Source organism: Streptomyces bugieae (assembly GCF_036352915.1).
Lineage (GTDB): Bacteria > Actinomycetota > Actinomycetes > Streptomycetales > Streptomycetaceae > Streptomyces > Streptomyces endophytica.
Window position 1 is genome coordinate 1 of record NZ_JAZBJP010000012.1, and the last position, 56,623, is coordinate 56,623.

At 70.9% G+C, this 56,623-nt stretch carries 53 protein-coding genes and 2 pseudogenes; 32 read left to right on the plus strand and 23 right to left on the minus strand.

Going from position 1 to position 56,623, the window contains the following annotated elements:
* Positions 1-178 precede the first annotated feature (178 nt).
* The 12 genes from cpaB (at position 179) to V2J85_RS20190 (ending at position 10,055) form a co-directional block, all read left to right on the plus strand.
* Positions 179-898: a Flp pilus assembly protein CpaB gene (gene cpaB / locus V2J85_RS20135; protein WP_261955941.1), complete on the plus strand. Its 720-nt coding sequence runs from the start codon at positions 179-181 to the stop codon at positions 896-898.
* A 13-nt stretch (positions 899-911) separates the two neighbouring features.
* Complete coding sequence (locus tag V2J85_RS20140; protein ID WP_261955940.1) at positions 912-2,351, plus strand: CpaE/TadZ family protein; 1,440 nt, start codon at positions 912-914, stop codon at positions 2,349-2,351.
* 3 nt (positions 2,352-2,354) lie between these two features.
* Positions 2,355-2,738, plus strand: a complete 384-nt coding sequence (locus V2J85_RS20145; RefSeq protein WP_261955939.1) for a TadE/TadG family type IV pilus assembly protein — start codon at positions 2,355-2,357, stop codon at positions 2,736-2,738.
* Positions 2,735-3,238 carry a pilus assembly protein gene (locus tag V2J85_RS20150; protein WP_261955938.1) on the plus strand — a complete coding sequence of 168 codons (504 nt, stop codon included), beginning with the start codon at positions 2,735-2,737 and terminating at the stop codon, positions 3,236-3,238. The genes V2J85_RS20145 and V2J85_RS20150 overlap by 4 nt, the downstream gene beginning before the upstream one ends.
* Positions 3,235-4,575 (plus strand): TadA family conjugal transfer-associated ATPase, encoded by a 1,341-nt coding sequence (locus V2J85_RS20155; protein WP_261955937.1) that lies wholly within the window; start codon positions 3,235-3,237, stop codon positions 4,573-4,575. The genes V2J85_RS20150 and V2J85_RS20155 overlap by 4 nt, the downstream gene beginning before the upstream one ends.
* 47 nt (positions 4,576-4,622) lie before the next feature.
* Complete coding sequence (locus tag V2J85_RS20160) at positions 4,623-5,561, plus strand: type II secretion system F family protein (RefSeq protein ID WP_261957457.1); 939 nt, start codon at positions 4,623-4,625, stop codon at positions 5,559-5,561.
* 20 nt (positions 5,562-5,581) lie between these two features.
* A complete protein-coding gene (locus V2J85_RS20165; protein WP_261955936.1) occupies positions 5,582-6,475 on the plus strand; it encodes a type II secretion system F family protein in 894 nt (297 codons plus the stop codon).
* A gap of 447 nt (positions 6,476-6,922) precedes the next feature.
* Positions 6,923-7,087, plus strand: coding sequence for a hypothetical protein (locus V2J85_RS20170; RefSeq protein WP_006603411.1), 165 nt, complete (start codon positions 6,923-6,925; stop codon positions 7,085-7,087).
* A 20-nt stretch (positions 7,088-7,107) separates the two neighbouring features.
* Complete coding sequence (locus V2J85_RS20175) at positions 7,108-7,812, plus strand: pilus assembly protein TadG-related protein (protein ID WP_330822384.1); 705 nt, start codon at positions 7,108-7,110, stop codon at positions 7,810-7,812.
* Positions 7,813-7,874: 62 nt separating this feature from the next.
* Complete coding sequence (locus tag V2J85_RS20180) at positions 7,875-8,459, plus strand: hypothetical protein (protein WP_261955934.1); 585 nt, start codon at positions 7,875-7,877, stop codon at positions 8,457-8,459.
* A 12-nt stretch (positions 8,460-8,471) separates the two neighbouring features.
* The gene (locus V2J85_RS20185; protein ID WP_410011275.1) at positions 8,472-9,110 is read left to right on the plus strand and encodes an OmpA family protein; all 639 of its coding nucleotides are present in this window, start codon (positions 8,472-8,474) and stop codon (positions 9,108-9,110) included.
* A gap of 363 nt (positions 9,111-9,473) precedes the next feature.
* Entirely contained in the window at positions 9,474-10,055 is a 582-nt protein-coding gene (locus tag V2J85_RS20190; protein ID WP_330822385.1) for a TetR/AcrR family transcriptional regulator, read from the plus strand.
* A 49-nt stretch (positions 10,056-10,104) separates the two neighbouring features.
* Here V2J85_RS20190 and V2J85_RS20195 read toward each other — a convergent pair whose 3' ends face one another.
* Positions 10,105-11,352 (minus strand): MFS transporter, encoded by a 1,248-nt coding sequence (locus V2J85_RS20195; RefSeq protein ID WP_261955930.1) that lies wholly within the window; start codon positions 11,350-11,352, stop codon positions 10,105-10,107.
* Between the two features lie 175 nt (positions 11,353-11,527).
* Here V2J85_RS20195 and V2J85_RS20200 point away from each other — a divergent pair, with 175 nt between their 5' ends.
* Positions 11,528-11,899: a helix-turn-helix domain-containing protein gene (locus V2J85_RS20200; protein ID WP_261955929.1), complete on the plus strand. Its 372-nt coding sequence runs from the start codon at positions 11,528-11,530 to the stop codon at positions 11,897-11,899.
* A 41-nt stretch (positions 11,900-11,940) separates the two neighbouring features.
* On the opposite strand, the gene V2J85_RS20205 is transcribed toward V2J85_RS20200, so the two are convergent.
* Complete coding sequence (locus V2J85_RS20205; protein ID WP_330822386.1) at positions 11,941-12,315, minus strand: DUF192 domain-containing protein; 375 nt, start codon at positions 12,313-12,315, stop codon at positions 11,941-11,943.
* A 57-nt stretch (positions 12,316-12,372) separates the two neighbouring features.
* Here V2J85_RS20205 and V2J85_RS20210 point away from each other — a divergent pair, with 57 nt between their 5' ends.
* Positions 12,373-13,107 (plus strand): A24 family peptidase, encoded by a 735-nt coding sequence (locus V2J85_RS20210; RefSeq protein ID WP_330822387.1) that lies wholly within the window; start codon positions 12,373-12,375, stop codon positions 13,105-13,107.
* 277 nt (positions 13,108-13,384) lie between these two features.
* Here V2J85_RS20210 and mgrA read toward each other — a convergent pair whose 3' ends face one another.
* Positions 13,385-14,419 carry an L-glyceraldehyde 3-phosphate reductase gene (gene mgrA / locus V2J85_RS20215; RefSeq protein ID WP_261955926.1) on the minus strand — a complete coding sequence of 345 codons (1,035 nt, stop codon included), beginning with the start codon at positions 14,417-14,419 and terminating at the stop codon, positions 13,385-13,387.
* Between the two features lie 141 nt (positions 14,420-14,560).
* Here mgrA and V2J85_RS20220 point away from each other — a divergent pair, with 141 nt between their 5' ends.
* The 4 genes from V2J85_RS20220 to V2J85_RS20235 all read left to right on the plus strand — a co-directional run bounded on the left by V2J85_RS20220 (position 14,561) and on the right by V2J85_RS20235 (position 19,944).
* Positions 14,561-15,340: an isoprenyl transferase gene (locus V2J85_RS20220; RefSeq protein WP_261957456.1), complete on the plus strand. Its 780-nt coding sequence runs from the start codon at positions 14,561-14,563 to the stop codon at positions 15,338-15,340.
* A gap of 505 nt (positions 15,341-15,845) precedes the next feature.
* On the plus strand, positions 15,846-17,183 hold the full coding sequence (locus tag V2J85_RS20225; protein ID WP_261955925.1) for a PhoH family protein: 1,338 nt from the start codon (positions 15,846-15,848) through the stop codon (positions 17,181-17,183).
* Positions 17,184-17,635: 452 nt separating this feature from the next.
* Positions 17,636-18,334 (plus strand): aggregation-promoting factor C-terminal-like domain-containing protein, encoded by a 699-nt coding sequence (locus tag V2J85_RS20230; RefSeq protein WP_261955924.1) that lies wholly within the window; start codon positions 17,636-17,638, stop codon positions 18,332-18,334.
* 125 nt (positions 18,335-18,459) lie between these two features.
* The gene (locus tag V2J85_RS20235) at positions 18,460-19,944 is read left to right on the plus strand and encodes an AI-2E family transporter (protein WP_261955923.1); all 1,485 of its coding nucleotides are present in this window, start codon (positions 18,460-18,462) and stop codon (positions 19,942-19,944) included.
* 80 nt (positions 19,945-20,024) lie between these two features.
* Here V2J85_RS20235 and V2J85_RS20240 read toward each other — a convergent pair whose 3' ends face one another.
* Positions 20,025-20,558 carry an alkyl hydroperoxide reductase gene (locus tag V2J85_RS20240; RefSeq protein WP_030412180.1) on the minus strand — a complete coding sequence of 178 codons (534 nt, stop codon included), beginning with the start codon at positions 20,556-20,558 and terminating at the stop codon, positions 20,025-20,027.
* 5 nt (positions 20,559-20,563) lie between these two features.
* Entirely contained in the window at positions 20,564-21,118 is a 555-nt protein-coding gene (locus V2J85_RS20245) for a peroxiredoxin (protein WP_030800852.1), read from the minus strand.
* A gap of 131 nt (positions 21,119-21,249) precedes the next feature.
* Here V2J85_RS20245 and V2J85_RS20250 point away from each other — a divergent pair, with 131 nt between their 5' ends.
* Complete coding sequence (locus V2J85_RS20250) at positions 21,250-22,209, plus strand: hydrogen peroxide-inducible genes activator (protein ID WP_330822388.1); 960 nt, start codon at positions 21,250-21,252, stop codon at positions 22,207-22,209.
* Positions 22,210-22,212: 3 nt separating this feature from the next.
* Here the strand turns inward: V2J85_RS20250 and V2J85_RS20255 are convergent, their stop codons facing one another.
* From V2J85_RS20255 to V2J85_RS20270, 4 genes are all read right to left on the minus strand, one after another.
* On the minus strand, positions 22,213-22,809 hold the full coding sequence (locus tag V2J85_RS20255) for a Uma2 family endonuclease (RefSeq protein WP_261955921.1): 597 nt from the start codon (positions 22,807-22,809) through the stop codon (positions 22,213-22,215).
* A 136-nt stretch (positions 22,810-22,945) separates the two neighbouring features.
* The gene (locus tag V2J85_RS20260; protein WP_330822389.1) at positions 22,946-23,470 is read right to left on the minus strand and encodes a PadR family transcriptional regulator; all 525 of its coding nucleotides are present in this window, start codon (positions 23,468-23,470) and stop codon (positions 22,946-22,948) included.
* Between the two features lie 103 nt (positions 23,471-23,573).
* Positions 23,574-23,843: a type II toxin-antitoxin system antitoxin gene (locus V2J85_RS20265; RefSeq protein ID WP_261955919.1), complete on the minus strand. Its 270-nt coding sequence runs from the start codon at positions 23,841-23,843 to the stop codon at positions 23,574-23,576.
* Positions 23,840-24,817 carry an SPFH domain-containing protein gene (locus V2J85_RS20270; protein WP_261955918.1) on the minus strand — a complete coding sequence of 326 codons (978 nt, stop codon included), beginning with the start codon at positions 24,815-24,817 and terminating at the stop codon, positions 23,840-23,842. Before V2J85_RS20270 ends, V2J85_RS20265 begins: the two co-directional genes overlap by 4 nt.
* A gap of 309 nt (positions 24,818-25,126) precedes the next feature.
* Here V2J85_RS20270 and V2J85_RS20275 point away from each other — a divergent pair, with 309 nt between their 5' ends.
* Positions 25,127-27,421: a transglycosylase domain-containing protein gene (locus V2J85_RS20275; RefSeq protein ID WP_261955917.1), complete on the plus strand. Its 2,295-nt coding sequence runs from the start codon at positions 25,127-25,129 to the stop codon at positions 27,419-27,421.
* A 90-nt stretch (positions 27,422-27,511) separates the two neighbouring features.
* On the opposite strand, the gene V2J85_RS20280 is transcribed toward V2J85_RS20275, so the two are convergent.
* The 5 genes from V2J85_RS20280 to V2J85_RS20300 form a co-directional block, all read right to left on the minus strand.
* Entirely contained in the window at positions 27,512-29,989 is a 2,478-nt protein-coding gene (locus V2J85_RS20280; RefSeq protein WP_261955916.1) for a SpoIIE family protein phosphatase, read from the minus strand.
* A 90-nt stretch (positions 29,990-30,079) separates the two neighbouring features.
* Positions 30,080-30,763 (minus strand): class I SAM-dependent DNA methyltransferase, encoded by a 684-nt coding sequence (locus tag V2J85_RS20285; RefSeq protein WP_261955915.1) that lies wholly within the window; start codon positions 30,761-30,763, stop codon positions 30,080-30,082.
* 221 nt (positions 30,764-30,984) lie between these two features.
* Positions 30,985-31,725: a cytidylyl-2-hydroxypropylphosphonate hydrolase gene (fomD, locus tag V2J85_RS20290; RefSeq protein ID WP_330822390.1), complete on the minus strand. Its 741-nt coding sequence runs from the start codon at positions 31,723-31,725 to the stop codon at positions 30,985-30,987.
* Positions 31,726-31,859: 134 nt separating this feature from the next.
* Positions 31,860-33,272 carry a class II fumarate hydratase gene (locus tag V2J85_RS20295; RefSeq protein WP_261955913.1) on the minus strand — a complete coding sequence of 471 codons (1,413 nt, stop codon included), beginning with the start codon at positions 33,270-33,272 and terminating at the stop codon, positions 31,860-31,862.
* 112 nt (positions 33,273-33,384) lie between these two features.
* Positions 33,385-35,058 (minus strand): fumarate hydratase, encoded by a 1,674-nt coding sequence (locus V2J85_RS20300; RefSeq protein WP_261955912.1) that lies wholly within the window; start codon positions 35,056-35,058, stop codon positions 33,385-33,387.
* A 262-nt stretch (positions 35,059-35,320) separates the two neighbouring features.
* Between V2J85_RS20300 and V2J85_RS20305 the strand changes: the two genes are divergently transcribed.
* Together V2J85_RS20305 and V2J85_RS20310 are read left to right on the plus strand one after the other, a co-directional pair.
* Complete coding sequence (locus tag V2J85_RS20305) at positions 35,321-36,106, plus strand: DUF1707 SHOCT-like domain-containing protein (protein WP_261957455.1); 786 nt, start codon at positions 35,321-35,323, stop codon at positions 36,104-36,106.
* Between the two features lie 209 nt (positions 36,107-36,315).
* Positions 36,316-36,675, plus strand: a complete 360-nt coding sequence (locus V2J85_RS20310) for a WhiB family transcriptional regulator (RefSeq protein WP_261955911.1) — start codon at positions 36,316-36,318, stop codon at positions 36,673-36,675.
* 87 nt (positions 36,676-36,762) lie between these two features.
* On the opposite strand, the gene glpX is transcribed toward V2J85_RS20310, so the two are convergent.
* The gene (glpX, locus tag V2J85_RS20315) at positions 36,763-37,794 is read right to left on the minus strand and encodes a class II fructose-bisphosphatase (protein WP_261955910.1); all 1,032 of its coding nucleotides are present in this window, start codon (positions 37,792-37,794) and stop codon (positions 36,763-36,765) included.
* Between the two features lie 236 nt (positions 37,795-38,030).
* Between glpX and V2J85_RS20320 the strand changes: the two genes are divergently transcribed.
* On the plus strand, positions 38,031-38,561 hold the full coding sequence (locus tag V2J85_RS20320) for a DUF4245 domain-containing protein (RefSeq protein WP_330822429.1): 531 nt from the start codon (positions 38,031-38,033) through the stop codon (positions 38,559-38,561).
* A gap of 80 nt (positions 38,562-38,641) precedes the next feature.
* On the opposite strand, the gene V2J85_RS20325 is transcribed toward V2J85_RS20320, so the two are convergent.
* From V2J85_RS20325 to V2J85_RS20340, 4 genes are all read right to left on the minus strand, one after another.
* Positions 38,642-39,235, minus strand: coding sequence for a malonic semialdehyde reductase (locus V2J85_RS20325; protein ID WP_261955909.1), 594 nt, complete (start codon positions 39,233-39,235; stop codon positions 38,642-38,644).
* A gap of 247 nt (positions 39,236-39,482) precedes the next feature.
* Positions 39,483-39,686 carry an exodeoxyribonuclease VII small subunit gene (locus V2J85_RS20330; RefSeq protein WP_261957453.1) on the minus strand — a complete coding sequence of 68 codons (204 nt, stop codon included), beginning with the start codon at positions 39,684-39,686 and terminating at the stop codon, positions 39,483-39,485.
* A gap of 169 nt (positions 39,687-39,855) precedes the next feature.
* Positions 39,856-41,091 (minus strand): exodeoxyribonuclease VII large subunit, encoded by a 1,236-nt coding sequence (gene xseA / locus V2J85_RS20335; RefSeq protein WP_261955908.1) that lies wholly within the window; start codon positions 41,089-41,091, stop codon positions 39,856-39,858.
* A 47-nt stretch (positions 41,092-41,138) separates the two neighbouring features.
* Positions 41,139-42,548, minus strand: coding sequence for an APC family permease (locus V2J85_RS20340; protein WP_261955907.1), 1,410 nt, complete (start codon positions 42,546-42,548; stop codon positions 41,139-41,141).
* 85 nt (positions 42,549-42,633) lie between these two features.
* Between V2J85_RS20340 and V2J85_RS20345 the strand changes: the two genes are divergently transcribed.
* Positions 42,634-43,680 (plus strand): 4-hydroxy-3-methylbut-2-enyl diphosphate reductase, encoded by a 1,047-nt coding sequence (locus V2J85_RS20345; protein WP_261955906.1) that lies wholly within the window; start codon positions 42,634-42,636, stop codon positions 43,678-43,680.
* A 99-nt stretch (positions 43,681-43,779) separates the two neighbouring features.
* Complete coding sequence (gene ppgK / locus V2J85_RS20350) at positions 43,780-44,673, plus strand: polyphosphate--glucose phosphotransferase (protein ID WP_315975455.1); 894 nt, start codon at positions 43,780-43,782, stop codon at positions 44,671-44,673.
* 13 nt (positions 44,674-44,686) lie between these two features.
* Here the strand turns inward: ppgK and V2J85_RS20355 are convergent.
* A pseudogene (locus tag V2J85_RS20355) lies at positions 44,687-45,256 on the minus strand (DUF6542 domain-containing protein); the annotation flags it as partial.
* 399 nt (positions 45,257-45,655) lie between these two features.
* On the opposite strand from V2J85_RS20355, the gene ychF reads away from it, so the two are divergent.
* Entirely contained in the window at positions 45,656-46,744 is a 1,089-nt protein-coding gene (gene ychF / locus V2J85_RS20360; protein WP_261955904.1) for a redox-regulated ATPase YchF, read from the plus strand.
* A 781-nt stretch (positions 46,745-47,525) separates the two neighbouring features.
* Here ychF and V2J85_RS20365 read toward each other — a convergent pair.
* Positions 47,526-47,699 carry a hypothetical protein gene (locus V2J85_RS20365; protein WP_261955903.1) on the minus strand — a complete coding sequence of 58 codons (174 nt, stop codon included), beginning with the start codon at positions 47,697-47,699 and terminating at the stop codon, positions 47,526-47,528.
* A 444-nt stretch (positions 47,700-48,143) separates the two neighbouring features.
* Here V2J85_RS20365 and V2J85_RS20370 point away from each other — a divergent pair.
* From V2J85_RS20370 to V2J85_RS20385, 4 genes and pseudogenes are all read left to right on the plus strand, one after another.
* A pseudogene (locus tag V2J85_RS20370) lies at positions 48,144-48,594 on the plus strand (IS5 family transposase); the annotation flags it as partial.
* A 381-nt stretch (positions 48,595-48,975) separates the two neighbouring features.
* Positions 48,976-50,145, plus strand: a complete 1,170-nt coding sequence (locus tag V2J85_RS20375; RefSeq protein WP_330822391.1) for a hypothetical protein — start codon at positions 48,976-48,978, stop codon at positions 50,143-50,145.
* Between the two features lie 220 nt (positions 50,146-50,365).
* Positions 50,366-51,526: a NucA/NucB deoxyribonuclease domain-containing protein gene (locus V2J85_RS20380; protein ID WP_330822392.1), complete on the plus strand. Its 1,161-nt coding sequence runs from the start codon at positions 50,366-50,368 to the stop codon at positions 51,524-51,526.
* 15 nt (positions 51,527-51,541) lie between these two features.
* Positions 51,542-52,063, plus strand: coding sequence for a hypothetical protein (locus V2J85_RS20385; RefSeq protein ID WP_261955900.1), 522 nt, complete (start codon positions 51,542-51,544; stop codon positions 52,061-52,063).
* Between the two features lie 21 nt (positions 52,064-52,084).
* Here V2J85_RS20385 and V2J85_RS20390 read toward each other — a convergent pair.
* A protein-coding gene (locus V2J85_RS20390) for an IS5 family transposase (RefSeq protein ID WP_419836810.1) occupies positions 52,085-52,893 on the minus strand; the annotation gives its coding sequence in 2 pieces (ribosomal slippage) (positions 52,085-52,551 and positions 52,551-52,893; 810 coding nt in all).
* Here V2J85_RS20390 and V2J85_RS20395 point away from each other — a divergent pair.
* Together V2J85_RS20395 and V2J85_RS20400 are read left to right on the plus strand one after the other, a co-directional pair.
* On the plus strand, positions 52,804-53,793 hold the full coding sequence (locus tag V2J85_RS20395) for an SUKH-3 domain-containing protein (RefSeq protein WP_261955898.1): 990 nt from the start codon (positions 52,804-52,806) through the stop codon (positions 53,791-53,793). The genes V2J85_RS20390 and V2J85_RS20395 overlap by 90 nt on opposite strands.
* A gap of 188 nt (positions 53,794-53,981) precedes the next feature.
* On the plus strand, positions 53,982-55,655 hold the full coding sequence (locus V2J85_RS20400; RefSeq protein WP_330822430.1) for an SWIM zinc finger family protein: 1,674 nt from the start codon (positions 53,982-53,984) through the stop codon (positions 55,653-55,655).
* A gap of 287 nt (positions 55,656-55,942) precedes the next feature.
* On the opposite strand, the gene V2J85_RS20405 is transcribed toward V2J85_RS20400, so the two are convergent.
* On the minus strand, positions 55,943-56,524 hold the full coding sequence (locus V2J85_RS20405) for a Uma2 family endonuclease (RefSeq protein ID WP_261955897.1): 582 nt from the start codon (positions 56,522-56,524) through the stop codon (positions 55,943-55,945).
* Positions 56,525-56,623: the final 99 nt, after the last annotated feature.

Genomic DNA, 56,623 nt, shown 5'->3' on the forward strand with positions numbered 1-56,623 from the left:
GCTGGCCGCCGCGGTGCTGACCTCGGCCGGTCTCGTCGCCGCCGGCACCGCCCAGGCCTCGCCGGAACACCCGGCCGCGGCCACCGACCGGCCCACCGGGCCGACCGCCCGCCCCGAACCGCCCCCGCCGACCTGACCGCCCCGCCCCCGCCCCCGTCCCGATCGAGGTCCCTCCCCCATGAACTCACGCCAGCGCCGCGGAGTGATCCTGCTGCTCCTGTCGGTTCTCTGTGCGGTCGGCGCGTTCGTCGGCGTGCTGTCGGTGATCAGGAACGTCGAGTCCAAGGTCGGTCCCGAGAAGACCGCGTACCGGCTGAAGACGGACGTCGCGGCCTATAAAGCGCTGGATCCGGGGCAGTTCGAGAAGGTGAAGATGCCGCAGCGCTGGCTGCCGCCCACCGCCGTGACCGATCTGGACCGGGTCAGCGGCAAGATCGCGGTGACCCCGCTGAAGAAGGGGTCGCTGCTCCAGGACGACATGATCGTCGAGCGGCCGGCGCTGAAGGCCGGGCAGCAGGAGATCGCCATCATGATCGACGCCGCGACCGGTGTGGCCGGCAAGATCAACCCCGGTGCCCGGGTGAACATCTACGCCACCTTCGAGGGCAAGCGCCCCGAGGACAAGCCGGTCTCCAAGGTCATCGTGGCCGGCGCCCAGGTCATCGACGTCGGCAAGCTGACGCCCCTGGAGGCCAAGGACCCCGGCGACACGAACGCGGCCAACCGGCAGGCCGGCGAGGCCGTGCCGATCACCTTCGCGCTCAACACCCAGGACGCCCAGCGGGTCGCGTACGCCGAGTCGTTCGCCTCCCACGTACGGCTGGCGCTGCTCGCGCCCGGCAGCGAGGCCACCATCCCGCCGAGCCAGCGCACCTACACCCTCGACGGCGACAAGTGACCCGGAGGCCCAGGTGACCATCCGCATCCTCCCGGCGATCGGCGACCCGGACGCCGCCCGCGCGGTGACCTCGCTGCTCAACCAGCTGCCGGACGCCGAGCCGGCGCCCGCGGTCGCCGACGGCACCGCGCTGCTCGACGCCCTGGCCGGGGCCGCGGCGCAGCCCGCCGTGGACACCGGTCCGGGCCCCGCCGTCGCGGCGCTGCCCGAGGTCGTCCTGGTCCACGAGCGGATCGGGCCGACACCGGCGCTGGAGCTGATCCGGGAGATCGCGCTCCGCTTCCCCGCCGTCGGCGTCGTCCTGATCACCACCGACGCCGGGCCCGCGCTGTTCTCCGCGGCGATGGACGCCGGCGCCCGGGGCATCGTCGGACTGCCGCTCGGCTACGACGAGTTGGCCGCCCGGGTGCAGGCCGCCGCCCAGTGGGCCGCCGGCGTACGGGTGCACCTGGGGGGAAACCCGGAGGCGCGGCCCGGACCGGCCGGCCGGCTGGTGACCGTGACCGGTGCCAAGGGCGGGGTCGGCACCACCGTCGCCGCCGTCCAACTGGCGCTGGCCGCCCGGGCCGCGGGCCGCAGCGTCGCGCTGGTCGACCTCGACCTGCAGTCCGGGGACGTCGCCTCCTACCTGGACGTCCAGTTCCGCCGCTCGGTCGTCGACCTGGCCGGCATCCAGGACCTGTCCGTACGGGTCCTGCAGGACGCGGTGCACGACCACCACACCGGGCTGGCGCTGCTGCTGGCGCCGGAGGAGGGCGAGCGCGGCGAGGAGGTCGACGACCGGGCGGCCCGGCAGATCCTCGGCGCACTGCGCTCCCGCTACGAGGTCGTGGTGGTCGACTGCGGCTCCCAGATGCAGTCGGCGAACGCCGCGGCCGTCGAACTCGCCGACGTCGCCCTGCTCGTGACCACCCCGGACGTGGTGGCCGTACGGGCCGCCAAGCGGCAGGTACGGCTGTGGGACCGGCTGCAGATCCGCAAGGCCGAGGACACCACCACGGTCGTCAACCGGCTCACCCGCAGCACCGAGATCCAGCCGCCGGTGGTCGCCAAGGCCACCGGCACCCGGACGGCCCGGGCGCACGTCCCGGCGGCGTACAAGGAACTCCAGCCGTGTGTGGACGCCGGCCGGATGCAGGACCTGGACGCCCGGTCGACGGTCAAGCAGGCGCTCTGGGCGCTCGCCGGTGAGCTGGGGCTGGTCGAGTCACCGGCCGCGCGGCAGGGCCGGGGCAGCCACCGGGCGCGTCCGTCGCTGACGGGGCGCAAGCGCAAGGCGCTCACGACGGGGGCGGCTGCCGGTTCCGGGACGGGTCCGGGTGCGGCCTCCGGGGCCGCGTCGGGGTCGGGATCGGGGTCGGGCGCCGGGCGGTTCGGCGTCCGGCGGGGGCAGGCGACGGCGGCCGGCGGGCCCGGGCCGTTCGACCCGGCCGGCCCGTACGAGGAGGGCTGAGCGGTGCGGCGCCCGCTGGGCGGCGACGACCGCGGACAGGTCTCCGTGGAGTTCCTGGGACTGCTGCCGCTGATCCTGCTGGTCCTCGTGCTGCTCTGGCAGTTCGTGCTGGTCGGGTACTCCTACTCGCTCGCCGCGCACGCCGCCGACCGGGGCGCGCGGGCGGCCACCGCCACCCGGGACGGCGGCGCCGGCGCCTGCCGCACCGCCGCCGAGGACCAGCTGCCGCCCGCCTGGCAGGCGGGTTCCTCGGCCTCCTGCACCACCGAGGCCGGCCTGTGGAAGGCCACCGTCCGGATCAGCGTCCCGGTGCTCTTCCCCGGCGTGGCCAGCTTCCCGGGGCACATCACCGGCTCGGCCGGCGCCGCGAAGGAGGACAGCCGATGAGGACGGTACGCCGCCCCGGAGCCGTGTCCCGTCGTGCCGCCGCGGCCCCGGGAGCGTTCCGCGGTCCCGCCCGGAGGCTCCGCCACCGCCGCGACCGCGGTCAGGTCTCCATCGAGTTCCTCGGCTTCCTGCCGATCCTGCTGGTCGTCGCGCTGGCCGTGGTCCAACTCGGCCTGGCGGCCTACACCGTCCAGCAGGCCGGCACCGGTGCGCGCGCCGCGGCCCGTACCGCCTCGATGGACCGGGCCGACCGCGAGACCGATCCGCGGTCCGCCGGCCGGGCCGCGATGAGCGGCTGGGTCGCCGACCGCGCGACGATCTCGGTCAGCGAGGGCGGCGACGCGGTCAGCGCCACGGCCCGGGTCACGATCCCCTCGATCATCCCCGGCGTCGACGACTTCGGCTCCGCCAGCCGCAGCGCCACCATGCCCCGCCCCGCCGACGCCGGCGCGCAGGGCGCGGCGGCGGCGAGCACGTACGAAGGAGCACTCCCGCGATGAGCCTGAAAGCCCGGATCGTCGCGCCCGAGCCGGCCGGCGAGCCGCGCCACGACAGCCACTTGGTCGCCACCTACCGCGCCAAGCTGCTGGAGGAGATCGACCTCGCCGAGATGTCGTCGCTGGCCGCGGCCGAGCGCCGGTCCCGGCTGGAGCGCGTGCTCGGCCACATCATCAGCCGCGAGGGCCCGGTGCTCTCCACCGCCGAACGGGCCCAGCTGATCCGCCGGGTGGTCGACGAGGCGCTGGGCCTGGGCGTGCTGGAACCGCTGCTGGAAGACGCCTCGATCACCGAGATCATGGTCAACGGGCCGGACCAGGTCTACGTCGAACGCGCCGGCCGGGTCGAACTCGTCCCGGTCCGCTTCGCCTCGCACGAACAGCTGATGCAGACCATCGAGCGGATCGTCTCCACCGTCAACCGCCGCGTCGACGAGTCCAATCCGATGGTCGACGCCCGCCTCCCCTCCGGGGAACGCGTCAACGTCATCATCCCGCCGCTCGCCCTGAACGGCGCCACGCTCACCATCCGCCGCTTCCCGCGCGCCTACACCCTCGCCGAACTCATCGGCAGGGGCACGCTCGACGAGCAGATGCTGATGCTGCTGGCCGGGCTGGTGCGCGCCAAGTTCAACGTGGTGGTCTCCGGTGCCACCGGTGCCGGCAAGACCACCCTGCTCAACGCCCTGTCCGGCCTCATCCCGGAGGGCGAGCGGATCATCACCGTCGAGGACGCCGCCGAACTCCAGCTCCAGCAGACCCACGTCATCCGGCTGGAGGCCCGGCCGCCCAACGTGGAGGGCAAGGGCCGGATCACCATCCGCGACCTCGTACGCAACTCCCTGCGCATGCGCCCCGACCGCATCATCGTCGGCGAGGTGCGCGGCGGGGAGACCCTCGACATGCTCCAGGCGATGTCCACCGGCCACGACGGCTCGCTCGCCACCGTGCACGCCAACAGCGCCGAGGACGCCCTGATGCGGCTGCAGACGCTGGCCTCCATGTCGGACGTCAAGATTCCCTTCGAGGCGCTGCGGGACCAGATCAACAGCGCCGTCGACTGCATCGTCCAGCTCACCCGGCACGCCGACGGCTCCCGCCGGATCAGCGAGATCGCCATCCTCGACTCGCGCGGCCACGAGGACTACCGGATCGCGACGGTCTGCCGGTTCGACGCCGAACCGATGGGCGCCGACCGGATCGTGCACGGCCGCTTCCGCTACTTCCCGCTGCCCCGACGGGTGGCCGAACGCCTCTTCATGGCGAGCGAGCCCACCCCGCCCGCCTTCGGGGTGGCGGCCACCGACGACCAACTCGCCACCCGGAAGGCCTCCTCATGACCGGCTGGGCCCTGACCACTGCCGCCGGGGGGCTGGACACGGCCTCCATGAACCCCCTCGTCCAGCTCACCATCGGGGCCACGCTGCTGTGCGCGGTGCTCGCCGTCGCCGGCGTCCGCACCTTCGCGGCCGGGCGGGCCCAGCGCCAGGCCGTCGTCGACCGCCTCGCCGACGAGCACGGGCTGCCGGCGACCGGGAAACGCCGCCGCTTCCCGTCCGTGGACCGCGCCCTGCGCGGCACCCGCTTCGGCCGCCGCCTGGAACTCCGGCTGGCCGCCACCGGCCTGGACGTCACCCCCGGCGAGTTCTTCGTCGGCATGCTCGTCGCGGTCGTCGCCCTGTGGCTGGTCGCCCACGCCGTCCTGGCGCCCTTCTTCGGGCCGATCGCCGCCCTGGTAGCCGTCTGGGCGGCCTTCGCGTTCCTCAACTGGCAGCGCCAGAAACGCATCGAGAAGTTCATCAACCAGCTCCCCGAACTCTCCCGGATCCTGGCCAACGCCACCCAGGCCGGGCTGGCGCTGCGCACGGCCCTGGGGATGGCCGCCGAGGAACTGGAGGCCCCGGCCGGCGAGGAACTGGCCAAGGTGGCGGCGAAGCTCGCCGTCGGCCACTCCATCGACGAGGCCCTGGGCGAACTCGCCGAACGCCTGCCCTCCCGCGAGCTGGTGGTCCTCGTCACCACCCTGGTCCTCTCCAACCGCGCCGGCGGCACCGTCGTCGGCTCGCTGCGCAACCTCACCACGACGCTGGAGGAGCGCAAGGAGACCCGTCGCGAGGTCCGCACCCAGCTCTCCCAGGTCACCGTCACCGCCTACGTCGTCCCGCTCCTCGGCGTCGGCACCCTGCTGTTGATGAACCGCATCGCCCCCGGCGCCATCGACCGCATGACGTCCTCCTTCCTCGGCCAGCTCGCGGTCGTCGTCGCCTTCGTCCTCTACGGTCTGGGCTTCTTCTTCATCCGCCGGCTGTCCAAGATCGACGTCTGAGGGACCGGAGGGGAAACCGGATGGGAATCGGAATTCTGCTGGCCGCGGCCTTCGCCCTCTCGGTCGTCGGCATCTGCTGCGGTGTGGCCCTCTACCGCCGCGAGGCCCGGCTGCCGCCCGACCTGGCGCTGTCCCTGGAGGTCGGCGCGACCCGGACGACGGCCGTCGGCTCGGCCGTGGACCGCCTCGGCATGCGCTACGCCCCGCTCGTCCTGCGCCTGATGGGCGACAAGCGCACCGCCCGCATCCGCCGCCGGATCGACCTGGCGGGCAACCCGGGCGGCCTCACCGTCGACCGCTACGCCGCCCGCCGTGCCGTCTACGGCGCCCTCGGCTTCATCGGCGCGCTGGTGATGTTCCTGCGCGGTCAGCCGGTTCTCGGCGTCCTGATGGTGCTCTTCGGCCTCTTCTGGAACGAGGTCGGCATCTGGGCCGCGATCCGCCAGCGCAAGGACACGATCGAGCGGACCCTGCCGGACTTCCTGGACGTGCTCGCGGTCGTCGTGAGCGCCGGGCTGAGTTTCCGCCAGGCCCTCGACCGGGTCGCGGACAAATACGAAGGCCCGTGGGCCGATGAACTCCGGATCACCCTGCGGCAGATGGACATGGGGGTCAGCCGCCGCGCCGCCTTCGAGGAACTGCGCAAACGCAACGACTCGGAACAGGTCGCCCAGTTCGTCACCGCCCTCCAGCAGGGGGAGGAGCTCGGCTCGCCCATCGTCGACACCCTCATCCAGATCGCCAACGACATGCGCCGGACCGACGCCCAGAACGCCCGCCGGCGCGCCGCCCGAGCCGTTCCCAAGGCCACCATGGTCGTCACCACGTTCATGGTGCCGGCGACGATGATCCTGCTCATCGCGGGTTTCTTCCTCGGCTCGGGCACCAACTTCGGCTCGCTGATGGGAGAGTGAGGGCGCACCCGCGCGGCGCCGCGGGAAGCGGGCGGTCCGGGCGCACGGCGGTGGCCGGGATGCCGTGCCGGGCCCGGCCGGATGCGTACGGTGCACCGCCCGCATTCCCGTCAACGCCTTCGCAACAGCAACGAGTTGTGTCACAGTGGGTGGACCGGCGGTCACCACCGTGCTCGGACGCGGGGAGGCCGGCCGGTCCGCATGGGCATCGGCGCGGGACGCGGTCCGGAGGGGGAACGGGGGTGGACGAGGTGCGCAGCAGTGGCCGAAACGCGCCGTTGTATCTTCCGCCCGTGTCCCCGATAGAGGATTGGGTACGGAATCCCTGTCCGGGGAACACCGTTCCGGCGTACTTTTCTGGTGTCATGAGCGCGGCCGACCGCGCCGACACCACGGGGGCAGACCAGCCGGACCAGAGCGGTGCGGCCGCCCATGGAGGGGAAGACGATGGCGAAGCGGTTTTTGGGGAACGACCGGGGACAGACCTCGATCGAGTACCTCGGCATCATCGCGGTGGTCGTGGCGATCGTCCTGGTCCTGTCGACCACGGACTTCGGCAGCCAGATCGCCAACGCCATCGCCAACAAGATCTCCGACGTCGTCGGCATCTAGGGCCCCGGGCCGCCACCGCCATGACGGTCGCCGAACCGCGCCGCGGCGCGCGTGACGCCGGGCAGGCCTTCCCGCTCTACCTCGTGGCGGTCGCGGGCCTGCTCTTCCTCGCGCTCGCCTTCTTCGCCGTCGGGCAGGCGGCGGCCACCCGCAACGGCGCCCAGACCGCCGCCGACGCGGCCGCGCTCGCCGCCGGGCAGAAGTACCGCGACCTGCTGGCCAAGGGCGTGCTCGACGGCGTCCGCGACGGCAGCTACGAGAGCGACAAGGCCGCCTGGGAGGACCTGCTGAGCGGGCGCGGTGTCCCCTCCGGGACGGCCTGCGAGAGCGCGGACTGGTTCGCCGGACGCAACGACGCCGAGGTCTCCGGCTGCGTGCCGGACTCCTGGCCGACCTCGTTCGCGGTGACCGTCCGGACCCGGAACACCGTGGGGGCTTCGGTCATCCCCGGCACCGCGGGCAAACACGCGTCGGCCGAGGCGACCTCGGTGGTCGGCCCGCGCTGCGCCCCCGCACCCGCCGGGAGCGACGACGGCGGTGGGAAGGACGGCAAGGGCGGCAAGGGCGGCAAGGGCGGGGGAGGGGGCAAGGGCGGCGGCAAGGAGGACCCCGGGCCCGCCCCCGTCACGATCACCTGCGACGGCAAGGAATGGACCCTCGACGCCGGCGACCTGACGCACCTCCCCCACGCCTCCGACCTCTTCTCCGTACGGCTGGCCCACTGACCGCCCGCCGACCACCACACCGACCCGCACCGGGCACCCGACGATCGAAGGAATCGCATCCAATGAGCATTCGGCGCACCACGAAGGCCGCCAGGGGAGCGGTCGCCATGGCGAGCGCTGTCGGCCTGGCTCTCGTCGTGGCCGGCTGCGGTGGCGGCGGGGACGGCGGCGCGCGGGCGGACGACAAGAAGCCGCCGGCCCGCAGCAGCACGCCCAAGGACGGCGGCCCCGGCACCCCGGCGGCCGACTCCAGCAAGGTGATCGGCGAGATGAAGGGCCCGGACGGCGTCGTGGTCACCCTGAACTCCGTGGTCCGCGACTCCGGGGGCTTCGTCACCGTCAACGGCACGGTCACCAACCACGGCAGCCGCGCCTTCAACGCCATCGACTGGCGCTCCAACGAGACCGAGCTGCGGTCCCGTTCGTCCATCTCGGGCGCCACCCTCGTCGACAAGGCGGGAAAGAAGCGCTATCTGGTGCTGCGGGACACCAACGGCGAGTGCCTGTGCACGACGGGCCTGAGCGGGCTGATGCCGGGCGCGAGCCGCCCGATATTCGCGCAGTTCCCGGCGCCACCGGCCAAGGTGACCGAGGTCGACTTCCAGCTGCCGACCATGCCGCCGGCGACCGTGCAGATCACGGACTGAGCGGGCCGCCCGATGACCGTGAACCCCGTGCCCGTTTCCCCGCGTTCGCGCCGGGTGCCCCGTAGCGCCGTCACGGCCGCCGTCGCGCTGCTGCTGGCCGCCGCGTTGTCGGCACCTCCGGCCCATGCCGATCCGCCGGGGGTGACCGAGGACTCCGGCCCGCCGGTCCGCATCGACCCTCACGACCCCGATCTGCGGATGGTGCAGGGGGCCAAGCTGGCGCCGGCCAAGGTGCTCAACATCAAGTCGATCGTGGAGACCGACGACGGCTCGGAGCGGCGGCAGGACACCAACGACAACGTGACGTTCGCGCTGCAGGCCGAGGTGCTGTTCGGGAAGGACAGCGCCGAGCTGACCTCGGACGCGCTGTCCCGGATCGGCGCCATCGCCGACGAGGTCAGGAAGCAGCACGCCACCAGCCTGCGGGTCTTCGGGTTCACCGACAACCTCGGCTCGGCGAGCCACGGCCTGGTGCTGTCCAAGAAGCGGGCCACCGCCGTCCAGGAGGAGCTGGCCAAGGACCTGGGCTCGGAGGTCGCCTTCCAGATCCGCGGCTACGGCGAGCAGTACCCGATCGCGGACAACAGCACCGAGGAAGGCCGCAAGAAGAACCGCAGGGTCGAGGTCAGCTTCCCGCGGGCGGGTTCGTAACCGGGGGCGGGACGGGCGCCGGGGGCGGATAGCCGCCCGGCGGGGCGTAGTTGCCCGTAGGGCAGCCGGCGGCCGTCGGCCACCCGGACCACGGTCAGACCGCAGATCAGCTTGCCCGTTGTCCGCCGAGCCGCCGACCGTCACGACCACGCCGACGGCGGCCGATATGACGGACAGCGCGACGGCGGCGATCACCGCGTCGATCACGACGGCGAGCAGCCGCCGGCCCGGATTGGCGAGGACGGGAGGGGGTGCGTTCATGCCGCGCAGGTGATCACTCGGGGACGGGGGGCGGCAAGCCGCCCGCAGGGGCCGTCCGGACAATATTGGATCGAGCGATTCAAATCGTGCTACGTTGGTGTCATGGCGCGCCCCAGGCAGTTCGACGAGGACCGGGCGCTGGACGCCGCGATGGAAGCGTTCTGGATCACCGGCTACGAGGCGACGTCCACCCAGGACCTCTGTGACGCCACCGGGCTGGGACGCAGCAGCATCTACAACACCTTCAAGAGCAAGCACGACCTGTTCGAACGCGCCCTGGCCCGTTACATGGAGCGCAAGAACGCCGAGATGGACGAGCTGCTGGAGAGCGAGCTGCCGGCCCGGGAGAAGGTCCGCGCGCTGTTCCAGCGGACGATCGACGACGAGTGCGCGGCCGGTGCGGACGGCCGCGGCTGCCTGGTCGTCAACACCTGCATCGAGGTGTCGGCGCACGACCCCTCGGTCGCGGCCGCGCTGGAACGGGACTACGGCGTACGGCTGGCGGCGGTCCGGGCGATGATCGAATCGGGACAGCGGGCCGGCGACATCACCCCGCGGACGGACGCCGGCACGCTCGCCCACCTCCTCATCGCCACGATCGGCGGGCTGCGGGTCTCGGCCCGGGCCGGGCTCGGTCGCGCGGCACTGGAAGGCGTGGCGGACGCGGCGATGAGCGGGTTCTGAGCGCACGGTTCGGGGGCGGTGCGGGCCGGGTGCCCGTACCGCCCTCCCGTTATCGCGCCTGTCCGCCCCGTAGCGCCACCAGCACCGCACCCCCCGCGGCCAGCGCGGCGACCGCGAGGCCGAAGGTGGTGGCGGCCGCCGGCAGGCCGATGGCGTCGCTGAGGTAGCCGTCGGCGACCGGCAGGACGCCCGCCAGGAGGTAACCGCCCGCGTTCAGCGCGGCGTTGGCCTCCGCGCGGCGGGCCGCCGGGACCTCGCGGCTCAGCAGGGTCAGCCCGCCCAGCTGGCCCGCGCCCTGGCCCGCCCCGGCCAGCAACACCGCGACGACCAGCGGCGCCAGGGTGCCGGTGCGGACCGCGGTGACCAGGGCGAGCGTGCCGGTGACGGTGGCCGCGCCGGAAGCCAGCAGGACCGTACGGACCGCGAGGCGGCGCAGCGCGAACTGCACGCCGGTGGCGGACAGGAACATCGCCAGCGCCAGCCCGCCCGCCAGCGCGCGGTCGGTCGTACCGAGCAGCCCGGCGAGCAGCGACGGGCCGAGCGACAGGACGAACGCGGTGGCGCTGATGCCCGGGGCGAACGCGGCCAGTCCCAGGGCGAGATGACGGCGGTTGGCGCGCGGGACGGCGGGCAGCCGCACCCAGGCGCCCGGCGCGGTGCCGGCCGTCCCGCCGCGCGCCGGCAGCGGCATCCGGACCACCGCCGCCAGCGCCGTGACCAGCAGGACACCCTCGACGACGAAGACCGTGACGGTCGGCGCGGGCGCGGTCTCCGACAGCACCCCGGCCAGTACGGGGCCGATCCCCGCGCCCAGCACCATGGCGGTGGAGGCCAGCAGCGGGCCGATCCGGCGGCCGGCGGCCAGGTCGGTGACCGCGGCCATCCCGGCCGAGACGGCGGCGCCGGTGGCCACGCCGGTCAGCAACCGGGCGAGGGCGAGCGCGGCCACCGAGGGTGCGGTGGCGTAGACGAGGCAGGCGACGAGGGCCAGCAGCAGCGCCGGGACCAGCACCGGCTTGCGGCCCAGCCGGTCCGAGGCGACGCCCGCCACCAGCAGCGCGCCCAGCAGGCCGACCACGTACGCGGCGTAGACCAGCGTCAACGTGCCCGAGCTGAAGCCGAGTTGGCGCTGCCAGACCGCGTACAGCGGCATCGCCGCGTTCGACAGCACGAAGATCGCGACCACCGGCCAGGCGGCGAACCAGACCTCCCGTACGGGCGGTAGGGCGGTGGCCGCGGCCGGCGCCGGGCTCGCGGCGGGCCTGGCCTCGGGCCGCGCGGTGGGTGTTCCGGGCATGGGTGTCCCCTCCTCATCCGGCCTGTACGAGTGGAGTCGTACAAGCAGTACGAGGAGATTCGTACAGCCATCTCGCAGTACGATGCAAGTCGTACTGCGAAGTGGGCTGTGCAGGGGCGGTGAAGCGGCCGCCCGCCAACTGCCGCCCGACCGCCCCGAATCGGAGGAGCGCCGGATGTCGTCCACCCCACGTGCCTGGACCGAGCGAACGCAGCGACCGGTGCCGGCCGGTGCGCCCGAACCGCTGCCCGAACCGGCGCGGGACGCGCTGCGGCTGGAGGCCGTCATGGGCGCGCTCAGCGATCCGCTGCGGATGCACATCGTGCGCACGCTGCTGCTGGAGTCCGAGGAGTTCGACCACACCTGCGGCTGGTTCGGCCTGGACCGGCCCAAGTCCTCGCTCACCCACCACTTCCGCACACTGCGGGAGGCCGGTCTGATCCGGCAGCGGCAGTACGGGCTGGAGCGGCGCAGCCACGTCCGGGTGGACGACCTCCAGGCGCGCTTCCCCGGACTGCTGGCGCTGGTGGCCGACTGGCGGCAGTGACCTGGGGCCGGTCCGACGGGTCATGGCCGGCGGAACGCGGGTCAGCGCCCGGCGGCCTCCGGCGCGGGCGTCGGCTCGACGCGCAGCCGCATCCCCGGGCGCAGGCCCCAGTCCGACATCGCACCGGCCGCCGCCTCCAGGACGTGCCGGGCGCGCCACCGCGGGCGGCCCAGACGGCCCGGCGGCATGGTGCGGACCGCCAGCACCCTGAAGTCCCGGCCCAGATAGGCCACGTCGATGGCGAACCGCATCCGGAAGGTGTGCACCCCGCTCGCCGGGGTCAGCAACAGCGCCCCCTCGATACCGTCACGGCCCAGCAGGCCGCGGGCGCGGGCCCGGTACGAGGCCGCGATCTCCACCGGCACCGCACGGTCCGCGCCGTACAGCATCCCCGGTCCGTTCCTCCAACGCGCCATGCCCCGCGTTCTATCAGCTCCCGGCGTGCCGGGGGAGAGGCCCCGTAGGGTCGACGCGTGCCAGTGACGCTGATGGTGCTCGCCGCCGCCTACGGGGCCGCGGCCGGGCTGCTCATACCCCGGCCCGCCCACCGGATGGCCGTAGCCCCCGAGGAGGAGTGGCGCGCCACGTGCCCCGGGGGACACCCGATCACCGGCGCGGCCCGCGGCTGGCTGGGGCCGGGGCGCTGCCCGGCCTGCGGGGCGTACGGGCCCGCCGGGGTGCCGACCGCGGCGGTCACCGCGCTGGTCTGCGCGGCCCTGGCGGCGGCCACCGGTCCGCGGCCGGAACTCGCCGCCTGGCTGCTGGCGGCGCCGGCCGCGGTGCTGCTGGTGATCGTCGACTGGCGGGTGCGGCGGCTGCCGGACGTGCTGACCCTGCCGCTGGCCGCCGTCCTCGCGGCGGCACTGGGCCTCGCCGGCCGGTTCACCGGCGACCCCGGCGCCTGGTGGCGCGCCCTCCTGGCCGGTCTCGTCCTCGCCGCCTGCTACCTGATCCTGCACCTCGTCAACCCGGCGGGACTCGGACTGGGTGACGTCAAGCTGGCGCTCGGACTGGGGGTCGCCCTTGGGTGGTACGGCTGGCGCACCCTGGTCACCGGCGGTGCCGCCGGGGTGCTGCTGGGCGGGCTCTACGGCGCCGGGCTGCTGATCGTCCGGCGCGGCGCCCGGAAAACCGCCGTGCCACTGGGGCCTTTCCTGATCGCCGGGGCGTTCTGCGGCCTGTTGCCGGCCGCGCTGGCGGCCCGCTGACCCCGCCCGCCGGGGCGTCTCGGGGCCCGTACGCCTGCGCGGGCGCAGGGGCGTACGGCCCGCTTTCCGCCCCCGTCGCCGCGCCCGAGCCACGCCGCCGCGCGCGCCGGTGCACACAGCACCCCTTCCGCGGGGTTATGGTGGAAACCCCCCCTCGGGCCGGTCCGTATCCCCCCCACGGACCGGCCCGCTTTTCTTTGCGGCCCGCGGGAGGGCGTACGGGCCGCCGCGGAGATGGCCGGAAACCGGCGCTCCGGGCCCGGCCCGCCGGCCCGGGTCAGCCCCGGCGGGCCCAGATGTTGACCCCGTCCGTGGTGGTGGCGAACTGATCGATCTCGGCGAGCTCGGCGTCCGTGAGGGCCGGGGCGTCGAGGGCCGCGACATTGGCCTCCAGCTGGGCGACGCTGCTGGCGCCGATCAGCGCGGAGGTCATCCGCTCGTCGCGCAGCACCCAGCCCAGGGCCAACTGGGCCAGCGACTGCCCGCGCCGGCCGGCGATCTCGTTGAGGCCGCGCAGCCGGCGGAGGACCTCCTCGGAGAGCAGGTTCGGGTCCAGGGACTTGCCCTGGGAGGCGCGTGAGCCCTCGGGGATGCCGTTGAGGTACTTGTCCGTGAGCATGCCCTGGGCCAGCGGCGCGAAGGAGATGCAGCCCATGCCCTCGTCCTCGAGGGTGTCCAGCAGCAGGTCGTCCTCGGTCCAGCGGTTGATCATCGAGTACGAGGGCTGGTGGATCAGCGGCCGTACGCCCATCTCGCGCAGTATGCGGGCGGCGTCCCGGGTCTGCTCGGCGTTGTAGGAGGAGACGCCGACGTAGAGCGCCTTGCCCTGCTGGACGGCGGAGGCCAGCGCGCCCATCGTCTCTTCCAGCGGGGTGTCCGGATCGAAGCGGTGCGAGTAGAAGATATCGACGTAATCGACACCCATCCGCTTCAGTGACGCATCCAACGACGAGAGGAGATATTTCCGCGAACCCCATTCGCCGTAGGGGCCCGGATGCATCAGATATCCGGCCTTCGTGGAGAGAATCATCTCGTCGCGGTAGCCGCGGAAGTCCTGCGCGAAGATCTTTCCGAAGTTCAGCTCCGCGGAGCCGGGCGGCGGGCCGTAGTTGTTGGCCAGATCGAAGTGGGTGACACCCAGGTCGAAGGCGCGACGCAGGATGGCCCGCTGGGAGCTCAGGGTGCGGTCGTCCCCGAAGTTGTGCCACAGTCCAAGGGAGATAGCGGGGAGTTTGAGTCCGCTGCGGCCCGTTCGCCGGTACTTCATCGAGTCGTAGCGGGAATCCGCGGCGCGGTAGTCGGTGCCAGTCATGCTCATCTCCCTATCACGTACCTGTGACCTACCTGATGGGGCTGTCTCGACAGCCGAGAAGTTAAAGTTGCCCACTTGAGGCGACGGGGCGACCGCCATTGGCACGGAGGGGCTGGACCATACATGCTGCGATCTTCCGGGATGCGCATCCCGTATCCGCCTGCACTGCGGAATCTGGTTTACCGGCTTTACGCGCGGCGGGTGGAGGGTCGCCTGGATCACACCCAGGTGCCCAAGCACATCGGCGTCATCCTCGACGGCAACCGGCGCTGGGCGCGGGCCGACGGGCGGACGACCGAGCAGGGCCACCAGGCAGGCGCGGCCAAGATCAGTGAGCTGCTCGGCTGGTGCGCGGAGACCGATGTGGAGGTCGTCACGCTCTGGCTGCTGTCGACGGACAACCTCGACCGGCCCGAGGCCGAGCTGAAGCCGCTGCTGGGCATCATCGAGAACACCGTGCGGGACCTGGCCGCCGACGGCCGCTGGCGGGTGCACCACGTCGGCAACCGTGACCTGCTGCCCGAGGCCACCCAGACGGTCCTCAAGGAGGCCGAGGCGACCACCCTCGACAACAAGGGCATCCTGGTCAACGTCGCGGTCGGCTACGGCGGCCGGCAGGAGATCGCGGACGCGGTGCGCTCGCTGCTGCTGGAGCACGCCGAACGCGGCACCTCCTTCGAGGAACTGGCCGAGATCGTCGACATCGACCTGATCTCGGAGCACCTCTACACCCGCGGCCAGCCCGACCCGGACCTGGTGATCCGGACCAGCGGCGAGCAGCGGCTGTCGGGCTTCATGCTCTGGCAGAGCGCCCATTCGGAGTACTACTTCTGCGAGGTCTTCTGGCCGGCGTTCCGGAAGGTTGACTTCCTGCGCGCGCTGCGCGACTACGCGGCCCGGCACCGCCGCTACGGCTTCTAGCAGGCAGCACCGTCATCGCGACGAAGCCCCCGCCGGCCCCGAACGGGCCCCGGCGGGGGCTTTTCTGACGTCGACTCCGCCGGGAACCACCCGGTCGGCCCCCCTCGCACCCCTCGTTCCGGCCGGCCCGGGGGAGCGATCACGCGTAACCAAAGGTTCATCGACCGTGCGTCATATGCCGTGGCATGGCGACGGGGGTTCGAGGGAATATCCCATCCAGGTCGGCGTCCGGAACAAGCCATCGGGCGCCGCATCTCAGCGGACGGCATGGGGCCGTCCGCCCGGGAGGCCCTTTGCACATCACGGAGAGCCGTGCGCACCGCACGGGCGACGCGAGGGGCCGGCGCTCGGCCCGTGCATCGTGGCCTGAGCCCGGTCCGGTCATGAGATGGCCGGGGGTCCCAAGGACGCTGCCCAGCAGCCGCTGGGCGCACCACGTCCCCGGGAGCACATCGCCCCGCGACGCCGTCGCACCCCAACCTCATCCGAGGGGGTTCGTCCACCCGTGGTGAACAGCAAGCAGCGCCGTGACAACGACCGGCGCACTTATGTCCTCGACACCAGTGTGTTGCTGGCCGATCCAGGCGCCATGGCCCGCTTCGACGAGCACGAGGTCGTGCTGCCGGTCGTGGTGGTCACGGAACTGGAGGCCAAGCGGCACCATCCCGAGCTCGGCTACTTCGCCCGGCAGGCGCTGCGCCGGCTGGACGAGTACCGGGTGCAGCACGGGCGGCTGGACTCGCCCATCCCCATCGGAGAGCTCGGCGGGACGCTGCGGGTCGAACTGAACCACTCCGACACCGGCATCCTGCCCCCGGGCTTCATCAACGGGCACAGCCGGCTGGGTGACAACGACTCGCGGATCCTCGCCGTCGCCCGCAACCTCCAGGCCGAGGGGTTCGACGTCACGGTCGTCTCCAAGGACCTGCCGATGCGCATCAAGGCGTCCTCGGTGGGCCTGCTGGCCGAGGAGTACCGCGCCGAACTCGCCATCACCGACTCCGGGTGGACCGGGATGGCCGAGGTGACCGTCCCCGCCGACCAGGTCGACGACCTGTTCTCCGCCGAGACCGCGTACGTACCGGAGGCGGCCGGGCTGCCGGTGCACACCGGCCTGGTGCTGCAGTCCGAGCGGGGCAAGGCGCTCGGCCGGGTCACCGCGGACGGCACGGTCCGGCTGGTCCGGGGCGACCGGGAGGCGTTCGGCATCCACGGGCGCAGCGCCGAACAGCGGATCGCGCTGGACCTGCTGCTCGACCCGGACGTCGGCATCGTGTCGATGGGCGGGCGGGCCGGCACCGGCAAGTCGGCGCTGGCGCTGTGCGCGGGCCTGGAGGCGGTGCTGGAGCGCCGGCAGCACCGCAAGGTGATGGTGTTCCGCCCGCTGTACGCGGTCGGCGGGCAGGAGCTGGGCTATCTGCCGGGCAGCGAGGCGGAGAAGATGAGCCCCTGGGCGCAGGCCGTCTTCGACACGCTGTCCGCGGTGACCACCAAGGACGTCATCGAAGAGGTGGTGGGCCGCGGCATGTTGGAGGTGCTGCCGCTGACCCACATCCGCGGGCGGTCGCTGCACGACGCGTTCGTCATCGTGGACGAGGCCCAGTCCCTGGAGCGCAATGTCCTTTTGACGGTTCTGTCCCGTATCGGGGCCAACTCCCGGGTCGTGCTCACCCATGACGTCGCCCAGCGGGACAACCTCCGGGTCGGGCGCTACGACGGAGTGGTCGCGGTCGTCGAGAAGCTGAAAGGACATCCGCTTTTCGCCCATGTCACCCTGAACCGCTCGGAACGGTCGCCGATTGCGGCACTGGTGACCGAAATGCTGGAGGACGGCAGGGTCTGACCCGTCCGACCTGGACAACCGCCTGGATCGGGCCAGTTGTCCGGATCTGACCCGCTGTGAAGCGGCGCCGCCCGGCGAAGCGAAGGAGCTTAGCCGGGCGGCGTTCTGCTGTGCGCCGATATCCGAAAATACCCAGGGGTAAACGAGGTGTGAGCTTTCACACCCGGCCGGGAATTGATTCCCGGTGTGTCGTTCGGGCAGAGTCTGGGTCCTGTCAGGCCCCGCATACGGCATCCGCACCCCCAGCGGTGCAGAACAACCGAACTTCATAGTGAGTAGCCGTATGCCGCCCGAGCACCACGCGGACCCCGAGGGGGACGTACCGGGCCAGTGCCTCCCGTGACCAGCCGGTCCCGCCCGCTCAACAGGGCCCGGAACAAGGGGAGACCAGCGCCAGGGGCACGATTGCGTCCGCGAGGTCACCTAAGCGGGCGACGCTGGAAGGAAAACGTGTGAGCCGGATCTCGGTCCGGGGATTCGCCGTGGCATCCGCCACCGCGGTCACCACCGTCGGCGCCGTCGTCGGCGTCGCTGCAGGGCAGCCCGCCACGGTCAACGCCGAGGCCACCGCTGCCGATGCGACGACCATTGCCGACATCCCCGCGGGCGCCCAGGCCCAGGTGCAGACGGCTTCCCTGACGCAGCAGGCGGACGACGCGTCCACCCAGGCGGACGCGTCGGCCCTCAAGTCTGCACAGGAGGCCGCGCGCAAGGCCGCCGCGGAGACTGCGCAGAGCAAGAAGGACGCCGCGGACCAGCAGGCCAAGAAGGAAGCCGACGCGCGCAAGAAGAAGGAGCTGGCCGCGTCCCGCTCCTCCTCGCGCACCGACCTCGGCGACCTGGTCGGCAAGAGCTCGTACACCATCGCGGAGACGCAGGCCATCGCGCGCCAGATGATGGCCGGCGACCAGTTCCAGTGCTTCAGCAACATCGTGGACCACGAGTCCGGCTGGAACTACCGCGCCACCAACGCCGGCTCGGGCGCCTACGGCCTCGTCCAGGCGCTGCCCGGCTCGAAGATGGCCTCTGCGGGCTCCGACTGGCAGACGAACCCGGCGACCCAGATCAAGTGGGGCCTGAACTACATGAACGACCGCTACGGCAGCCCCTGCGGCGCCTGGTCGTTCTGGCAGGCGAACAGCTGGTACTAGGCCCATCGGCCGCACTCAGCGCCTCTCGAAACCCCCGAACGCACCGCGTCGGGGGTTTCGTGCGTCGCGCACGGGTAACGTCGTGCCCGTCAAACGTGGCGCACGGGAGGGGAAGAGGAAGGCAGATGTCCAGATTGCCTCAGTGGGTCGGTGGCCTCGGCGCCGGTCTGACGCGGCTCTCGCAGCGGCTGGAGGAACAGCGCCGCCGCGCCGAGGCCGCCGCGGCGGAAGCGGGTGACCCGGACGAGCTGAGGCGCGGCGAGCACACGGTGACGCCGGTGCCCGCCGGGTCGGTTGCCACGCTCGCTGTGCCCCGTACGCAGCTGCCGGCGGCCGGGGACGGCGTACCGCATCCGGGCACGGCCGCGGAGAGCGCGCCGCCGGCCGCCCCGCGGGTGCCGGACTCCGTGCCCGCGCCGCCCTCGTACGCGCCGGCCGTGGCGGCCCGGCCCGATCCGGTCGACGCCGTGCCGTGGGGCGTACGGGTCGCCGCGGAGGCGGGCTGGCGGCTGCTGGTGCTGGCCGCCACGCTCTGGGTGCTGGCGCAGGTGATCACCAGCATCCAATTGGTCGTGCTGTCCTTCATCGCGGCGATGCTGATCACCGCGCTGCTCCAGCCGACGGTCGGCTGGCTGCGGCGGCGCGGGCTGCCGCGCGGGCCGGCCACCGCGCTGACCTTCATCGGCGGCTTCGTGATCATGGGCCTGGTCGGCTGGTTCGTGGTGTGGCAGGTCCAGGACAACATCGACTCGGTCTCCAGCCGCATCCAGGAGGGCATCAGCGAGCTCAAGGGCTGGCTGCTGAAGAGCCCGTTCCATGTGACCGAGAGTCAGATCAACAGCATCGCCAAGAACCTGCAGGACGCGATCGGCGCCAACACCGAGGCGATCACCTCGGCCGGCCTGGAGGGCGTCACCGTCGTCCTGGAGGTCTTCACCGGCATCCTGCTGGCCATGTTCACCACCCTGTTCCTGCTCTACGACGGGCGGCGGATCTGGGAGTGGGTGCTCAAGCTCGTCCCGGGCGCGGCCCGGGAGGGCGTGGCGGGCGCCGGGCCGCGGGCCTGGCGCACCCTGACCGCCTATGTGCGCGGCACGGTCATCGTGGCGCTCATCGACGCCATCTTCATCGGCATCGGGCTGTACTTCCTCAATGTGCCGCTGGCCGTCCCGCTCGCCGTCTTCATCTTCCTCTTCGCCTTCATCCCGCTGGTCGGGGCGGTGGTCTCGGGCGCGCTGGCGTGCGTGGTCGCGCTGGTCACCCAGGGCGTGTTCACGGGGTTGATGGTGCTGGCGGTGGTGCTGGCCGTGCAGCAGATCGAGGGCCATGTGCTGCAGCCGTTCATCCTGGGCCGGGCGGTCCGGGTCCACCCGCTCGCGGTGATCCTCTCGGTCGCGGCCGGCGGACTGATCGCCGGGATCGGCGGTGCGGTCGTCGCCGTGCCCCTGGTGGCGGTCACCAACACGGTCGTCGGGTATCTGCGCTCGTACTCCCGGGAGCAGGCGTTGCGGATGTCGGTGGCCCCGCGCGGTGCCACCGCGATCGGGGTGGCACCGACCCCGCCGCCGGTCCGGCGGACCCGGAGCGACGACGAGGAGGACCGGGGATAGCACCCGGCAACGCGAGAACCCCGCGGACGACGGAACGTCCGCGGGGTTCTGCGTGTTTCGGGCGCCGTACGGCTACCGGGTCACTCGGCGAGTGCGGCCTCGGCGTCCAGGGTGGCGCCGACGGCCTGCAGGACGGAGGCGATCTTGACCGCCTCCTGGATCGTCTCGCGCTCCACACCGGCCTTGCGCAGCACCTGCTCGTGCGAGTCCAGGCACATACCGCAGCCGTTGATGGCCGAGACGGCCAGCGACCACAGCTCGAAGTCGACCTTGTCGACGCCCGGGTTGCCGATGACGTTCATCCGCAGGCCGGCGCGCAGGTTGCCGTACTCCGGGTCCGACAGCAGGTGCCGGGTCCGGTAGAAGACGTTGTTCATCGCCATGATGGCGGCGGCCGACTTGGCGGCGGTGTACGCCTCGGCGGAGAGGTTCGCCTTCGCCTCGGGCTCCAGCTCGCGCAGCACCTTCGGCGAACGGGAGGCGATCGCGCAGGCCAGGACCGTGCCCCACAGCTGCTGCTGCGGAAGGTCGCTGTTGCCGATCACCGAACCGAGGTTCAGCTTGAGGTCCTTGGCGTAGTCCGGGACCGCGGACTTCAGGTCATCGAGGGCCATGGGTCTCACTCACCAGCCAGCAGCGCGACCGGGTCCAGGGTGTCCTCGCCCTTGCTCCAGTTGCACGGGCACAGCTCGTCCGTCTGGAGGGCGTCGAGGACCCGCAGGACCTCCTTGGGGTTACGGCCGACGGAGCCGGCGGTCACCATCGTGAACTGGATCTCGTTGTTCTGGTCGACGATGAAGACGGCGCGCTGCGCGAAGCCGTCCTCGCCCTCGATGCCGAGGTCGCGCATGAGCTCGTGCTTCGAGTCGGCGAGCATCGGGAAGGGCAGGTCGGTCAGGTCCGGGTGGTCCTTGCGCCAGGCGTGGTGCACGAACTCGGAGTCGCCGGAGAAGCCGAGAACCTGCGCGTCACGGTCGGCGAACTCCTCGTTCAGCTTGCCGAACGCGGCGATCTCGGTCGGGCACACGAAGGTGAAGTCCTTGGGCCACGCGAAGACGATCTTCCACTTGCCCTCGTAGGTCTTGTGGTTGATCTGCTCGAACTCCTTGCCCTTCTCCAGCGAGACACAGGCAGTCAGGTCGAACTCGGGGAACTTGTCACCGACAGTGAGCACGCGCTCTCCTTGTTGCGTAGAAAGTCCCTTTTGGGTCTTTCCTTGAGGCTTGGACGGAACTCACAGTGCCACAAGAGCTATTGATCAGGGAAATAGCTAGACTGGTGGATGTTGATCGGAGGTGGTTATCAGTGGCGTCACCAGCCAGTCAGAACGGACGGCCCCGCCAGCCCAGCCTGGCCCAGCTGCGGGCATTCGCGGCGGTGGCCGAGCAGCTGCATTTCCGCGAGGCGGCGGCCGAGATCGGCATGAGCCAGCCCGCGCTGTCCGGCGCGGTCTCCGCGCTGGAGGAGGCCCTCGGGGTGCAGCTGCTGGAGCGTACGACGCGCAAGGTGCTGCTGTCGCCCGCGGGGGAGCGGGTGGCGGCCCGGGCCCGTACGGTCCTGGAGGCCGTCGGCGACCTGATGGAGGAGGCCGAGGCGGCCCGCGCGCCCTTCACCGGCGTCCTCCGGCTCGGCGTCATCCCGACCGTGGCGCCGTACCTCCTCCCGGCCGTGCTCCGCCTGGTCCACGAGACCTACCCCGACCTCGACCTCCAGGTCCACGAGGAACAGACCGCGTCGCTGCTCGACGGCCTGGCGCACGGACGCCTCGATCTGCTCCTGCTCGCCGTCCCGCTCGGCGTCCCCCAGGTCACCGAACTCCCGCTCTTCGACGAGGACTTCGTGCTCGTCGCGCCCAAGGAGCACTGGCTCGGCGGCCGCGCCGACATCCCCCGCCAGGCGCTCCAGGAACTCGACCTGCTGCTGCTCGACGAGGGCCACTGCCTGCGCGACCAGGCCCTGGACATCTGCCGGGAGGCCGGCCGCGACGAGAACACCCCGGTCACGACGAGCGCGGCGGGCCTCTCCACCCTCGTTCAACTCGTGGCCGGCGGCCTCGGCGTGACCCTCCTGCCGCGCACCGCCCTCCGCGTCGAGACCGGCCGCAACGACCAGCTCACCACCGGCTACTTCGCCGACCCGGCCCCGTCCCGCCGGATCGCCCTGGCCATGCGCACGGGCGCGGCCCGCCAGGACGAATTCGAGCAGTTCGCGGAGGCCCTGCGGGGTGCGCTGCGGGGGCTGCCGGTGCGGATCGTGAAGCGGTGAGGGTCAGGGGCGGGCGGTTTCGAGGATTGCCTCGACGTCGAGGGTGATGTCGGTGCCGATGGACCCGGGGAGTGCGACGTGCTCGCCACGGGCATGGACGCGGTGCTTGTCGTATTCGTTGGCGACGGGGTCCTGCAAGACGTGAAGACGGTCGTGCTTCCGGTCGACGATCACATACACGGGGACCTTGGCGATGGCGTAGGCGCCGACCTTCTTCTTGAGGTCGTTTTGGTAGTTGGACGAAGTGACCTCGAGGACCAGACGAAAGACCGCTGGGTCGTAGCAGTTCTCCGCGATGTGATGGCGGCGGTAGTCGGCATCCACCACTGCGAGATCCGGTACCGCGTAATCGTCGGGGCCGTCGGGAAGCCAGATGCCGATTCCCTGGATGACCTTCGACTCTTTGGCGTGCAGGGGCGCGAAGGCCATGAGGAGGTCGGACAGGGATTCCCCGTGGGGCCCGTCAGGCGGTGGCGTCACGGTGATGGTTCCCCCGATGATCTCGATGCGGTAGCCGGGAAGCCTTTCGGCGAGCCGCTCCGCTTCTCTGAGCAGCGGGGACTTGCCGTCGCAGGGGGGCTCGACCGCTGCGGCAGACATGGCGCCTCCTAGTGGCTGGTATCGAGGCCATCATCGTAGGCAGAACCGGCCGTGTGCGTCCCGCACGACGATGTGGCGAGGACGGCCGGCCAGTCGACGGTGACCGGGGTGTCGAGCAGGGTTGATCCCTCGGGCGTCACGCCCGGACCGCTTCCGCCAGTTTGCCGAGCCGGGCGGCGGTCAGCTCCAGCCAGCGCAGATCGGCCTCCAGATGGAACAGCGCGTGGTCACAGATCAGCTGGTCGGCGAGGTCGCCGGTGCGCTTGCGCTCGGTCAGTCCGCGCATCAGCCGCAGGTGCTCGGCGCGCTGGGTGTCGAGGAGTTCGGCGGCGTCGCGGTCGGTCAGCAGGGCCAGGACGATCTTGGTGTAGAGCGTCGACTGCAGGTACGGCTCGGGCTTCTCCGGGCGGGCCAGCCACTGCGCGACATCGGTGACGCCGGCGTTGGTGATCGCGTACCGCTTGCGCTCCGGGCCGGCGCCGGGCTCCACGGCGTCCACCTCGACCAGGCCGTTCTTCAGCAGCCGGGACATCGTGGAGTAGACCTGCCCGTAGTGCAGCGGGCGGTCCTGGCCGAAGTGCGCGTCGAAGGCCCGCTTGAGGTCGTAGCCGTGGCGGGGGCCGGACTCCAGAAGGCCCAGCAGCGTATGACCGATTGACATGCCGACCACCTTATCCGGGAGTGTACCGGCAGTGTATACGTGGGGTGTATACGTGGGGTGTATAGACGGAGGGGGCGGGGGCCGCCCGTCGCGGCGCGTGGCGTTACCGCTGGTCGTCCGGCTTCTTCGGCGGGCGGCCCCGGCGCGGGATCGCCCCCGCGCCCCGGGGCAGCCGCCCCGCCTCGGAGAGCGCCTTGCGGAGCAGGAACTCGATCTGCGCGTTGGCGCTGCGCAGTTCGTCGTCCGCCCAGCGGGCCAGCGCGTCATGGATCAACGGGTCCAGCCGCAGCAGCACCTGCTTGCGCTGCTGCGGCCGTCGCGCGGGGGGCCGTCCGCCTTCGGCGCCGGCCTCCCCCGGGTTCTTCGCACTCACTGGTACAGCGAGCCCGTGTTCAGTACCGGCTGGGCGGCCCGGTCGCCGCACAGCACCACCATCAGATTGCTGACCATGGCAGCCTTCCGTTCCTCGTCCAGTTCGACGATGCCCTGCTCGCTGATCCGCACCAGCGCCTGCTCCACCATGCCGACCGCGCCCTCGACGATCTGCTGGCGGGCCGCGACCACCGCGCCGGCCTGCTGGCGCTGGAGCATCGCCGAGGCGATCTCGGGAGCGTAGGCGAGGTGGCTGAAGCGGGACTCGATGATCCGCACGCCGGCCGCCTGGACCCGCGCGGTCAGCTCCAGGGCGAGCTTCTCGGTGATCTCCTCGGCGTTGCCGCGCAGCGACAGGGCGTCCTCGTCGTGCGCGTCATAGGGGTACTCGATCGCGATGTGCCGGACCGCCGCCTCGGTCTGGGTGGCGACGAACTCCAGGAAGTCGTCGACCTCGAACAGTGCCTGGGCGGTGTCCTCCACCTGCCAGACCACGACCGAGGCCAGCTCGATCGGGTTGCCGTAGGCGTCGTTGACCTTCAGGACCGCGGTCTCGTGGTTGCGCACCCGGGTGGAGATGCTGCGGGCCGTGGTCAGCGGGTTGACCCAGCGCAGGCCGTCGGTGCGGATGGTGCCGACGTACCGCCCGAAGAGCTGGATGACCCGGGCCTCGCCGGGCGCGACCATCTTCACGCCGGTCATGCAGAAGAGCGAGCCGAGCAGGATCGCGGCGCCGGCGAGGATCAGCGGTATGCCGGCCGCCTTGTTGCCGCCGTCGGCGAGGAAGCCGCCGACGGCGATCGCGCCGACGCCCAGAGCCACGCCGAGCACGGTCAGCAGCAGGGCGAGCCCACCCGCGATGCTGTGCGCCCTGACCTCGCGGATCTGCGGGCGGGGCAGCTCGGGGGCGGTTACGGCGAGGTCGTCGCCGGGGGTGGGGCCGGTGAGGTGGTCGGCCGTGGGCTGGTCGGACATGAAGATCCCCGTTTCTCCCGATGCGGCGCGTGATGTCCGCCGCATTCGATGATGTCGCTGGTCTAGCAAAGTGATAGCAGATTAATGGACGGAAGGTCGGGTCGTCCAGTCCCGGTACCGAGCCCGATTTACGGCAAGTGCGCAGGTGAGCGGCGGGCGACGCAGAAAACCCACCCCATGGTTCCCCCGGGCCGGGTGCTCTTTGTCACGTCAGGAAAAGCCTTGATCGATGAGTATTTGTTGACAGATGCGGTGTTAGCTTCAACAGCTGAGTTAGCTGGGGGCGGAACGACTGGAGTTGTCGAAGCGATGGGCCGAGCGGAAGCCAGACGGGCGCAGCAGGGGAGCGCCCGCCGGGCCAAAACGAAGCAGAAGAAGTCCGGCATACGCCGCCTCTTCACCTGGAAGAAGATCCTCGGAACCTTCCTCGGGGTGTGCCTGCTGGGCATCCTCGGCTTCATCGGGCTGTACCTGTACGTGGACATCCCCAATGACGGGAACAAGCAGGCCCAGCTCCAGAGCAACGTCTACAAGTACGCCGACGGCAAGGTCATGGCCCGGGTCGGCCAGGTCAACCGCGAGAACGTCTCGCTCGACCGGATCCCCTGGGCGGTGCAGCGCACCTTCGTCGCCGCCGAGAACAAGAACTTCTACCACGACTCCGGCGTCGACCTGATGGGCACCGCGCGCGGCATCCTCAACACCCTGATGGGCAAGGGGAAGCAGGGCGGCTCGACGATCACCCAGCAGTACGTCAAGAACTACTACCTGACGCAGGAGCAGACGGTCAGCCGCAAGCTCCAGGAGATCGTCATCTCGCTGAAGGTGGACAACAAGCTGGGCAAGGACAAGATCCTCGCCGGCTACCTCAACACCAGCTACTACGGCCGCGGCGCCTACGGCATCCAGGCCGCCGCCCGCGCCTACTACGGCGTGGACGTCGACAAGCTCACCGTCTCGCAGGGCGCCTACCTCGCCTCGCTGCTCCAGGCGCCGAACCAGTACGACTGGTCCCTCGCGACCAAGGACGGTCAGAAGCGGGTCAAGGAGCGCTGGGCGTACACGCTGAACAACATGGTCGAGATGCACTGGCTCTCGCCGCAGCAGCGCGCCAAGCAGAAGTTCCAGATACCGAAGGACCCCAAGCCGCTGCCCGGCGTCAGCGGGCAGACCAGCTACATCGTCGCGGAGGCCAAGCGGGAGCTGATGGCCCAGGGCGTCGACGGCAAGCAGTTCGACGCCGGCGGCTGGACGATCACCCTCGGCATCGAGAAGGACAAGCAGAAGGCGCTGGAGCGGGCGGTCAAGCACAAGCTGACCGACGAGCTGAACCCCAAGGCCCGCAAGGTCGACGGGGACGCCCAGCTGGGCGCCACCTCGGTCGACCCGAAGACCGGCCACGTCGTGGCGATGTACGGCGGTGCGGGCTATCCCAAGCACTACACCAACAACGCGACCCGCTCCGACTACCAGCCGGCCTCCACGTTCAAGCCGCTGATCCTCGCCTCGGCGATGGAGAACAACGCGGTCACCCAGGACGGCGTGCCGATCACCCCGAACACGATCTACGACGGCCGCAACCGCCGTCCGGTCGTCGGCGGCACCATCCCCTTCGCGCCGCCCAACGAGGACGAGCACAACTACGACAAGATCACCGTCCAGACGGCCACCAACAACTCCGTCAACTCGGTCTTCGCGCAGATGGGCGCGGACGTCGGCCTGGACAACGTGAAGAAGACCGCGGTCAGGCTCGGCATGGACGGCTCCAAGATGGACGTCAAGCCGGCCATGACCCTGGGCACCATGGGTGCCAGCCCGCTCCAGATGGCCGGCGCGTACGCCACGTTCGACAACCACGGCAAGAAGGTCACGCCCGCGGTGGTGACCAAGGCCGTGCACACCGTCAACGGCGTGGACAACGAGCTGTCGCTGAAGGACCCGATCGGCCCGGACGTCCTCAGCCGCCGGACCGCGGACACCCTGACCTCCGTCCTCACCGGCGTGGTCAACGACGGCACCGCCTCGGAGTCCGTCAAGAACACCGCCTACCAGGCGGCCGGCAAGACCGGTACCTCCGACGACAACAAGTCGGCGTGGTTCGTGGGCTACACGCCCAAGCTGGTCACCGCGGTCGGCATGTTCGGCGAGTCGCCCAAGGGCGGTGCCCAGGTGACCCTCAAGGGCACCGGTGGCGGCGGCCGGGTCAACGGCGGCGGCTACCCGGCCAAGGTGTGGGCGGACTACACCGAGAACGCGCTCGGCGGCAACACCGGCGGCGACTTCGACCTGGAGACGGACATGGGCGCCGCGGTCCCGCCGACCACCAGCCCGACGCCGACCGTCACCCCGTCGACGACCCCGTCGCCGACCGGCACCCCGAGCAGCACGCCCAGCGGCACCCCGTCGTCCCCGTCCGGCCGGCCGTCGCACACCCCGAGCGGCCGCCCGAGCAGCCCGACCACCCCGAGCGACACGGCCTCCCCGCCGGACGGCGGCGTGGACGGCGGTGACACCAGCGGCACCACCAGCGGTGCCGACGGCGGCACCGGCGGCAACGGCAACGGCGGCACCAAGGGCGCCAACAGCGTGCCCGGCTTCAACTGACGCCCGGCAGCCGCCGGAACGACAGCACGCGGCCCCCGCCGGATCCGGCGGGGGCCGCGGTGTTGCGTCACGGGCCGGAGCCCGCGCCTCTCAGCGGCGCGGTGTCCCCGGCGGCATGGTCAGCTCGAACCAGACCACCTTGCCCATGCTCAGCCGGGTCGCGCCCCAGCGCCGGGCCATCCGGTTGACGAGGTAGAGCCCCCGCCCGCCCTCGTCCGACGGCCGGGCCTGCCGCAGCCGCGGCAGCTGCGGCACGTCGTCCCCGACCTCGCAGCGCAGCACGTCCGTGCGCAGCAGCCGCAGCGTGATCGGCCGCTCCGCGTACCGCACCGCGTTCGTCACCACCTCACTGACCAGCAGCTCCAGCTGATCGGTGAGGTCGTCCAGACCCCAGCGCGCCAGCGCCCGGCGGGCCAGCCGGCGGGCCTGCCCGGCGGTCTGCGCCTTCGGATCCAGGTACCAGTACGCGACGTCGCTCGGCGCGATCCCGTCGAACCGGGCCGCCAGCAGCGCGATGTCGTCGTCCCGGTCGCCCGGCCCGAGCATGTCCAGCACCTCGTCGCACAGCGGCTCCAGCGGCGGCGGATGCGGGCCCGTCAGCCGGGCCGTCTCCGCCAGCCGCTCCCGCAGCTGCTCGATGCCGGTCCACACGTCCCGGATCCGCGACTCCACCAGACCGTCGGTGTACAGCACGAGCGTGGCCCCCGCCGGGGCGTCCAGCTCCACCGCCTCGAAGTCCACCCCGCCGACGCCGATCGGCGCGCCCGGCGGCACCCGCAGCACCTCCGCGCGCCCGCCGCGATGCAGCATCAGCGGCGGCGGATGGCCCGCGTTGGCGATCGTGATCCGGTGCGCGACCGGGTCGTACACCGCGTACAGGCACGTCGCCATCCGGTCCGAACCCAGCCGCTGGGCCTGCTCGTCGAGGTGGTGCAGCACCTCCTGCGGCGGCAGGTCGAGACCGGCCAGGGTCTGCGCGGTGGTGCGCAGTTGGCCCATGATCGCCGCCGAGGTCATCGAGTGCCCCATGACGTCACCGACCACCAGCGCCACCCGGCTGCCCGGCAGCGGGATCGCGTCGTACCAGTCACCGCCCACCCGGGCCGTCTCCGCGGCCGGCAGATAGCGGCTGGCCAGCCGCACCCCGGTCGGCTGCGGCAGCGAGTCCGGCAGCATCGTGCGCTGCAGCGCGTCGGCGATGTACGCCTCCCGGCCGTACAGCACCGCCTTGTCGACGCCCAGCGCGGTGTGCGTCGCCAACTGCGCCGCCACCAGCAGGTCGTCCGGCTCGAACGCCGGCCGGTCGGGCCTGCGCAGGAACACCGCCGCACCGATCACCCGCCGCCGGCCGCGCAGCGGCGCCAGGATCACCCGGTGGCCGCTGGGCAGCCGCGGATCGGGCCCCAGCAGCTCGGGCAGCGCGGTCCGGGCCGCCTGTGCCTCGCCGAACAGCGGCCGCACGCCCCGCAGCACCTCCGCCAGCGGACCGCCGGGCCGCACCTCGGCCAGCTCCGCGGCGCTGCCGCCCATCGCCGGGCCCAGATCGGGCTGCGCGGGCAGCACCGGCAGCCGCCCGCCGTTGGTGTCCGGCTCCTCCGGGATCCGGTCGGTGCGCCGCAGCCGCAGCACCACCGGCCCGGTGGGCCGCTCGTCGCCCACCGGCAGCGGATCGCGCAGATACACCAGGATCGCGTCGGCGAAGGTCGGCACCGTCGCCCGGCACAGCCCCAGCACGATCTCGTCGAGGTCGATGCCGCGGGCGATCCGCCGGGTCGCCGCACCGATGAACCGCAGCCGGTCACCGCCCGCCTGCCGGGCCGCCGCGACCTCACCGCTCTCGCCCGGATGCGCCGAGCGCGCCGGGCCGGCGGGCGGCAGCGGAGCGGGCGGCGGACCCGGCGGCGGCCCGGCCGGCGCCGGCACCTGCGCACCGGTCGCCTCCCCGGCCGGCGCCCGGCCCGGCACCGTCCCGCCGGCTTCCCCGCCGCGCGGCCGGGACCGTCCGGCGCCGCCGTCCCGCGGCCGCCCGATGCCCTCGCCGCCGGGCCGCGGACGCTCCCCGCGGTGCGGCTCCTCACCCGGATCCGGCGTGCCCGCGCGGCCCACCGCGCCCTGTGCCACCCGCCGCCGCGCCGGGGCCGCCTCGCGCTCCCCGTCCGGTGCGCCGCCCGGCCGCCCGCTCGCCGGCATGGCCACCTCCCCGTAAGAGTCGGCGCCCCAGGGGTCGCCGCCGTAAGTGTCCGCGCCGCCATAGGCGTTCGCGCCGCCGTACCTGCCCGCGCCACGGTACGCGCCCGCGCCGCCGAAGGTGTCCCCGTACGCCTCCCCGTACGGAATCGCCGCGTCGTCCCGGGCCGCGCCGTGGTCCGCGGGCGGCTCGCGGTCGGCCCGGCCGGCCGGCGGCCCCGCCGGGACGAAGCCGGCCGCGGCGGGCTGCTGCAGGGCGCCGCGCGGGTCCGGGACGGCGCCCAGCGGCGGCGTCCGGCCCGGCCCCCGCGCAGGGGACGCCGAGGGCGCGGCGGTCGGGGCCGACCGTCGCGATTCGTGGGAGGTGGGATGCTCCGTCACGCGTGGGATTCCATCCGTCCGGGGCTGCGCGTCCGACGCGCCGCGTTCCGGGCGCGCAGCCCGTACGGGACGCGCCCGACGCGCTGCGTTTCAGGCGCGTCGCAGGTGCAGAAAGAGCTGGATCTCGGGTGGTACGTCCGTGCTCGCCGGGGCGTAGGCGTAGGCGTCCTCCCCGACGACGTCGAAACCCGCGTCGTGCACGACCCGGCGCAGGTCGTCCCGCAGGTAACCCGATACCCGGATCGTGTTGCCCAGGAACGGGATCGGGAAGTCGTCCACGTCCGCCTCGACCATCGACAGGGCCAGCAGCCCACCGGGTCGTAGCAGATCATGCAGCAGGCCCAGTGCGTAAGGGATTTCCGCACGGGGCAGCATCAACAGCGAGAAATAAGCGGCGACACCGTCGAAGGAGCCGGGGCCGCCGAGCCGGCCGCCGCGCAGATCGGCGATGTCCAGCCGGTGGAACTCCGCGCCCGGGGCGTTGTCCCGGGCCAGCTTGACCATGGAGGGGGAGAGATCGATACCGACCACGCGGTGCCCGGCGTCGGAGAGCTGACGGGCGGTCGGCAGGCCCGTACCGCACCCGACGTCCAGGACGCGGGCGCCCGCGGGCAGGGCACCGGCCAGCCAGGCACCCGAGGACAGCTGGCCCTCCTTGTGCGGAAAGGCGTCGTTGTAGCGGTCGCCGATCGCGTCGAACGCCTCGGCCTGCCCGGCCCGGTCCAGCGCTAACCGGTTCAGGCCCTCGTATTCGTCGTAGCTCTTCGCGCTCACGACCTCGCCCCTCCTGCGACCGCGGTCAAGTTCGTTTTCCAGTTCTGGAGTTGCGCCTGTGCAGTCTTGCGGAGGACGATCCTACGTTTGAAGACCCAGGGCGCAGCAAGGGGGCTCGGACCGCCTCCTCGCCCGGCGGGGAACAGCCTTGCCCCAAGGCGCACCTTTCCACGGTCCGCCCCTTCACTCCCACTCCCTGTACCCCGTTTCACTTCACTCCCTCACGACCGCAAACGATCCGGTGCGCGGTCCCAGTCCTCCGGGAGCCGGGGGACGTCCCAGGCCGGGTCGGGCCGCCAGTCCTCCCAGCCGTCCGAGTACGGTCCGCGCCAGGCCGAGATCTGTGCGATCGCGGCCCGTCCGGCGGACCGGACCTCCGCGGCCCGCGCGTTGGTCATCAGCCCGTCCCGCTGCGCCTGTGCGAACTCGTCCTCGTCCCGCCACTCCCAGTGCCGGTCCGGATAGACGCAGATGTCGAGGAAATGGTCCTCGGAATCAATTCCCCCTGACCAACGACGGCGCGGCTGCTCCAGGTTGACGTACCAGTTCTTGAACTGCCAGCCCTGCTCCCAGAAGAGCCAGACCGACCAGGGGTCGCCGGGCCGCGCGAGCTTCAGCACGCCGGTGCCGAACCAGTGGTCGCGGGTGGTCCGGCGCGGTTTGGTGTAGCGGGTCGCGAGCGGCTCGTGGTGCACCGGTGTGCCGTCGGCCAGCACCGGCTTGATGCACGCGGTCCCCGGCGCCATCCACACCGCCAGCAGCTCCTCGGTGTCCTGGACGACGGTCATCGGCCGGCAGATGTGGAAGCGCCCCGGATCGGCGTTGTCGCGGTAGCGCCACAGGATGTGGTCGCCCGGCGCCCAGCGGCCCGCCGCGCCCCCCGCCGCCACCTGCCGCACTCCGGACGTCCCGCGCCCGCCGGCCGCCTCGCCTTCCGCCGTGTCCACCATGTCCGCTGTCATGGGCAGATTTTAGGGGTGCCGTGTGACGCCCGCCGTGACATGAGACGCAGCGGGCGTTACGGGAGCGGTAACGTACCTTCCTTGCGGTGTTACGGGCGGGTCATGGCCATGGCGGCACGGCTACGGGGACATGGTCACGGGTGGGTCATGCGCAGCACGTCCAGCGCCTCGTCCAGCTGCTCCTCGGTGAGCAGCCCGCGCTCCACGTACCCCTCGTCCAGGACCACCTGACGGATCGTCCTCCGCTCGGCGAGCGATTTCTTCGCCACCTTCGCCGCCTCTTCGTAACCGAGGTACTTGTTCAGCGGGGTGACCACGGACGGCGACGATTCGGCGTATTCGCGGGCCCGTTCCGCATTGGCCGTGATGCCGTCGACCGTACGGTCCGCCAGCAGCCGTGCCACATTCCCGAGCAGCCGGATCGATTCGAGGACGTTCCGCGCGATCACCGGGAGCATCACATTGAGCTCGAAATTGCCGGCCGCGCCGGCTGCGGCCACCGTCGCGTCATTCCCGGTGACCTGAGCGGCGACCATCAGCACCGCCTCCGGAATCACCGGATTGACCTTCCCCGGCATGATCGACGAACCGGGCTGGAGGTCCGGCAGATTGATCTCGGCGAGCCCGGTGCGCGGCCCCGACGCCATCCACCGCAGGTCATTGGCGATCTTCGTCAGCCCGACGGCGATCGTCCGCAGCTGCCCGCTGGTCTCGACGATGCCGTCCCGCGCGCCCTGCGCCTCGAAATGATTGCGCGCCTCGGTCAGCGGCAGCCCGGTCGCCCGGGCCACTTCCGCGATCACCGCGGCGGAGAATCCCGGCGGCGTATTGATGCCCGTCCCGACGGCCGTACCGCCGAGCGGCAGCTCCGCCAGCCGCGGCACCGCACTCCGCAGCCGCTCCACGCCGTACCGCACCTGGGCGGCATATCCGCCGAATTCCTGTCCCAGCGTCACCGGCGTGGCATCCATCAAATGCGTCCGCCCCGACTTCACGACGTCCGCGAATTCCTCCGCCTTCCGCTCGAACGCCGCCGCCAGATGCTCCAGCGCCGGAATCAGATCGTTCAGCACCGCCGAAGTGGCCGCGATGTGAATCGACGACGGAAAGACGTCGTTCGACGACTGGCTCGCGTTGACGTGGTCGTTCGGATGGACGTCCCGCCCCAGCCGCTCGCTCGCGAGGGTGGCGATGACCTCGTTGGCGTTCATGTTCGACGACGTCCCGGAGCCGGTCTGGAACACGTCGACCGGGAAGTGCGCGTCCCACTCGCCGCCGGCGACCGCCGCGGCCGCCTCCCGCACGGCCTGGGCGATCTCCTTGTCCAGCACCCCCAGCTCGGCGTTCACCGTGGCGGCCGCACCCTTGATCCGCGCCAGCGCCTCGATGTGCGCCCGCTCCAGCCGCTGCCCGGAGACGGGGAAGTTCTCCACCGCCCGCTGCGTCTGCGCCCGCCACTTGGCCCCCGCGGGCACCCGGACCTCCCCCATGGAGTCGTGCTCCACCCGGAAGCCGTCGCCGTCACCCACTGCACTCGTGTCACTCATACCTATGACAGTGCCCGGGGAAGGGGATCTGTTCCCGCCCGACGCGACCGTCCCGCCGGCGGTTCGCTCGGCGGGACGGTGGGGTGCTGCGGGCCGGGTGGGGCCGGACGGGTCAGGCGCCCTGGCGGACCGGGATGCTGGTGAACGTCGGGGCCGGGGAGGGGTCCTGGAAGAAGTCGTTGCCCTTGTCGTCGACGACGATGAAGGCGGGGAAGTCCTCGACCTCGATCTTCCAGACGGCCTCCATGCCGAGCTCCTCGTATTCGAGGACCTCGACCTTCTTGATGCAGTCCTGGGCCAGGCGGGCGGCCGGGCCGCCGATGGAGCCGAGGTAGAAGCCGCCGTGGGCGGCGCAGGCGTCGGTGACCTGCTGGGAGCGGTTGCCCTTGGCGAGCATGACCTTCGAGCCGCCGGCGGCCTGGAACTGCTCGACGTAGGCGTCCATCCGGCCCGCGGTCGTCGGGCCGAACGAGCCGGAGGCGTAGCCCTCGGGGGTCTTGGCCGGGCCCGCGTAGTAGACCGGGTGGTCCTTGAGGTACTGCGGCATCTCCTCGCCGGCGTCCAGGCGCTCCTTGATCTTGGCGTGCGCGATGTCGCGGGCGACGACCAGCGTGCCGGTCAGGGACAGCCGGGTCTTGACCGGGTGCTTGGTCAGCTCGGCGAGGACCTCGTCCATGGGGCGGTTGAGGTCGACGGCGACCGCGTCGAGGTCGGGGCCGGCGCCCTCGGTCAGTTCCTCGTCCGTGGTCTCCGGCAGGAAGCGGGCCGGGTCGGTCTCCAGCTGCTCCAGGAAGACGCCCTCGGCGGTGATCTTGGCGACGGCCTGGCGGTCGGCGGAGCAGGAGACGGCGATGGCGACCGGGCAGGAGGCGCCGTGCCGGGGGAGGCGGACCACGCGGACGTCGTGGCAGAAGTACTTGCCGCCGAACTGCGCGCCGATGCCGATCTTCTGCGTCAGCTCGAAGACCTTCTCCTCCAGCTCCTTGTCGCGGAAGCCGTGGCCGGTGGCGGAGCCCTCGGCGGGCAGCTCGTCCAGGTAGTGCGCGGAGGCGTACTTGGCGGTCTTGAGCGCGTACTCGGCCGAGGTGCCGCCGACGACGATCGCGAGGTGGTACGGCGGGCAGGCGGCCGTACCGAGCGAGCGGATCTTCTGCTCCAGGAACTTCATCATGGAGGCCTCGTTGAGGACCGCCTTGGTCTCCTGGTAGAGGAACGACTTGTTGGCGCTGCCGCCGCCCTTGGCCATGAAGAGGAACTTGTAGGCGTCGCCGTCGGTCGCGTACAGCTCGATCTGCGCCGGGAGGTTGGAGCCGGTGTTCTTCTCCTCCCACATGGTCAGCGGGGCCATCTGCGAGTACCGCAGGTTCAGCTGGGTGTACGCGTCGAAGATGCCGCGGGAGAGCGCTTCGGCGTCGCCGCCCTCGGTGAGCACGTTCTGGCCGCGCTTGCCCATCACGATCGCGGTGCCGGTGTCCTGGCACATGGGCAGCACGCCGGCGGCCGCGATGTTGGCGTTCTTCAGCAGGTCGAGGGCGACGAACTTGTCGTTGGCCGAGGCCTCGGGGTCGTCGATGATCTTGCGGAGCTGCCCGAGGTGCTCGGGGCGCAGGTAGTGCTGGATGTCATGGATCGCCGCTTCGGCCAGCTTGCGCAGCGCCTCCGGCTCGACCTTGAGGAACGTCCGGCCGTCGGCCTCGAAGGTGCTGACACCTTCCTTCGTGACGAGGCGGTACGGGGTCTTGTCCTCGCCGGTGGGGAGCAGGTCGGTGTAGGCGAATTCCGGCATGGTGGCGGTTCATCCTTACTCGGAGGGGTCTGGCTGGCTTCTACGGCAGCGCCCCAACAGCGTAGAACCCCGGCGCGCGGACGCGGCTGTGAGGTGAGGCTCAGTCGGCGGCAGGCTCCGGTTCGGGGCCGGTACCGGCTCCGGTTCGGGCGGATGTGCGGTCCGGTCCTGCGATACCTAGTCGCGATCTATCGCGTTTCGGTACGCTGGGGCGGTGGATGCAGACAACGGGGGACGAGTGGGCCCCGAGACCCCGCAAACGGTGGACCTGACCAAGGCCGAGACCAGGCCCGCGGGCGCGCCCGTGGCCGAGGCGGACATCCGGGCGTCCGACGCGGACCGCGACCGGATCGCCGGGATCCTCCGGGAGGCGCTGGCCGAGGGCCGCCTCGATCCCGAGGAGCACGCCGAGCGGATCGACACGGTCTACCGCGCCAAGACCCTGGGCGAGCTGGAGCCGGTCGTCCGCGACCTGCCGGCGGCCGGCGGCCGTCCGCGGCCGGGACCGGACGCGTCGGCGACCGCGTACGGCGGAGCGCCGCAGCCGGACCAGAACCTCGTCGCGATCTTCAGCGCGGCCACCCGCAAGGGGCGCTGGCACGTCCCGGCGCGGATCAACGCCGTGGCGATCTTCGGTTCCGTCGAGATCGACCTGACCGAGGCGGTCTTCCCGCAGCAGCAGGTCCAGATCACTGTCACCTCCCTCTTCGGGAGCGTGGAGATCCGGGTGCCGGAGAACGTCACGCTGCGCAGCAGCGGCTCCGGGATCCTGGGCGCCTTCGAGATCGACACCCACGAGGCGGAGGACGGCGACGCCCCGCAGATCCAGGTCAACGGCTACGCGATCCTGGGCAGCGTGGAGGCCCGGCCCAAGCGCGGGGCGCTGATCGGCGACCTGCGCGACCGGCTGCGTGAGAGCCACCGCGAACTGCGCCACCAGCTCCGCGAGGAGCACCGCGAGCGGCACCGTGAGTGGCACGAACGGCATCGCCTGGAGCGGCAGGAGCGCCGGGACCGCTTCCGCAGGAGGCACGACGGCGGCCGCTGACGTACGTACGTCCCGGGGGCGCGGTGCGACTTTTCGCGTTGTCGCGTGATCTCGTTTCCGCACGATCGCCACGGTGTGCATAAGCGTGCGCACAGCGGGTAGGGCTGGTGCATCGTCTCTCGTACGGCTGCGGGGTGCGGAAAAAGGCCGTGCGCAGCGAGACGGGCAAGGGTGATTTCTCTCGCCGAAGCCGTCGTCAGGAGTAGACCGTGCTGCTACCGCATCAGCCCCTGCAGGATGCCGCTGTCGTTCCGTCCCCGCGAGTGCCTGCGCGCGACGAGGCCGGTCCCTGGCATTCCGAGGCGGTGTGCCGCCGGGACGAAGCCGGGCTGTTCTTCGCCCCGTCGAAGGAGCCGACCGCCGCGCGACTGGCCAGGGAAGAGGCCGCGAAGCGGGTCTGTGCCCGCTGCCCGGTCATGGTCGAGTGCCGGGAGCACGCGCTGCTCCAGCCGGAGCCGTACGGCGTCTGGGGCGGGCTCACCGCGGCCGAGCGCCGGGTCGTGCTGACCCGGCGCCGGCGCCGGGAGTCCGAACTGCAGCGTGCGGCCCATATGCCCGCGGCCGGCTGAACGGACCGCGCGTATGGGCCACTTCGCCCCCGCCGGAGCCTCTCCGGCGGGGGCGAAGTGCGTCCCCGGTCGTCCCGGTGGGAGCCGTCAGCTGGGGCGCTCGAAGTCCACCGAGCTGTAGGCGCGCAGCTTCGACAGCCGGTGCTGGGAGTCGATCTGCCGGATGGTGCCGGACTTGGACCGCATCACCAGGGACTGGGTGTAGGCGGTCTCGGCGCGGTAGCGCACGCCGCGCAGCAGCTCGCCGTCGGTGATGCCGGTGGCGACGAAGAAGACGTTGTCGCTGCGGACCAGGTCGTCGATCTCCAGGACCTTGTCCAGGTCGTGACCGGCGTCCAGGGCGCGCTGCCGCTCCTCGTCGTCCTTGGGCCACAGCTTGGCCTGCAGGGTGCCGCCCAGGCACTTCATGGCACAGGCCGTGATGATGCCCTCGGGCGTACCGCCGATGCCCAGCAGCAGGTCGACGCCGGTGCCCTCACGTGCCGCCATGATCGCGCCGGCGACGTCGCCGTCGGAGATGAACTTGATCCGGGCGCCCGCCTCCCGGACCTCCTTGACCAGGCCCTCGTGGCGCGGCCGGTCCAGGATGACCACGGTGACGTCCTCGACCGCGGACTTCTTCGCCTTGGCGATCCGCTTGATGTTCACCGCCACCGGGGCGGTGATGTCGACGAAGTCCGCCGCCTCCGGGCCGGTGGCCAGCTTGTCCATGTAGAAGACCGCGGACGGGTCGAACATCGAGCCGCGCTCGGCGACCGCCATCACCGAGACCGCGTTGGCCATGCCCTTGGCGGTCAGCGTCGTACCGTCCACCGGGTCCACGGCCACGTCGCACTCCGGGCCGGTGCCGTCCCCGACGCGTTCGCCGTTGTACAGCATCGGAGCGTGGTCCTTCTCGCCCTCCCCGATGACCACGACCCCGTTCATGGACACGGTGTGGATCAGGGCGCGCATGGCCTTGACCGCCGCGCCGTCCGCGCCGTTCTTGTCACCTCGCCCCACCCAGCGGCCCGACGCCATGGCACCGGCCTCGGTGACCCGGACGAGTTCCAGGGCGAGGTTGCGGTCCGGGGCCTCGGGGCTGACCTCGAGTTGGGACGGGAGATGATGCTCGGTCATCGAGCGCACCTTTCTGTACGGCGACGGCCGCGGAGGAGTGAGGGTGGCTGTACGGGGGCGCGGGGGACTCCCCCAGAGGTTCACAGTATCCGCACGTTGCCAAAATGAGCAGTGGGCCCTTCGCATGAGCGGCCGGTCGGGGGATGCGCGGCGCGGTGTTTGCGCAGGTGACGGGCGTCACCGGGGGGCCTGTCGGGGTCGGCGCCGGGATGGGGGACCATAGGGGCGTGGCAGGTATGCGAGGCAGGCAAACGGTGCGGGACATGGTCCTGTCGCTGGCAGTGATCGGCGTCCTGGTCGGGGCGATCTACATCTTCATCCCGCACGACGAGAGCGCGGACGCGGCGAAGAACGCGGTGAAGGCGGTCGACTACCGCGTCGAGCTGATCACCGCCCGGCGGGCGGCGCCCTATCCGGTCGCCGCGCCCCAGGGGCTCCCCAAGACCTGGCGCGCCACCTCCGTCTCCTACAAGGCGAGCGACGACGGCAAGGGCGGCGCCTGGCACCTGGGCCTGCTCGACCCGGAGGAGCAGTACGCGGCGGTCGAGCAGAGCGACGCGCCGGCGCGGAAGTTCATCCAGGAGGTCACGCTCGGCGCCACCAGGACCGCGGGCAAGCAGGCCGTCGGCAGCAAGAAGTGGGACCGCTACGAGGGCGACAGGTACAAGGCGCTGGTCCGCGAGGAGAAGGGCGTGACCACGGTCGTCACCGGCACCGCTCCGTACGGGCGGCTGGCGGACCTGGCGGCCGCGCTGGTGGCGAAGTAGGGCCGACGGACCGAAGCGCGCAAAGGGGCCGCCGCACCCGGCCTGGGTGCGGCGGCCCCTGCGTGTTTCCGCTACGGCCGTCAGACGGTGGAGACGGCGTCGTCGAAGGTCAGGCGCGGCGAGCGCGGGAAGAAGGCGTCCGGGCCCGGCTTGCCGATGTTGAGGACCAGGAAGGACTTCTGCTTGCCGTCGCCGAAGAACTCCTTGTCGATGCCGGTGAAGTCGAAGCCGGTCATCGGGCCGGCGGCCAGGCCGGCGGCGCGGACGCCGACGATGAAGTAGCCGGCCTGCAGGGTGGCGTTCTGGGTGCCGGCGACCTCGCGGACGGCGGCCTCGGCGAAGAAGGTGTCCTTGATGCCGGGGGCGTGCGGGAAGAGCTCCGGCAGCTTCTCGTGGAAGTCCAGGTCGACGGAGAGGATCGCGGTCAGCGGCGCGGTCAGGGTCTTCGGGCCGTTGGCGCCCATGGCGTGGTTGACCAGGCGCTGCCGGGCCTCGGGGGTACGGACCAGGGTTATCCGCAGCGGCGACTGGTTGAAGGCGGTCGGGCCGAACTTCACCAGGTCGTAGATCGCCTGGACCTGCTCGTCCGTCACCGGCTCGTCCGTGAACGTGTTGGCGGTCTGGGCCTCGCGGAAGAGGAGGTCCTGGGCGGCGGAGTCAAGGGCGAGAGACATAAAGGGCACCTCGGTGGTCAGCTCGGTGTTCAACGGGTCTGCGGCAGCCCGCCGCGGAGGCGGCGAGTACCACGATGCGGATACCGCAGTCCACATACTGCACGGTTCTCCGTGCTCTCCACTGTAAAGCAGATAGATTAATGTTCAACTAAATCGGGGGGCGTTGTGAGCCGGTTCACATGGTTCCCGTGGTTCCTGAGAAGGGGTGCGCCGTGGACGCCCGGCCCGCGGCCCGGCCCCGCCGCGCCTAGCGGTCCTCGGCCAGCGCCGCGTCCAGGCGCTCCCGGGCGCCGTCCAGCCAGCGGCGGCACACCTTGGCCAGCGCCTCGCCGCGCTCCCACAGCGCCAGCGACTCCTCCAGCGTCGTCCCGCCCGCCTCCAGGCTGCGGACGACCTCGATCAGCTCGTCCCGCGCCTGCTCGTAGCCGAGCGTGGACTCCACCGGGGGCACCGCGGCCGGCTCCGGTCCGGCGGCGTCCGGACCGGGCTCCGCGGCGGGCTCCGCGCTCTCCGCGGCCCGCGCGCCGGTGTCCGCGCCGACCGCCGGACCCTGCTCCGTCTCCGCCACGCCGTCCGTCTCCCGCTCCGTCTTCGCCTGCGCCTTCGCCATGTCTCCCACCCTATTCGGGGTCACTGACAGCGCCCTGGACGCCGCCGACCCGGACCCGGAACTCGCCGGCGGACACCCGCGCCCGCAGCTCCTCGCCGTTCTCGACCTCCCCGGGGGAGCGCACCGCCGCCCCGTCCGCCTTCTGGAGCACCGCATAGCCGCGCTCCAGCGTCGCCCTGGGGGAGAGCGCGACCACCCGCGCGAGGGTGTGCGTCAGCTCCGAGTCGGCCCGGTCCAGCAGATGCCCCAGCGTCCGCCGGCCGCGCTCCACCAGGGCCGTGACCTGCTCCGCACGCTCCTCCACCATCCGCTGCGGACGCTCCATGCACGGCCGCTGCAGCGCCGCCGCCAGCCCCCGCTGCTCCCGCTGCAGGAAGCCCTCGACCGCGCGCAGCGCCCGCTCGCGCAGCTGCTGCACCCGGGCCAGCTCCTCACCCACGTCCGGCACCACCTTCTTCGCCGCGTCCGTCGGCGTCGAGGCCCGCAGATCGGCCACCAGATCCAGCAGCGGGGTGTCCGGCTCGTGCCCGATCGCCGAGACGACCGGCGTCACCGCCGCGCTCACCGCCCGGACCAGCTGCTCGTCGGAGAACGGCAGCAGGTCCTCCACGCTGCCGCCGCCGCGCGCCACGATGATCACGTCCACCTCGGGCAGCGCGTCCAGCTCCTGCACCGCCGCGATCACCTGCGGCACCGCATGCACGCCCTGCACCGGTACGTTGCGCACCTCGAAGCGGACGGCCGGCCAGCGGTGCCGGGCGTTCTCCAGCACGTCCCGCTCCGCGGCGCTGGCCCGCCCGCAGACCAGCCCGATCAGCTGCGGCAGGAACGGCAGCGGCCGCTTGCGGTCCGCCGCGAACAGCCCCTCCGCCGCCAGCGACTTCTTCAGCTGCTCCAGCCGCGCGAGCAGCTCGCCGACCCCGACCGGCCGGATCTCCGCGGCCCGCAGCGACAGCTGACCGCGCGGGGCGTACCACTCCGGTTTGGCGTGCACCACCACCCGGGCGCCCTCGCTGATCACGTCCGCGACCTTGTCGAAGACCTGGCGATAGCACGTCACGCGCAGCGAGATGTCGTGGGACGGATCGCGCAGCGTCAGGAAGACCACGCCCGCGCCGGGGCGGCGGGAGAGCTGGGTGATCTGCCCCTCGACCCAGACCGCGCCGAGCCGGTCGATCCAGCCGCCGATGAGCCGGGACACCTCGCCGACCGGGATCGGCGTTTCGGGGGACGTGGAGACAGCCATACGAGCGAGCGTAGCGGCGGCCACCGACAGTGCCGGCCGCCTCGCCCTCAGCCCGCCGCCCCGCCCTCCCCGGGGCCCGCACCACCGGCCCGCGAGCGCCGCCCGTACTGCACCGCCAGCCACACCAGCCCCACCGCCAGCCAGCAGCCGCCCACGGCCTGCGCCGTCGGCGACGCCGCCACGAGTACGGCGCCCACCACCGCGAGCCCCAGCAGCGGCACCACCACGTGCCGCAGCACGCCCGGCACCCCGGCCCGCTCCCGCGCCCGGAAGCGGAACCAGCCGATCACCGAGGCGTGCAGCAACCCGAACGCGGTCAGCGCCCCCACGTTCACGACCGACGACAGCTGGTCCAGCCCGTCGTCCCGGCGCGCCGCCCACACCGCCGCCACCAGCGTCACCACCGCCGCGCCCAGCAGCGCCCGGCGCGGCACCCCGCGGCGGGCGTCCACCTCGGCCATCGCCCCCGGCAGCCGCCGGTCCCGGGCCATCGCGAACAGCAGCCGCCCGGCCGCCGCCTGCCCCGCCAGCGCCGCGAACGCCGCCCCGATCGCCTTGCTGGCCGCCACCAACTGCCCCAGCCAGGGCCCGGCGGCCGCCTCCGCCGTCGCGTAGAAGGCGGCGCCCTGCTCACCCGGTCTGGCCGCCAGTTCGGCCGCGGACACCGGGGCGAGCAGCGCCGCGAGATACGTCTGCACGGCGAACAGCACCCCCGCCACCACCAGACAGGTCAGCACCGCCCGCGCGACCCTCGAAACGCCACCCGCCGATTCCTCCGCGAACGACGCGATCGCGTCGAAGCCCAGGAACGACAGGACCGCGACCGACACCGCCGCGAGCACCGCCACCGGGGAGAAGGCGCCCGCACCGAGGAACGGCTCGCTCCAGCCGCGCCGCGCCCCCTCCGTGACCAGCACGTACCCGGCCGCGCCGACGAAGACCAGCAGCACCGCGAGCTCCATGGCCAGCACCACGAAGCCGACCACCGCCGCGGTCCGCACGCCCCACAGATTCAGCAGCGTCGTCACCACCACGGCCAGCGCCGTCCACACCCACTGGTGCACCGACGGCACCAGGGCGTGCAGCGCGATCCCGGAGAACAGATACGCCACCGCCGGGATCAGCAGGTAGTCCAGCATCGCCATCCACCCGGCGACGAACCCGGCGCCGTCCCCCAGCCCCACCCGGGCGTAGGTGTAGACCGACCCGGCCCGCGGCGCGACCCGCACCATCTGGGCGTACGAGTACGCCGTGAACGCCATCGCGGCCGTCGCCACCACGTAGACCAGGGTGATCGCGCCGTGCGACTTCGCCTGCAGGGTGCCGAAGATCCCGACCGGCGCCATCGGGGCGATGAACAGCAGCCCGTAGACGACCAGGTCCCGGAACGTCAGCGTCCGCCGCAGCGCCGCCGGCCCCGCCTCCTCGCCCGCCCCGGCCCGCCGCCCCGACTCCATCCCGGCCTCCTCGGTAGTTCCGGCCTCCCAGTCTGGGGCAGCGGCCGATCTTCGGGCGCCGGGCACGGCCCTTACGATGGACGGCATGACTTCCCGCCCGTCGCCCACCGCCGCCCCCAGTGGAGACGCTGCGCGTCCCAGTGACATCCAGCCCGCCGGCCGCAAGGTCCTGCTCGCCGCCCCCCGTGGCTACTGCGCGGGCGTGGACCGCGCCGTGATCGCCGTCGAGAAAGCCCTGGAGCAGTACGGCGCGCCCGTCTACGTGCGCCACGAGATCGTGCACAACAAGTACGTCGTGAAGACCCTGGAGAAGAAGGGCGCGATCTTCGTCGAGCGCACGGAGGAGGTCCCGCCGGGCAACATCGTGATGTTCTCGGCGCACGGCGTCGCCCCCGTCGTCCACGAGGAGGCCAAGCAGGGCCGCCTCGCCACCATCGACGCGACCTGCCCCCTGGTGACCAAGGTCCACAAGGAAGCCGTCCGCTACGCCAACGAGGACTACGACATCCTCCTGATCGGCCACGAGGGCCACGAGGAGGTCATCGGCACCTCCGGCGAGGCCCCCGACCACATCCAGCTCGTCGACGGCCCCGGGGACGTCGACAAGGTCGAGGTCCGCGACCCGTCGAAGATCGTCTGGCTCTCCCAGACCACCCTCTCCGTCGACGAGACCATGGAGACCGTCGACGCGCTGAAGGAGAAGTTCCCGCAGCTGATCTCCCCGCCCAGCGACGACATCTGCTACGCCACCCAGAACCGCCAGCTCGCCGTGAAGCAGATGGGCGCCGAGGCGGACCTGGTCATCGTGGTCGGCTCCCGCAACTCCTCCAACTCCAAGCGGCTCGTCGAGGTCGCCAAGCTCGCCGGCGCCCGCGAGGCCTACCTCGTGGACTTCGCCAGCGAGATCGACGAGGCCTGGCTGGAGGGCGTGACCACGGTCGGCGTCACCTCCGGCGCCTCCGTCCCGGAGGTCCTGGTCGAGCAGGTCCTGGAATGGCTCGCCGAGCGCGGCTACGGCGACGTCGAGATCGTCAAGGCGGCCGAGGAGTCCATCACCTTCTCGCTGCCCAAGGAACTCCGCCGCGATCTGCGCGCCGAGGCCAAGGCGGCGACCGAGGACACCGACGCCTGACACCCGGGCCCGACGGCGAGCGCGGCCCCGGCGGACGACAGTGCCGCCGGATCCGCGTTCCCTGGGCGGCCGGGCCCGTCCGCGCCTAGCCTTTTCCCCATGAGGGTCTTCGGTGTGGACATCGGCGGATCGGGCATCAAGGGCGCCCCGGTGGATCTCGAACGCGGCGACCTCGCCGACGAGCGCCACAAGGTACTGACCCCGCATCCGGCCACCCCGGACGCCGTCGCGGACTGCGTCCGCGAGGTGGTCGCGCACTTCGGCTGGACCGGCCCCGTAGGCGTGACCTTCCCCGGAGTGGTCACCGGCGGCATCACCCGCACCGCCGCCAACGTCGACAGACGATGGATCGGCACCGACGCCGCCACCCTGATCACCGACCGCCTCGGCGGCGAGGCCGGCGGCTGCGCGGTCACCCTCCTCAACGACGCGGACGCGGCCGGCCTGGCCGAGATGCGCTTCGGCGCCGGCCGCGGCCGGGGCGGCACCGTCATCGTCCTCACCCTCGGCACCGGCATCGGCAGCGCCGTCTTCACCGACGGCCGGCTCCTCGCCAACACCGAGCTCGGCCACCTCGAACTGCACGGCCACGACGCCGAGAAACGCGCCTCCACCAAGGCCAAGGAGGACGAGGAGCTCAGCTGGCAGCGCTGGGCGCGCCGGGTCCAGAAGTACCTCGCCCATGTGGAGATGCTGTTCTCGCCCGAGCTGTTCGTGATCGGCGGCGGGGTGAGCCGCAAGGCCGAGAAGTTCCTGCCGCTGATCGAGGGCATCAGGGCCGAGATCGTGCCGGCTCAGCTTCAGAACAACGCGGGGATCGTGGGGGCTGCGATGGCCGCGTACGCCGCTCGGGCTGGCGCGCCACCTGCCGCGGCCGCGTCCCCGGCCGTGGCCGCGACCGGTCAGCCTTCCGGGCCGCCGCCCGGTTCGCCGGCCCGGGCTCCCCGCTCCGCGGTCGCGTCACCGGTCGGCTGGCCCGACGTCGCGCGATGACCGCCGCCCGCCGGACGATCGCGATCAGCGCGCAGACCAGCGTGCCCGCGTAGAGCCAGCCGGCGTTCAGCGCGAGCACGGTGAAGACGCCCATCAGCAGCCCGCCGAAACCGTCCCCGCCGCGGTGGATCGGCACCGCCCCGAGCGTGAACGCGATCGGCAGCGTGACCGGCGCGCAGATCAGGTCGTACGGCCGCACCCACACCGCCGCGCCCACGCCCACCAGCAGGAAGAACACCCCGTACGGGGTCTGTGCGCCGCCGAGCAGCAGCTGGTCCAGGCAGGCGAAGGCGAACAGCGCGAGCGTCGCCAGCAGCCAGCAGCCCAGGCCGGTGAGCTTGGCCGCGGGCATCCGGCGCCGCAGGTTCTCCGGCGCCGCGGGAAGCGGACGCTGCGGGCGCGCCCGGTAGACGGTCGAGGACTCCACGCCCGCCGGGGGCGGCACGGCCGCCCGCTCGCCCACGGGTCCCGGGGCCGCCGGGGTGGGCCCCCGGGCGGCCCACGCCTGCGCCGGGCCGCGCGCCGTGGCCCGTACGGGCGCGGGCGCGGCGATCGGGACGGACGCGAAGCCGGAGGCCCGCATCGCGGAGAGGAAGTCGTCGTCGGGGTCGGGGGCCACGGCCTCCGCCGGGCGCGGGAGCCGGGCGTCCTGGTCCGCGGCCGGGCGTCCGGACCACGGCGGGCCGTGCTGGGGGGTGCGCGCTTCGTGTTGCTCCACTCGCCAACGGTAGGCCGCTAAGTGGTATTAACCGGTTACGGGACACGCGCTTTGGCCGAGCTTGGGACTGCGTTCGACACGAGCGGGTGCGGGGCCGGTGCGGGACGGGGCAGGACGGGCCTGGACAAGGGGGCGCGGCGGCGGGGCACCGGCCCGGGCCTGGGGCGGCCGGGCGCCGCCGCCCGCCCCGTAGACTGGTGGATCGGCCCCTCACGAGGCCGTTGCCCACCCCACCGCTCTCGCTTCGGAAGTCGAGTCGCCACCGTGTCGCTCACGATCGGAATCGTCGGTCTGCCGAATGTCGGCAAGTCGACCCTGTTCAACGCCCTGACCAAGAACGACGTGCTGGCGGCCAACTACCCGTTCGCCACCATCGAGCCGAACGTCGGCGTCGTCGGCGTCCCCGACCCCCGCCTGGCCAAGCTCGCCGAGATCTTCGCCTCCCAGAAGGTCCTCCCGGCCACCGTCGACTTCGTCGACATCGCCGGCATCGTCCGCGGCGCCTCCGAGGGCGAGGGCCTGGGCAACAAGTTCCTCGCGAACATCCGCGAGTCCGACGCGATCTGCCAGGTCATCCGCGCCTTCAAGGACGAGAACGTCGTCCACGTCGACGGCAAGGTCTCGCCCAAGGACGACATCGAGACGATCAACACCGAGCTGATCCTCGCCGACCTGCAGACCATCGAGAAGGTCCTGCCGCGCCTGGTGAAGGAGTCGCGGATCAAGAAGGACGTGGCCCCCAAGGTCAAGGCCGTCGAGGAGGCCAAGGCCATCCTGGAGAAGGGCGACACCCTCTTCGCCCACGGGATCGTCCAGGGCAGCGAGCGCAACGAGCTCCTCCACGACCTCCACCTCCTCACCACCAAGCCGTTCCTCTACGTCTTCAACGTCGACGAGGACGAGCTGACCGACGAGGACTTCAAGAACGAGCAGCGCGAGCTGGTCGCCCCCGCCGAGGCGATCTTCCTCAACGCCAAGCTGGAGGCCGACCTCGCCGAACTGGACGAGGACGAGGCCCTCGAACTCCTCCAGTCCGTCGGCCAGGAGGAGCCCGGCCTCGCCACCCTCGCCCACGTCGGCTTCCGCACCCTCGGCCTGCAGACCTACCTGACGGCCGGCCCCAAGGAAACCCGCGCCTGGACCATCAAGCAGGGCGCCACCGCCCCCGAGGCCGCCGGCGTCATCCACACCGACTTCCAGAAGGGCTTCATCAAGGCGGAGGTCATCTCCTTCGCCGACCTGGTGGAGACCGGCTCGGTCGCCGACGCCCGCTCCGCGGGCAAGGCCCGCATGGAGGGCAAGGAGTATGTGATGCAGGACGGGGATGTGGTGGAGTTCCGCTTCAACGTGTGACGCCGGTCATAGCGTTGAGGTAGCCACCTGGCAAATGTGCAGGTCAGGCGGGGTCGGCCCATGTGGGGGCCGGCCCCGTTGTCGTTCCTGTTGCTGGATCGGGGCTGGATTTGCTGACGTCTCGTCAGCTGTCGTCATCCCTGGTTATCCGCACCGTTGCTGGATCGGTGCTGGATGTGGCTGATGGTGAGTCAGCTGGATGGGCTGGGTCCTGGCTGCGGATTTCGTTGGGGGTGGGGGCTGGGGCTGGGGGATGGGGGTGTGCGCGGTGCCCGTTGCCCATGGGCGCGGTATGCGGCCCGCGTGCGGTGTCCGTGGCGCCACGTGGGACGCGGTGGGGGAACCGTGCCATGCGCATGGTCCGGCTACACACCAGTCTCGGCTACCGCGCACCCGCCGACTGCGAGGCTGCCCTTGCGGCCTGACCACCGCACCGACGGTGTCCGTCAAAGTGGAACAAGCTCGGTTAGTCACCGTCCTCGGGCCGATGCCGCCCAAGCGGAGTGTCAACGAGTGGATGGATACCGCAACCGACCTCCTGGCTTACCGCATCACGCTACGGCGTCGCTGACCCCGTCGTCGCCCTCGGCGACAAACCCGACGGCCGCCGACGGTTGCGCCGTACGGCATGGCACCCACCAGCTATGCAGCGATCTTCGCCGCTGGTAGCCGCACACGTCTCCAGCGCCCCGCCCAGTGAGGGGCGCTGGAGGCGCGCGAAGCGACCGGTCAGCCGTGCTGATCCGAGCCGGGCCGGGGACAGGGGCGAGTTTCTGTCCGGTCAGAGTTGGGCCCGGTCTCCGATGTACCGGGTTGTGTCACAGGCGACCCTGCCGATTCCAGCGAACTTCACGCAGATCTTGGTGTCGGTGCCTGTGTGCATGGTGGGCCAGGTATGCGAGAGCGTGCTGCCGACCCGGCGGGCCTGGGCGGTGCTGACACGCCTGCCGTTCATGAAGACAGTGACAGCTCTGTGCCGGGTCCCTTGCGAAGGGTTGGTCCAGATGCCCGTGACGGAGTTGGAACCGTTGCGGCCCTTGAGGCGGATGCAGATCTGTGGCCCTGAGAAATCGTGCGTGCAGCTACTGGTGTCGGCGACTGCTGGCTGCGCGCTCAGCAAGGGAAGCAGAGCTGACGCTGCCACGAGGGGAACACCCCGCCTGATAACCGGGCAAATCGTCACAGACTTCATGCACGATCAGCGCGTCAGCTACGGGAAGGCATCGCCTACAAGTTCGCGATCACTCGACGGAGCGGATACTGCACGCGGTTGGCGGCTTGAACCTCAAATGCCCGGTTTGCCCCCAGGTCATCCCGCGAGAACAGATCGCCTCGCGCGTGATGTCGGCGGCCAGCACCAGCTGGCGGCCCGTGGCCCGCGGCAGAGGTACTGCGGTCAGCGCGAAAGGGGGAAATGGCAGGTCTGAATCCGATCGATCGGGGCAAAGGGGATCAAAGATCCACTTGATCACTGAGCGGACCGGCCTGCCCCTCTCCATCGGCATCTCCGGCGCCAACCTCCACGACAGCCAGGGCCTCGAGCCCCTCGTTCGCGGCATCCCACCGATCCGCTCCCGACGCGGACCCCGTCGACGGCTCCCCGCCAAACTGCACGCGGACAAGGGCTACGACTATGACCACCTGCGGCGATGGATGCGCGGACGTGGGATCACCCACTGGATCGCCCGCAAAGGCATCGATCGTCCAAGCGGCTGGGCCAGCATCGCTGGACCATCGAACGCACCATGGCTTGGCTCGCCGGCTGCCGCCGACTCCACCGAAGCTACGAGCACAAAGCCGACCGCTTTCTGGCCTTCACCAGCATCGCCTGCACCCTCACCTGCCGAAGACCCGGCCAAATGAGAAGCCCTCTTAAACGGCTGCTGGGGGCTTTCCCTCGCATCCCCTGGCCGACGTTGGACGACCGCTGTGCTCTTCAGTTGGTGGGGTGTATGGCATGGTCGTGCCTTTGCGTCGACGGTGGAACCCTCATCGCATCTCATGGTGGACTTTGAGACACTTATCGATCCATTCGGTCATACATCATGGAATCTTGCTAACTTCGCCTCGACTGAAGATCGCTCAACAGGGGGGTTTGCGTGCGATTACCGATACGTCGCGGTGCGTTGGCAGCGCTTGCGGGGGCACTGGGGCTGGTGCCCCTTTCGGCAGGACAGGCTTCAGCGTCGCCGCCTACGAGGTCCTGCAACACCGCGTACACCGCACAGATCGTGTTCTGGGCGATGACGTGCAGTCAGCCCGGCGAGCCGATGATTGGCGGGTTCGCTACTTGGCGGAACGAGCCTGTCACGTTCGACAAGGTCGACACGCCGAATACCACAGTTCAGGTCGCGAACTATATGAGGGTCTCACCCAACACCGAGAGTTCTCCGATTGCACCCAACATCGAGGTTGGGCTGTATGCCGAGAAGACCGGCAAGGCGACGCAGTCCTACGGGCCACGCTGGAGTGAGCTGACCACTCAAGGTGGCGTGACGAAAGCCATCAAGGCCGGCGTGAACCCGACGAAGTCGGACCGGCGCAACCACACCTACATGGTGGTGCGCCAACAGAGCGGCAACCAATGGGACATCCTGTACGACTTCAACAAGGTCGGCAGTACTGGCCACCAGCTGAAGGTTCCTCGTGGAAACCCTAACCGGATCGATCTCGGCCTTGAAGTAATGGGGCCTCAGTACTCTCACGTCCCCAACATCGCCAGCCGTATGCAGTTCATGAGTGAGGACAAGGCATGGCACCAGGTCGCATCGGCTAATACGGCGAAGGTAATCTCTCTGGGTACCTGTGGCGGCACGAGAAAACCTCCCTACTGCTTCAACGCCAAGTTGACGGGCGGTGCGTCGTTCACTCAGTGGACGACTGGAAAGCCTCGCAAAGCAGCGGAGTTTGCGCCATCCCTCACCACGGCGTTACCGGGCCGCTCCCTCTCCGTACTGAGTCCTGCTCGGAACGAAGTCTTCAACGGTGTTGATCAGCCAGCGCTGCAGGAGTGCTTGATCAATGCACCTGACGAGTGCATGGCCACGGTGCCAGGCCTGGCGGAGTGCGTTGCCAGTGCCCGTATGTGCAATGCCGAGGGTGCGGACAGCGCTGTCGCCGACGTTCCGGGTCCGAGCACTTCTGTCAGCGGTGAGGAAATTCGGCAGAGGGCAGCCGCGTCCTTTGCGGTGGCTCCTGAGAAGTTGACGGTTGTCGCCCCTTCCTCCGGTACCGGCTTCACTACTGGCAGCGAAGCCGCACACGTATGGACTGTGACGTCTGCTGAGGCCACGCCGGGACTCGGCCACCACGAGGCGAACTTCGCGGGATTCCGAGCCTCCTACTCCGAGGTGACCGGCCAGTTGATCGATGCGTGCTGGGGCCAGATGTGCGAGTCATGACGCCTCTCCCTCACCGGACGTTGAGGAATTCGTTTGGCCTGCCCTTCCGACGACTTGCGCTACAGGAGCCACGCCGATGACTCGTCACTTACCCTTCGCTCGCAGGGCTCGTCTGCTCGTTGTGGCAGGTGCGCTCCTCTTGGCCAGTGCTCCCTCAGCCGCCAGCGCCACTGGGTCTCCGGCGCCAGGCCATGGCCTCTCGACGCCCGCGGTGACCTTCGTGCCCGCTGCCACCCTGCCTTCTGAGGCTCTGCGCGATCTCAACCATCCCGTGCCTCTCGATGAATACCGTCCGGATACGGGAGCGGCAGCCTCCACGCTTGCCCCAAGGGCCACCAGGTCTGCTGTGGCAGCAGGAAACGAACAGACGGATCTGCGAGAACAGTGCACCAAGCACAGGGAAGCGGCGGCTTCCAAGGGATGGCTCAAGAGCCGGTTCGAAACCTGCCAGCACCGCCCTTTCGACCTTGTGATGCGTGACATGAGAGGCACTCAAGAGATTGGGCGGCTCTGGTTCGATGTGTGGGTGCTCGGATTCGCCACCGACGGGGCCAGGCGCGTCGACTTTGTCAGCAGTATCGAGAACATACGGGTCCAGACCGCTCCCGGCTCTGGCGCTGACGCGCGAAACTGGACCGTGGGGCAGTACTTCAGCCACACCAGCGGTTCGCCCTCCGGCGACCCGTCCAGCACGGTCACGCCTCCCAAGAAGGAGAGCCGTGACGAGCTGCTCGGCGCCTGGGACAAGCAGCCTCAGTGGACGCTCACCTACACCTCGCCCGACGCAGGCCCCCAGTGGAGCAAAGGCAACCTGCAGCTGGTCGAGTCCCTGATAATGACCGAGCTCACCGTGAACGCCCCCGATGTCGCTCCGTACAACCAAGTCGACGCCTACCACTCCAACGTCCGCTTCGACTATGCAGGACCGATCGCAGGCAAGCACAAGGGGACCGTGTTCACCGAAGGCCGAGCTGAACTTGCGCTGAGCCTCAAGGACCCGGCAGTCAACGAGAGCGCACAGCACATACTCGACGCCCAGAAGAACCCGGAGCGAACCTTCCCGTCTTGGCCTGGAAAGAGCGTGCCCGGAGCGAAAGAACCGCTGCACCAACTCATAGACACCAAAAAGCAGGAAGCGAACCGGGAAAAATCAATAAGCGAGTGCACCAAGGTGTGGGGGAACTATTCCGGAACTCCCTTGCAGTGCGACGAGTATCCCTTCGCTTCGACCCGCGAGGGATCGAATAAGGGCGACAACCGCTACTCCGTCCGGCTGATCGACGGCGCGGACAATGAAACCGGCGGCCGTCGACTCAACTCCGTGTACACCGCAAACAGGATCCTCGACGGCGATCCCTTCTTCGTGAAAATCACGAGCTAACTCAAGGAAGACATTGTGGCGCTGCTCGCCGAACACACCGTGAAAGCCCGACCTGCCCACGGCCTGGTGGAGGTCTACGACGCCGACGCCTACCTCGACGACAGCGCCGCAGCCGAGGCATCACGAGAGCAGGTGGTAGCCGGCAACGGCTACCACCTGTACCTGCACAGCCTGCAACCCGACATCAAGGTCGACGTGACCATCCGCATCTGGGATCAGGTACAAGCGCCACCCAAGCACTGCGAAGGCTCCACCCCCGTGCTCATCGAGTCCGCCACCGCCTGCCTGGTCATCAACCAACTCACTGTCGGTCCCGCAGGAACCATGGACCTCCCCCGCCCCGGGATCTACGAAGGCCACGCCTGGTGGACTGGCCGAAAGTCCACGCGTGACTACTACGACCGCATCCTTACCGAACACACAGAACCCGAAAGTCTCAAGCGCGCCTGGCGGAACAATCCCACCCCAGAGCACTACTACCTTGACCTCCACCTCACAGGCAACGTCTGCCCAGATGGCGAAGAAGACAGTGTCTGAGTGTTCAACTAAGACGTCGTTTCACTTGGTGAGGCGGCGGTAGCCGATGAGGGTCGCTGCTATGCCGACGAAGGCGAGGAAGTGTTCGGCCTTGCGTTCATAGCGGCGGTGCAGGCGGCGGCATCCGGCGAGCCAGGAGACCGTCCTTTCGACGACCCAGCGGTGGCGGCCCAGCCGGGTGGAGGACTCGATGCCCTTGCGGGCGATGCGGTGACGGATGCCTTTCTTACGGAGCCATCGGCGCAGGTGGTCGTAGTCGTAGCCCTTGTCGGCATGGAGCTTGGCTGGACGCCGGCGGCGCGGTCCGCGGCGGGAGCGGATGGGCGGGATCCCGCCCACGAGTGGTTCCAGGCCGAGGCTGTCGTGCATGTTGGCGCCGGAGATGCCCAGGGACAGGGGCAGCCCGTTGCGGTCCGTGATCAGGTGGATTTTCGATCCGCTCTTGCCTCGATCGGTCGGATTCGGTCCGGTCAGTGGCCCCCTTTTGCCGCCCTGACGCTGACGGAGTCAATCGCACACCGCGACCAGTCCAACGCTCCGCGGGCGCCGAGCTCGTCGAGGATGACGCGATGCAGCCTGGCCCACACCCGGTCCCGGCTCCACTGGGCGAAGCGCCGGTAGACGGTGGGCCAGGCCGGCCCGAACGCCGGCGGCAGTTGCCGCCACGTGCAGCCCGAGGTGGCCACGAAGATGATCGCTGCCAGGCATGCGCGGTCACCGGCCCGTCGGCGGCCGCCGCCTTGCGGGCGTATGACCTCCGTCGGCGGGACCACCCGCCGGAACAGCACCCACAACTCGTCCGGTACCAACCGCTCAACCAGATCCGTCATGCACGGCTCAACGAGCGATCACACCATCAGAAACGGCGTCTAAGCACGGTCGCGCGGTCCGGCCCTGGGCGATGGGTGCTCTTTCCGGCCGCAGAACAGAGCGTTCGCGAGTTTCACGGATTGACTTTCCGGCCCACGGTGCCCGGGCTGCAGGTGGCCGCCACGGGATGCACAGTGGATCCCCGTCTCGGCCGGTACACCCACAGCACGCTTGCCGGGTTGAGTGAGGCGCTGGGCGTCAAACTGTTTCCCTTCGGCCGCACCGACTCCGATGCTCTGCTCGCCGTCGACGAGCAGGCTCGCCTCTTCTCCGTCGATCACGGTGGCTCATGGCTCCTCGGTGCTTCACCGGCGGAGGGCATCACCGCTCTGCTCCAGGGGCAGCGGCCGGAACGTGTGGCAGAGGAGAAGCGGGAATGGCTGCTGCCCCCCATGGGAGAGGAAGACACCGTTGCCGACGCTGTGAAGACGGCCATGGTCCTGGTCTTCGTCCTGGATCGCCACTCGGTACTGAGAACGGACATACTCCGGCTGCATGTGCGGGAGAAGACGGGGTTCGGTAGGGAGCCGCTTGATCTGGAATACCCGCTGCGGGATGGCGCCTTGGAGGACGTCACGCTGCGCGTGATCACGGAGCTGCGTGGTCGCTTGCAGGCGGCGGGCTTCGAGGGCTTCGAACTGGACATCACGTTGGCAGCGGCGCAGGCCAGGATCGACGACACTGGTGCCTGTGCCGAGCCGGCGACACCGCGAGTCGACTGCGCATTGTTTGCGGCGAACGGTGACCCTCGCGTGCTACGGGTGGAGTTGGCGGCACCGGCCGGTCGACTGGCCTTCGAGCACGGGAACGTGGCGGCAGCCCAGGAAGAGATCAACAAGTACAGGGAGTCACGAGGGTAGCCAGAGGAAGCCGATTGCCTCCTCAGCTGGCCCTTGCTGCCCTCGCAAGGGGCGTTTCTGCAGTTCGCGGCAGCCCGCGGTACGGCCACAGCCTTTGGGGAAATTCCGTGGACCTTCTGATCGGACTGACCGTCAGTCCTAAGCTGGCGGCCGTAAGGGACAGCAGCAGGAGCAGGGCGACGGAGACCATGCGCGGCCTCACCGAGACAAACCTCAAGATGTTGGCGGGTGTCCGTTCCTTCGAGCGCGGGCGCGGATACCTGGATGCGGTGTCCGGGGTCGAGGTCGGTGACGGATGGATCACCGCCAGCGTCCACGGCACGGAACGGTACGAAGTGGAACTGTCCTTGGAAGGGGCTGGCGGGCTGTCCGGCGCGTGCGACTGTCCGTATGGCCGTGAGGGCAATTTCTGCAAGCATCTGGTTGCCCTCGGCCTGACGGTGCTCGCTCGCTCGGAGAGCCTGACGCGGCAGCGGAAGGCGGCGCGGGATCGGGCACAGCACCTCGAAGCGTGGTTGACCGCCTTGTCCAAGGACGAGTTGCTCGCTGTGATGCGGGAACAGCTCGGCGAGGACCGGAAGTTGCGGCACCGCCTGGAGCTGCGGGCCGCGAGCGACCGCGGGGATCTCGCCGCGGTCGGGGCCCGTGTCCGTGAACTGCTCGACGTCGGCTCGTTAGCACAGTACGGGTACGTCGAGTACGCCGATGCCCGCGCCTACGCGGATCAGGCCGGGCAGGCGGTGTCGGCGATCGGTGCGCTGACCGGCTCCGGACGGGCGGCCGACGCGGTCGTCCTGGCGCGGGAGGCGATGAATCTGCTGGCCCAGGCGGCGGAGAGCGTCGACGACTCCGACGGCTGGCTCGGCCAGGTGGGCGCCGACCTCGCCGACGCTCATCTCGACGCGTGCCGTGCGGCGCGCCCCGACCCGGGAGAGCTCGCGGGCTGGCTCATCGGCCATGTACTCGGCGAGGCGGACGACGGCTTCACCGACATCGATCCACTCGACTACGAGGATGTTCTCGGCGCAGCGGGGATGGCCGCCCTGCGGAAGCTGGCGATCGAGGCGTGGCAGGGCAACCGCCGTGGCTGGGCGGAGAAGGACCTGATGGAGCGTCTGGCCAAGAAGGGAGGCGACGTCGATGCGGTGATTGCGGTGCATGCGGCCGACCTCGCACCGGACGGCCACACACACCTGGTCATCGCCCGCGAGCTGGACCTCGCCCGACGCCCCGGCGATGCCCTGCACTGGGCGGAACGCGGTGTCCGGGAGGCCGGGGACCTCGCTGCCGTCGACACCGCCCTCGTCGACCACCTCTGCGACCGCTACACGCAGGCTGGTCGACTCGCCGACGCCGTCGCCCTACGCCGCGACCACTTCGGCGCCCGCCGCACCCTGCTCACCTACCAGCAGCTGCGTGCCGCTGCCCGGGCCGCGGACTGCTGGTCGGCCGAGCGCGAGGGCGCGCTGGCCCTGCTGCGCGCCGACGCGGGGCGGCGGCAATGGCGGTACGGCGGTCCCGTCCTGGTCGACGCCCTGCTCGACGACAAGGACGTCGACGCCGCCTGGCAGGTCGTCATCGAGACCGGCGCCCACGACCGGCAGTGGCTCGCCCTCGCCGACCAGGCCCGTGCCACCCGCCCGGCCGACGCACTCGGCGTCTACCTGCGTCTGGCCGAGCCGCTGACCGGGCAGACCGGCAACGCGGTCTACGAGCAGCTGGTCAGTCTGCTGCTGAGCATCCGGGACTGCCACCGTCGGCTGGGGTCGCCCGAGGAGCTCACCGCTTACGTCACCGCTTTGCGTACCGCCCACAAACGCAAGCGGAACCTGATGCGCCTGATGGACGAGCACGGTCTGTGAGCCGGACGACGCCTCGGAGGACCACCTGATCCCCCGGCGGTTACCGCACGATGGCGCTCTGTGAGCCGCGCGCGGCGGCGATCACCGACCGCTGGATACGTGCTGGATCGGACCCTACGACGGGGCGTTCCCGCAGGTCATAGCGCAGCCTCCGACATTCCGCTTCAACGTGTAGTCGCCTCGTCACTGCATGTTAGCCAGTTTCGTCAAACGCGCGGGTCAGAAGGGGCCGGACTCTGGCGAGTCCGACCCCTTCTGCATTCCCGTGCTGACCTCGTGCTGACTTTTCAGCTGCTTCGGGGCGGCGTGAGCTTGTCCAGGTCCAGGCTGACCTCGAAGGGCACCGGGCGCTGGAGGGTGCCCCGGAAGATCCCGGCGGGCGCGTAGGCGCCGGTGGGTTCGTCGAGCTCGTAGACGTGGACGACGGGTGCCCCGTCCTCGTCCTCGATGCACCAGTAGTGCGGGATGCCGGCCTCCGCGTACTTGCGGAGCTTTACTGTGCGATCGCGATGGGCGGACTCGGGTGACACCGCCTCCACGACGAGTTTCACGTCCTCCGGGGCGTACCAGGTGCGGTCGGGGTCATAGGGCAGGTTCGTCAGCAAGAGGTCCGGCTCAGGGCGGTTGCGGGCATCGAGGCGGATCGTCATCTCGCGCTCGACCTCGAAGCCGGCGGGCGCCTGCGCCATGAGCGTGGTGGTCAGGGCGGTGACGAGGCGGCCATGCCAGGACCGCTGGGGCGACATCATGAAGACGAGGGCTCCGTCGATCAACTCGGTGTGGCGGGGCGCCTCGGGGAGGCGGTCGAGGTCCTCCGCGAACCAGCCTTCCGCGCGCGGCGGGCGCATCCAGTCGGGCAGTGCGGTCATGGCTTCACGGTAGCGGCCCGCAGCTCAGGCCGGAGTGCCAACGATTTCGGCCGGATGTTTTTCGGCAACCTTTCCGCGCCATATCCGGCCACCCGCCTA

Excerpts from the sequence above, each read along its gene's own strand:
- V2J85_RS20160 (WP_261957457.1), top strand. The coding sequence starts at position 4,623 with ATGAACCCCCTCGTCCAGCTCACCATCGGGGCCACGCTGCTGTGCGCG.
- V2J85_RS20205 (WP_330822386.1), bottom strand. The coding sequence starts at position 12,315 with ATGGCGCGTTGGAGGAACGGACCGGGGATGCTGTACGGCGCGGACCGT.
- V2J85_RS20400 (WP_330822430.1), top strand. The coding sequence starts at position 53,982 with ATGCGCGGCCTCACCGAGACAAACCTCAAGATGTTGGCGGGTGTCCGT.
- glpX (WP_261955910.1), bottom strand. The coding sequence starts at position 37,794 with ATGACCGAGCATCATCTCCCGTCCCAACTCGAGGTCAGCCCCGAGGCC.
- V2J85_RS20190 (WP_330822385.1), top strand. The coding sequence starts at position 9,474 with ATGGCGCGCCCCAGGCAGTTCGACGAGGACCGGGCGCTGGACGCCGCG.
- V2J85_RS20345 (WP_261955906.1), top strand. The coding sequence starts at position 42,634 with ATGACTTCCCGCCCGTCGCCCACCGCCGCCCCCAGTGGAGACGCTGCG.
- xseA (WP_261955908.1), bottom strand. The coding sequence starts at position 41,091 with ATGGCTGTCTCCACGTCCCCCGAAACGCCGATCCCGGTCGGCGAGGTG.
- V2J85_RS20340 (WP_261955907.1), bottom strand. The coding sequence starts at position 42,548 with ATGGAGTCGGGGCGGCGGGCCGGGGCGGGCGAGGAGGCGGGGCCGGCG.
- V2J85_RS20320 (WP_330822429.1), top strand. The coding sequence starts at position 38,031 with ATGCGAGGCAGGCAAACGGTGCGGGACATGGTCCTGTCGCTGGCAGTG.
- V2J85_RS20200 (WP_261955929.1), top strand. The coding sequence starts at position 11,528 with ATGTCGTCCACCCCACGTGCCTGGACCGAGCGAACGCAGCGACCGGTG.
- V2J85_RS20275 (WP_261955917.1), top strand. The coding sequence starts at position 25,127 with ATGGGCCGAGCGGAAGCCAGACGGGCGCAGCAGGGGAGCGCCCGCCGG.
- V2J85_RS20255 (WP_261955921.1), bottom strand. The coding sequence starts at position 22,809 with ATGTCTGCCGCAGCGGTCGAGCCCCCCTGCGACGGCAAGTCCCCGCTG.
- cpaB (WP_261955941.1), top strand. The coding sequence starts at position 179 with ATGAACTCACGCCAGCGCCGCGGAGTGATCCTGCTGCTCCTGTCGGTT.
- V2J85_RS20155 (WP_261955937.1), top strand. The coding sequence starts at position 3,235 with ATGAGCCTGAAAGCCCGGATCGTCGCGCCCGAGCCGGCCGGCGAGCCG.
- V2J85_RS20300 (WP_261955912.1), bottom strand. The coding sequence starts at position 35,058 with ATGCCGGAATTCGCCTACACCGACCTGCTCCCCACCGGCGAGGACAAG.
- V2J85_RS20270 (WP_261955918.1), bottom strand. The coding sequence starts at position 24,817 with ATGTCCGACCAGCCCACGGCCGACCACCTCACCGGCCCCACCCCCGGC.
- V2J85_RS20325 (WP_261955909.1), bottom strand. The coding sequence starts at position 39,235 with ATGTCTCTCGCCCTTGACTCCGCCGCCCAGGACCTCCTCTTCCGCGAG.
- V2J85_RS20175 (WP_330822384.1), top strand. The coding sequence starts at position 7,108 with ATGACGGTCGCCGAACCGCGCCGCGGCGCGCGTGACGCCGGGCAGGCC.
- V2J85_RS20405 (WP_261955897.1), bottom strand. The coding sequence starts at position 56,524 with ATGACCGCACTGCCCGACTGGATGCGCCCGCCGCGCGCGGAAGGCTGG.
- V2J85_RS20195 (WP_261955930.1), bottom strand. The coding sequence starts at position 11,352 with ATGCCCGGAACACCCACCGCGCGGCCCGAGGCCAGGCCCGCCGCGAGC.
- V2J85_RS20220 (WP_261957456.1), top strand. The coding sequence starts at position 14,561 with ATGCGCATCCCGTATCCGCCTGCACTGCGGAATCTGGTTTACCGGCTT.
- V2J85_RS20180 (WP_261955934.1), top strand. The coding sequence starts at position 7,875 with ATGAGCATTCGGCGCACCACGAAGGCCGCCAGGGGAGCGGTCGCCATG.
- V2J85_RS20235 (WP_261955923.1), top strand. The coding sequence starts at position 18,460 with ATGTCCAGATTGCCTCAGTGGGTCGGTGGCCTCGGCGCCGGTCTGACG.
- fomD (WP_330822390.1), bottom strand. The coding sequence starts at position 31,725 with ATGACAGCGGACATGGTGGACACGGCGGAAGGCGAGGCGGCCGGCGGG.
- V2J85_RS20295 (WP_261955913.1), bottom strand. The coding sequence starts at position 33,272 with ATGAGTGACACGAGTGCAGTGGGTGACGGCGACGGCTTCCGGGTGGAG.
- V2J85_RS20260 (WP_330822389.1), bottom strand. The coding sequence starts at position 23,470 with ATGTCAATCGGTCATACGCTGCTGGGCCTTCTGGAGTCCGGCCCCCGC.
- V2J85_RS20240 (WP_030412180.1), bottom strand. The coding sequence starts at position 20,558 with ATGGCCCTCGATGACCTGAAGTCCGCGGTCCCGGACTACGCCAAGGAC.
- ppgK (WP_315975455.1), top strand. The coding sequence starts at position 43,780 with ATGAGGGTCTTCGGTGTGGACATCGGCGGATCGGGCATCAAGGGCGCC.
- V2J85_RS20365 (WP_261955903.1), bottom strand. The coding sequence starts at position 47,699 with ATGAACGGCAGGCGTGTCAGCACCGCCCAGGCCCGCCGGGTCGGCAGC.
- V2J85_RS20170 (WP_006603411.1), top strand. The coding sequence starts at position 6,923 with ATGGCGAAGCGGTTTTTGGGGAACGACCGGGGACAGACCTCGATCGAG.
- V2J85_RS20185 (WP_410011275.1), top strand. The coding sequence starts at position 8,472 with ATGACCGTGAACCCCGTGCCCGTTTCCCCGCGTTCGCGCCGGGTGCCC.
- mgrA (WP_261955926.1), bottom strand. The coding sequence starts at position 14,419 with ATGACTGGCACCGACTACCGCGCCGCGGATTCCCGCTACGACTCGATG.
- V2J85_RS20150 (WP_261955938.1), top strand. The coding sequence starts at position 2,735 with ATGAGGACGGTACGCCGCCCCGGAGCCGTGTCCCGTCGTGCCGCCGCG.
- V2J85_RS20165 (WP_261955936.1), top strand. The coding sequence starts at position 5,582 with ATGGGAATCGGAATTCTGCTGGCCGCGGCCTTCGCCCTCTCGGTCGTC.